At 34.2% G+C, this 57,671-nt stretch carries 49 protein-coding genes and 2 pseudogenes (2 of these 51 running past the window's edge); 5 read left to right on the top strand and 46 right to left on the bottom strand.

All coding sequences use genetic code 11. The features are described from left to right. The 37 genes and pseudogenes from BHU61_RS03605 to ylqF form a co-directional block, all read right to left on the bottom strand. On the bottom strand, positions 1-515 hold the start of the coding sequence (locus tag BHU61_RS03605) for a M16 family metallopeptidase (RefSeq protein WP_111714681.1). 679 nt of this gene lie to the left of the window's left edge; only the first 515 of its 1,194 coding nucleotides appear in the window; it begins with the start codon at positions 513-515; its stop codon lies beyond the left edge, outside the window. Between the two features lie 60 nt (positions 516-575). Beyond that, a complete protein-coding gene (gene pnp, locus BHU61_RS03600) occupies positions 576-2,684 on the bottom strand; it encodes a polyribonucleotide nucleotidyltransferase (protein WP_111714680.1) in 2,109 nt (702 codons plus the stop codon). Positions 2,685-2,803: 119 nt separating this feature from the next. Then, complete coding sequence (rpsO, locus tag BHU61_RS03595; RefSeq protein WP_111714678.1) at positions 2,804-3,073, bottom strand: 30S ribosomal protein S15; 270 nt, start codon at positions 3,071-3,073, stop codon at positions 2,804-2,806. Between the two features lie 115 nt (positions 3,074-3,188). Next, positions 3,189-4,142, bottom strand: a complete 954-nt coding sequence (locus BHU61_RS03590; RefSeq protein ID WP_111714677.1) for a bifunctional riboflavin kinase/FAD synthetase — start codon at positions 4,140-4,142, stop codon at positions 3,189-3,191. Positions 4,143-4,151: 9 nt separating this feature from the next. Beyond that, a complete protein-coding gene (gene truB, locus BHU61_RS03585; RefSeq protein WP_111714675.1) occupies positions 4,152-5,048 on the bottom strand; it encodes a tRNA pseudouridine(55) synthase TruB in 897 nt (298 codons plus the stop codon). A 67-nt stretch (positions 5,049-5,115) separates the two neighbouring features. Then, positions 5,116-6,189, bottom strand: coding sequence for an acyltransferase family protein (locus BHU61_RS03580; protein WP_170122441.1), 1,074 nt, complete (start codon positions 6,187-6,189; stop codon positions 5,116-5,118). Beyond that, a complete protein-coding gene (gene icaB, locus BHU61_RS03575) occupies positions 6,182-7,048 on the bottom strand; it encodes an intercellular adhesin biosynthesis polysaccharide N-deacetylase (protein WP_111714672.1) in 867 nt (288 codons plus the stop codon). Before icaB ends, BHU61_RS03580 begins: the two co-directional genes overlap by 8 nt. A 267-nt stretch (positions 7,049-7,315) precedes the next feature. Next, positions 7,316-8,557 carry a poly-beta-1,6-N-acetyl-D-glucosamine synthase gene (gene pgaC, locus BHU61_RS03570; protein ID WP_379883774.1) on the bottom strand — a complete coding sequence of 414 codons (1,242 nt, stop codon included), beginning with the start codon at positions 8,555-8,557 and terminating at the stop codon, positions 7,316-7,318. Positions 8,558-8,877: 320 nt separating this feature from the next. Then, positions 8,878-9,222, bottom strand: a complete 345-nt coding sequence (gene rbfA / locus BHU61_RS03565; protein ID WP_111714670.1) for a 30S ribosome-binding factor RbfA — start codon at positions 9,220-9,222, stop codon at positions 8,878-8,880. A 372-nt stretch (positions 9,223-9,594) separates the two neighbouring features. Beyond that, positions 9,595-10,491 carry a nuclease-related domain-containing protein gene (locus BHU61_RS03560; protein ID WP_111714668.1) on the bottom strand — a complete coding sequence of 299 codons (897 nt, stop codon included), beginning with the start codon at positions 10,489-10,491 and terminating at the stop codon, positions 9,595-9,597. A 240-nt stretch (positions 10,492-10,731) separates the two neighbouring features. Next, positions 10,732-12,501 (bottom strand): annotated as a pseudogene (gene infB, locus BHU61_RS03555) (translation initiation factor IF-2); the annotation flags it as partial. A gap of 242 nt (positions 12,502-12,743) precedes the next feature. Further along, positions 12,744-12,918, bottom strand: a pseudogene (locus BHU61_RS13740) (translation initiation factor IF-2 N-terminal domain-containing protein); the annotation flags it as partial. Next, positions 12,911-13,243, bottom strand: coding sequence for a YlxQ family RNA-binding protein (locus BHU61_RS03550; RefSeq protein ID WP_096076703.1), 333 nt, complete (start codon positions 13,241-13,243; stop codon positions 12,911-12,913). The gene BHU61_RS03550 and the pseudogene BHU61_RS13740, both read right to left, overlap by 8 nt. Further along, positions 13,240-13,527: an RNase P modulator RnpM gene (gene rnpM / locus BHU61_RS03545; protein ID WP_111714665.1), complete on the bottom strand. Its 288-nt coding sequence runs from the start codon at positions 13,525-13,527 to the stop codon at positions 13,240-13,242. Before rnpM ends, BHU61_RS03550 begins: the two co-directional genes overlap by 4 nt. Positions 13,528-13,535: 8 nt before the next feature. Next, positions 13,536-14,600 (bottom strand): transcription termination factor NusA, encoded by a 1,065-nt coding sequence (gene nusA, locus BHU61_RS03540; protein ID WP_111714663.1) that lies wholly within the window; start codon positions 14,598-14,600, stop codon positions 13,536-13,538. A 13-nt stretch (positions 14,601-14,613) separates the two neighbouring features. After that, positions 14,614-15,081: a ribosome maturation factor RimP gene (rimP, locus tag BHU61_RS03535; RefSeq protein WP_111714662.1), complete on the bottom strand. Its 468-nt coding sequence runs from the start codon at positions 15,079-15,081 to the stop codon at positions 14,614-14,616. Positions 15,082-15,194: 113 nt separating this feature from the next. Further along, positions 15,195-19,496 carry a PolC-type DNA polymerase III gene (locus BHU61_RS03530; RefSeq protein WP_111714660.1) on the bottom strand — a complete coding sequence of 1,434 codons (4,302 nt, stop codon included), beginning with the start codon at positions 19,494-19,496 and terminating at the stop codon, positions 15,195-15,197. Between the two features lie 71 nt (positions 19,497-19,567). Further along, positions 19,568-21,274, bottom strand: a complete 1,707-nt coding sequence (locus BHU61_RS03525; protein WP_111714658.1) for a proline--tRNA ligase — start codon at positions 21,272-21,274, stop codon at positions 19,568-19,570. 158 nt (positions 21,275-21,432) lie between these two features. After that, a complete protein-coding gene (rseP, locus tag BHU61_RS03520; protein WP_111714657.1) occupies positions 21,433-22,710 on the bottom strand; it encodes an RIP metalloprotease RseP in 1,278 nt (425 codons plus the stop codon). 1 nt (position 22,711) lies between these two features. Then, on the bottom strand, positions 22,712-23,848 hold the full coding sequence (locus tag BHU61_RS03515; protein WP_111714655.1) for a 1-deoxy-D-xylulose-5-phosphate reductoisomerase: 1,137 nt from the start codon (positions 23,846-23,848) through the stop codon (positions 22,712-22,714). A 111-nt stretch (positions 23,849-23,959) separates the two neighbouring features. Continuing rightward, on the bottom strand, positions 23,960-24,751 hold the full coding sequence (locus tag BHU61_RS03510; protein WP_111714654.1) for a phosphatidate cytidylyltransferase: 792 nt from the start codon (positions 24,749-24,751) through the stop codon (positions 23,960-23,962). A gap of 10 nt (positions 24,752-24,761) precedes the next feature. Then, positions 24,762-25,496 (bottom strand): isoprenyl transferase, encoded by a 735-nt coding sequence (locus BHU61_RS03505; RefSeq protein WP_372486726.1) that lies wholly within the window; start codon positions 25,494-25,496, stop codon positions 24,762-24,764. 170 nt (positions 25,497-25,666) lie between these two features. After that, positions 25,667-26,224, bottom strand: coding sequence for a ribosome recycling factor (frr, locus tag BHU61_RS03500; RefSeq protein ID WP_111714651.1), 558 nt, complete (start codon positions 26,222-26,224; stop codon positions 25,667-25,669). A gap of 43 nt (positions 26,225-26,267) precedes the next feature. Next, positions 26,268-26,990: a UMP kinase gene (pyrH, locus tag BHU61_RS03495; RefSeq protein ID WP_111714649.1), complete on the bottom strand. Its 723-nt coding sequence runs from the start codon at positions 26,988-26,990 to the stop codon at positions 26,268-26,270. Between the two features lie 203 nt (positions 26,991-27,193). Then, positions 27,194-28,078, bottom strand: coding sequence for a translation elongation factor Ts (tsf, locus tag BHU61_RS03490; protein ID WP_242444225.1), 885 nt, complete (start codon positions 28,076-28,078; stop codon positions 27,194-27,196). Positions 28,079-28,208: 130 nt separating this feature from the next. Beyond that, positions 28,209-28,985: a 30S ribosomal protein S2 gene (gene rpsB, locus BHU61_RS03485; RefSeq protein ID WP_111714646.1), complete on the bottom strand. Its 777-nt coding sequence runs from the start codon at positions 28,983-28,985 to the stop codon at positions 28,209-28,211. 195 nt (positions 28,986-29,180) lie between these two features. Beyond that, the gene (gene codY / locus BHU61_RS03480) at positions 29,181-29,954 is read right to left on the bottom strand and encodes a GTP-sensing pleiotropic transcriptional regulator CodY (protein ID WP_111714645.1); all 774 of its coding nucleotides are present in this window, start codon (positions 29,952-29,954) and stop codon (positions 29,181-29,183) included. A 64-nt stretch (positions 29,955-30,018) separates the two neighbouring features. After that, positions 30,019-31,401 (bottom strand): ATP-dependent protease ATPase subunit HslU, encoded by a 1,383-nt coding sequence (gene hslU, locus BHU61_RS03475; RefSeq protein ID WP_111714643.1) that lies wholly within the window; start codon positions 31,399-31,401, stop codon positions 30,019-30,021. Between the two features lie 14 nt (positions 31,402-31,415). Beyond that, positions 31,416-31,961, bottom strand: coding sequence for an ATP-dependent protease subunit HslV (gene hslV, locus BHU61_RS03470; RefSeq protein ID WP_170122478.1), 546 nt, complete (start codon positions 31,959-31,961; stop codon positions 31,416-31,418). Between the two features lie 9 nt (positions 31,962-31,970). Then, complete coding sequence (gene xerC / locus BHU61_RS03465; RefSeq protein WP_111714640.1) at positions 31,971-32,846, bottom strand: tyrosine recombinase XerC; 876 nt, start codon at positions 32,844-32,846, stop codon at positions 31,971-31,973. Positions 32,847-32,915: 69 nt separating this feature from the next. Beyond that, on the bottom strand, positions 32,916-34,217 hold the full coding sequence (gene trmFO / locus BHU61_RS03460; protein WP_111714638.1) for an FADH(2)-oxidizing methylenetetrahydrofolate--tRNA-(uracil(54)-C(5))-methyltransferase TrmFO: 1,302 nt from the start codon (positions 34,215-34,217) through the stop codon (positions 32,916-32,918). 154 nt (positions 34,218-34,371) lie between these two features. Beyond that, positions 34,372-36,444, bottom strand: coding sequence for a type I DNA topoisomerase (gene topA / locus BHU61_RS03455; RefSeq protein ID WP_199798211.1), 2,073 nt, complete (start codon positions 36,442-36,444; stop codon positions 34,372-34,374). 167 nt (positions 36,445-36,611) lie between these two features. After that, positions 36,612-37,484: a DNA-processing protein DprA gene (gene dprA, locus BHU61_RS03450; protein WP_111714635.1), complete on the bottom strand. Its 873-nt coding sequence runs from the start codon at positions 37,482-37,484 to the stop codon at positions 36,612-36,614. A gap of 271 nt (positions 37,485-37,755) precedes the next feature. Continuing rightward, positions 37,756-38,664, bottom strand: coding sequence for a succinate--CoA ligase subunit alpha (sucD, locus tag BHU61_RS03445; protein WP_111714633.1), 909 nt, complete (start codon positions 38,662-38,664; stop codon positions 37,756-37,758). A gap of 15 nt (positions 38,665-38,679) precedes the next feature. Continuing rightward, on the bottom strand, positions 38,680-39,849 hold the full coding sequence (gene sucC / locus BHU61_RS03440) for an ADP-forming succinate--CoA ligase subunit beta (RefSeq protein ID WP_111714631.1): 1,170 nt from the start codon (positions 39,847-39,849) through the stop codon (positions 38,680-38,682). A gap of 152 nt (positions 39,850-40,001) precedes the next feature. Next, on the bottom strand, positions 40,002-40,769 hold the full coding sequence (locus BHU61_RS03435; RefSeq protein ID WP_111714629.1) for a ribonuclease HII: 768 nt from the start codon (positions 40,767-40,769) through the stop codon (positions 40,002-40,004). Next, positions 40,759-41,631, bottom strand: coding sequence for a ribosome biogenesis GTPase YlqF (gene ylqF, locus BHU61_RS03430; protein ID WP_111714628.1), 873 nt, complete (start codon positions 41,629-41,631; stop codon positions 40,759-40,761). The genes BHU61_RS03435 and ylqF overlap by 11 nt, the downstream gene beginning before the upstream one ends. Before the next feature lie 114 nt (positions 41,632-41,745). Here ylqF and BHU61_RS03425 point away from each other — a divergent pair, with 114 nt between their 5' ends. From BHU61_RS03425 to BHU61_RS03405, 5 genes are all read left to right on the top strand, one after another. After that, positions 41,746-42,693, top strand: a complete 948-nt coding sequence (locus tag BHU61_RS03425) for a glycosyltransferase family 2 protein (RefSeq protein WP_111714626.1) — start codon at positions 41,746-41,748, stop codon at positions 42,691-42,693. Next, the gene (locus BHU61_RS03420) at positions 42,683-43,072 is read left to right on the top strand and encodes a GtrA family protein (RefSeq protein ID WP_111714624.1); all 390 of its coding nucleotides are present in this window, start codon (positions 42,683-42,685) and stop codon (positions 43,070-43,072) included. Before BHU61_RS03425 ends, BHU61_RS03420 begins: the two co-directional genes overlap by 11 nt. Beyond that, positions 43,069-45,702, top strand: coding sequence for a YfhO family protein (locus BHU61_RS03415; RefSeq protein ID WP_111714623.1), 2,634 nt, complete (start codon positions 43,069-43,071; stop codon positions 45,700-45,702). The genes BHU61_RS03420 and BHU61_RS03415 overlap by 4 nt, the downstream gene beginning before the upstream one ends. A 28-nt stretch (positions 45,703-45,730) precedes the next feature. Next, positions 45,731-48,337 (top strand): YfhO family protein, encoded by a 2,607-nt coding sequence (locus tag BHU61_RS03410; protein WP_170122440.1) that lies wholly within the window; start codon positions 45,731-45,733, stop codon positions 48,335-48,337. Between the two features lie 223 nt (positions 48,338-48,560). Further along, positions 48,561-50,429, top strand: coding sequence for a DUF2079 domain-containing protein (locus BHU61_RS03405; RefSeq protein ID WP_170122439.1), 1,869 nt, complete (start codon positions 48,561-48,563; stop codon positions 50,427-50,429). A 128-nt stretch (positions 50,430-50,557) separates the two neighbouring features. On the opposite strand, the gene rplS is transcribed toward BHU61_RS03405, so the two are convergent. The 9 genes from rplS to smc form a co-directional block, all read right to left on the bottom strand. Beyond that, on the bottom strand, positions 50,558-50,908 hold the full coding sequence (gene rplS, locus BHU61_RS03400; RefSeq protein ID WP_096076732.1) for a 50S ribosomal protein L19: 351 nt from the start codon (positions 50,906-50,908) through the stop codon (positions 50,558-50,560). A gap of 128 nt (positions 50,909-51,036) precedes the next feature. Further along, positions 51,037-51,762 carry a tRNA (guanosine(37)-N1)-methyltransferase TrmD gene (gene trmD / locus BHU61_RS03395; protein ID WP_111714619.1) on the bottom strand — a complete coding sequence of 242 codons (726 nt, stop codon included), beginning with the start codon at positions 51,760-51,762 and terminating at the stop codon, positions 51,037-51,039. Next, a complete protein-coding gene (rimM, locus tag BHU61_RS03390) occupies positions 51,759-52,259 on the bottom strand; it encodes a ribosome maturation factor RimM (protein WP_111714618.1) in 501 nt (166 codons plus the stop codon). The genes trmD and rimM overlap by 4 nt, the downstream gene beginning before the upstream one ends. 52 nt (positions 52,260-52,311) lie before the next feature. Next, on the bottom strand, positions 52,312-52,539 hold the full coding sequence (locus BHU61_RS03385) for a KH domain-containing protein (protein ID WP_096076735.1): 228 nt from the start codon (positions 52,537-52,539) through the stop codon (positions 52,312-52,314). Between the two features lie 5 nt (positions 52,540-52,544). Beyond that, on the bottom strand, positions 52,545-52,820 hold the full coding sequence (gene rpsP, locus BHU61_RS03380) for a 30S ribosomal protein S16 (RefSeq protein ID WP_099577672.1): 276 nt from the start codon (positions 52,818-52,820) through the stop codon (positions 52,545-52,547). Positions 52,821-52,969: 149 nt separating this feature from the next. Continuing rightward, complete coding sequence (gene ffh, locus BHU61_RS03375; protein WP_111714617.1) at positions 52,970-54,322, bottom strand: signal recognition particle protein; 1,353 nt, start codon at positions 54,320-54,322, stop codon at positions 52,970-52,972. Between the two features lie 13 nt (positions 54,323-54,335). Continuing rightward, positions 54,336-54,677 carry a putative DNA-binding protein gene (locus BHU61_RS03370; protein ID WP_111714616.1) on the bottom strand — a complete coding sequence of 114 codons (342 nt, stop codon included), beginning with the start codon at positions 54,675-54,677 and terminating at the stop codon, positions 54,336-54,338. Next, complete coding sequence (ftsY, locus tag BHU61_RS03365; RefSeq protein WP_111714615.1) at positions 54,670-55,935, bottom strand: signal recognition particle-docking protein FtsY; 1,266 nt, start codon at positions 55,933-55,935, stop codon at positions 54,670-54,672. Before ftsY ends, BHU61_RS03370 begins: the two co-directional genes overlap by 8 nt. Further along, on the bottom strand, positions 55,935-57,671 hold the final stretch of the coding sequence (gene smc / locus BHU61_RS03360) for a chromosome segregation protein SMC (RefSeq protein WP_111714614.1). It continues 1,851 nt past the right edge of the window; 1,737 of the gene's 3,588 nt are visible here — the last part of the coding sequence; the start codon falls outside the window, past its right edge — the gene reads right to left on this strand; it ends in the stop codon at positions 55,935-55,937. The genes ftsY and smc overlap by 1 nt, the downstream gene beginning before the upstream one ends.

Below are 57,671 nucleotides of genomic sequence, written 5' to 3'. Positions count from 1 at the left end.
AAACGTTTTAAGTCATCTTGCGTAATCGCTTTTACGGATGATTCAGTTCCTAAGATTGGCGTGTTATAAGGCGTATCTTTATATAAAATTGTTTCAAAACGTTCAAATGCATTTTCTTCATCATCATCTTCAATCATTTTTATTTCTTCAAGGATAACAAGACGTTCTTTTTCAAGTTCTTCTTCATCAAATGTTGCATAAAACATCATTTCCTTTAGTATATCAATCGCTTTTTGTTCAAAACGTTTTAACGTTTTGATTGAATAGCAAGTATATGTTTTCGTTGTATAGGCGTTAACTTCTCCACCAATTGCATCAATCGATTCAGCTAACAATTTAAAAGGATAACGTTCTGTTCCTTTAAATAGCATGTGTTCTATGAAATGCGCGATACCATTTGGATAATTCATCTCATCAGCAGTACCTACTTTAATATACATAGCAATATGAACGATTTGCATCGAAGTATTATGATGTACTACTTTCAATTGATTTTCTAATATTTTTTGTTCCAAATATAACCCTCAATTTCTAAAAATATGAGACTAACGCAAAAGCGGTAGTCTCATAATTGCTTATTTTTCTTCTTTTTTAGTTTCTTCTTCAAGTAAAACTTTACGAGATGCGTTCACACGACCTTGTTTATCAATTTCAGTTACTTTTACTAAGAACTGATCGCCCATCTTAATCACATCTTCAACTTTATTGACACGTTCTTTTGCAAGTTGTGAAATATGAACAAGTGCATCTTTACCCGGGAAGATTTCAACGAAAGCACCGAACTTCTCAATACGTTTCACTGTTGACATATAAATTTCGCCAACTTTTGCTTCACGCACGATATTTTCAATTAATTCCTGTGCTTTAGCGATCATTGCCTCATCACTTGATCCGATAAATACTGTACCGTCCTGTTCAATATCTAATTTAACACCAGTTGCATCAATGATTTCATTGATTTTCTTACCACCTGGTCCAATAACATCTCTTATTTTATCTGGATTGATATGGATGATTTTAATTTTCGGTGCATATGGGCTCAGTGAAGCTCTTGGTTCACTAATTGTAGATAGCATATGCTCCATAATATGCAGACGACCGATACGTGCTTGTTCTAAAGCTTCACGTAAAATATCTTCAGATAATCCATCAATTTTAATATCCATCTGGATCGCAGTAATACCTTTAGATGTACCTGCCACCTTAAAGTCCATATCTCCTAATGCATCTTCCATACCTTGAATATCCGATAAAATGGTATAATGTTCATCTTTTTTTACAAGTCCCATAGCAATACCAGCTACTGGTGCTTTAATCGGAACACCAGCATCCATTAATGCTAAAGTAGAGCCACAGATAGATGCTTGTGAACTTGAACCATTTGATTCTAATACTTCTGAAACAACTCGAATCGTATATGGGAATTCTTTCTCATCAGGAATCACTTGTAATAATGCGCGCTCACCTAATGCACCATGTCCTATTTCACGACGACCTGGCGCACGCACTGGACCTGTTTCACCAACTGAGAAATTAGGGAAGTTATAGTGATGCATATAGCGTTTTTCTTCTTCCACACCTAAACCATCGATAATTTGATGTTCACCTAGTGCACCTAAAGTAGCAATAGATAAAGCTTGAGTTTGTCCTCGTGTAAACAACCCAGAACCGTGTGCTCTTGGTAATAAACCAACTTCAGAAGCTAATGGTCTGATTTCATCAGGACGACGACCATCTGGACGTACTTTATCTTCTGTAATTTGGCGACGCACTTCAGCTTTAACTAACGCATCAAACGTTTTATTAACGATTGCGATAACTTCTTCCCCTTGTTCCTGGAAGTTTTCAACAATTTGTACTTTAATCGCAGTAATACGTTCTTCACGTTCTTGCTTTTCCTGTGTTTGAATAGCTGCTGCTAAATTTAATGCTTCAGCTTGCTGTGTTACAGCTTCTTCAACTTCAGTATTAGTTTCTATAGGAACAAATTCTTTTTTAACCGGGTTCAATTCAGCGATAATTTCTTTTTGGAACGTCACTAACTTTTTAATTTCATCATGTCCAAACATAATAGCTTCTAACATTTTTTCTTCGGTTACTTCTTTAGCACCTGCTTCGACCATGTTCACCGCATCAAAATGACCCGCAACCTGTAAGTCCAAAATTGATTGTTCGCGCTCTTCTACATTCGGATTAATAATAAATTTATCATCAATCAAACCAACGTTTACGCCAGCAATCGGTCCTGCAAAAGGAATATCAGAAACTGAAAGTGCCATAGAAGACCCAATCATTGCAGCCATTTCTGGTGAGTTATTCGGATCAACGCTCATTACAATTGAAATAACCTGAACATCGTTTCTGTAACCTTTTGGGAATAACGGACGAATCGGTCTATCAATTAGACGAGATGTTAAAGTTGCATCTTCACCAGGACGACCTTCTCGTTTATTAAAGCCTCCTGGAATCTTTCCTGCAGCGTATAATTTTTCTTCATAATTCACCATTAATGGGAAGAAATCCACATCTCTCGGTTCTTTACTTGCAGTTGCTGTTGATAATACGACTGTATCACCATATCGAACGAGTACTGCACCGTTCGCTTGTTTTGCAAGTTGACCTGTTTCGATTGTTAATGGACGGCCAGCCCATTCCGTTGTAAATACTTTTTTCTCTTGAGACATTCATATCTTCCTCTCTTAGCTCATAGCATATATCTTTAATCATACCACGACAGTGGTTATATTGTCACAAATTGCATAAAAAAAGAGCACAAATTCATTTGTGCTCTTAACATTAAAAATTAACGACGTAAACCTAATGATTTAATTAATTCACGGTAACGTTGAACATCGTTATCACGTAAGTAAGTTAATAAGTTTTTACGACGACCTACCATTTTTAATAGTCCACGACGAGAATGGTGATCTTTTTTGTGCGTACGTAAATGCTCGTTTAAAGCATTGATTTCAGCAGTTAAAACTGCGATTTGTACTTCTGGAGATCCAGTATCAGTATCGTGTACACGGTATTGTGCGATGATTTCATTTTTACGTTCTTGAGTAATAGCCATTATTAGTAGCCTCCTATAATTTAATTTACACCATAACCCGAGTATGAGTCGGAGTGTCTCAATACCAAGGAAAGGTACTTGACTATTATAACATGAAAATTAAAATAATCAATCCTTAGTCAATATTAATTGTTTCTAAAATTTTAATAGACTGTATTTTATCATGATTAATCTGAGCAATTAAACTGTCTAAGCCATCAAATTTTTGCTCAGCACGAAGAAAATCATGCCATTCAATTTCAACACGTTCACCATAAATAGATTGATTAAAATCAAAAATATTAACTTCTATAGAAACTTGTTGTTTTTCAGGATCATGGAATGTCGGCTTGACACCAACATTACATACACCTTTATAAACTTTTCCTGTTTGGTCTATTTTAAGTGTTACAGCATATACACCTAATCTAGGTAAAACAAAATTCTCATTCGGTTCAACATTAGCTGTTGGAAATCCAATTGTACGCCCTCTTTTCTCACCTTGTACAACAAGCCCGGTAATTTTATAAGGACGGCCTAGCTGAGCATTGGCTGATTTGATGTTACCATTTTCTAAATCCGTGCGAATTAAGGTCGTAGAAATTTTTTCGTCATGCAATGCATGTTTTTCAACTGTTGTGACATTAAATCCGTCTTTATCGGCTTCTAATTTTAACATATTACCTTTACCAAACTTTCCATATGTAAAATCAAATCCTGCTACGACTTCCTTTACATTATTTTTTGTAAAGTAATCCTTAATAAAATCATGTTCTTCCATTTTAGCGAGCGATGATGTAAACGGGACAATAAATAAATAATCGATTCCCATTGATGCTAATATACGTTTTTTCTCATACATTGGTGTTAAATAATCTGTTCTCTGTTTTTCTGGATTCAAAACCACGGATGGATGTGGGTCAAATGTCATTACAGCTTTTTTTAAATTTTTATCCTCAGCAATATTGATCATTGTGTCTATCACTTTCTTATGACCTAAATGAATACCATCAAAGAAACCAATTGCAAGCGCACATGGCTCATGTTGATAGCAATTTTCTATTGGATGAATCATTTCTATTGTTTTCATATATATCCCCTAATTAAATACTTTTTTTGCCTTGATTAAACCTGGATGCTTGTCATCAGGCACAAATATCGCAATTACTTTATCATTGTACGTCATCACCGTTTCATCTTCAATTGGTGGGCTCACTTGTTTTAACTTTTGTCCAAACAATATTTTTTTTGAGGTAACTACATCAACTGCATAATGTGGCATATGTTTAAGACCTACCTCTATCGGTTGTAAATAATTATTAATTTCATCAAATGGAATTTCATGCAAAGTATCCAGCGTTATACAGTCTTCAAGCTTAAAGCCACCACTTTCGGTACGTGTTAAATCTGACATATGACCAATTGTGCCAAGACACTCTGCAATTTGAGTAGCAAGTGTTCTAATATATGTACCTTTGCCACAATAAATTTCAATATTAAATGTACATTGATTATTTTTAAAGTAAAGGGTGCTCTTTCGTGTTAAATCATAAATCTCGACAATACGTTCCGGACGCTCAATCTCAATACCCTCTCGAGCATATTCATATAGCTTTCGGCCATTTACTTTAACAGCTGAATACATTGGCGGTATTTGTTTAATCCTACCCGTAAGTTCTGATAATACTTTATCTACCTGTTGTTCCGTATAAGCGTTGTTATGAATGACAACCTCATCAATAACTTCTCCATGAGCATCTTCAGTTGCAGTTTGAACACCTAACGTTACTTCAGCTACATAGCGTTTACCACTTTGCATTACATAGTCACTAATACGTGTAGCTTTTCCAACGCATATCGGTAATACACCATCGACTTCAGGATCCAGTGTACCTGTATGTCCAACTTTTTTTGTTTTTAAAATTTTGCGCAATTTAAATACAACATCATGACTTGTCATACCACGCGCTTTATTGATACCGATAATTCCATCCATAAAAAAACACTCCTTCAGTAAACTCTAAAATAGTTTACATGAAAAAGTGTTTAAGGTCTAATCACAGCTATTCATTTAAAGTAATGTCAGCTTCTTTAATTTGAAAAGGTCCTTTACCGACAATATATTTAGATATACTTATTTCCTTTAATAAAAGTCCCATACCGATACATGTGCCTAAAGTAATGATTAAGCTAACTACAATAAAAACTACTGTGAAGTCTTCAAATCGACTCGTATAAATATATATTGTATCTAAAAGGATTGGATGTATTAAATAGATGAAAAAAGAATATGCACTTACTAAAGTAAAAAACTTATACATAAATGGTACAATAGTTTTAGAGAAAACCAATATCATCAAAAACATACAAATACAGTATGGTAAAATAGACCAGCTAAAACTAGTGACCATCCAGTAATCATGTTTTTGAGAAAAAATAAAAAATACAAAAGTTAATGCATTTAAAAATATCAATATACTAATATATTCAGATAAAAATTCTAATATTTCATCATAATAAATCCCGATAAATGAGCCGATAAAATAATATCCAATCCAACCTAAAATCATCGTATTTGGAGAAAAGAAATAATTATGATCTATAAATTTTGTAACATCTTTGTTGTTGGAATAAAAATATAAGTATCCCATATTTATAATAACAGATAAAAGTATGATTATTTTTGACTTATATAAGTTGAAATTGAATTTATTATTAATGTAATAAATTATTTTTGTCAAAATGTAAAATTGGAAAATTACTAGTATAAAATATCCATACCAAAACCCTCTTAAGACTGCTTGATAAAATATGTCTTCAAATGGCTTTCTCAAATACATGTATTCACTAAACGAATAGAAGATACCAATCAATAAATATGGTAAAAATATAAATTTTATTCGATTAAAAATAAATTTTTTCGGTAAATCTTTTTTATAATTCATTGTAACAAGTACTTGACTTAACATAATGAATCCAGCTGTCCCTACAATAAATATCATACGAACCCAATAAAGAGTGGCAATTTGATTATCATCTGGATTTGTATTAAGTGAGTATTGCGTGAACAAATGAGTTACAACTACAAAAATGCACAATAATGCGCGTAAGTAATTCAATTCTATTTTTTTATTCATTTTGTTCAAAACCTTTCCATTTCTTAACAATACGGTCAAATCCATCGTGATTTACGAGTATTCGTGGTAACTCATAATTATTACTTTTATGCGTAATAATATCTTCTTCTAATGTAAAAGCATATTTGAAATTTGATTGTTTCAATTTCTTAATCGCTTCCTTATCATATTGACCATAAGGAAATGCAAAGTATTGATGGTTGCTACCAGTAAAATTTTTATCTAAGTACTTATTTGATTTTTGTAAATCTTTTATAATTTTATTTTTTTCTTTTAGAAATATAGAGTTATTTCCTTCTAATTCGTGTAAGTTATGTGTATGGGAACCGAATGTCCACACACCACTGTTATACATTTCCTGTAACTGATTCTTGGAAGTAATGTGAAGATTATTAAAATCTTCATTACCAACTGCACTGGAAATAATAAATCCCGTCGCTTTCGCATCGTATTTTTTCAGTATAGGATGTGCAGATTCATAAGATGAAATATCCATATCATCAAAATTAATAAATACACATTTTTTTGGGAATTCGTTCTTTTCCTTAGCTTTGAATAGCTCATCAGCACTTACAAATGTAGCACCTTTTTTGCTAAGCCATTTAATCTCAGATTCAAATTCTTTTTCAGTAATACTATATAAAGTCATTTCCTTACTATTAGTTAATATTAATAACAATTTATCCAGTAAATTATCTTTTCTAATGCGATGATAATTGATCGCAAGACAACCATTTGTATTATTTAATTTCTTCATTACTTTTTTATAATCATTAGCTTCAGCTGTGTGTGTATCATAAGAACAATTAATGCTTATCAATATAACTGTCAGTAAAATTAACTTAATAATTTTTCTCATAATATTTGCGCTTCCTTAATTGTTTGTTTGTAAAATAACTAATTAATAAATATACAGTGATGCCGATAGAAGAATATCCCAATAAAATTGATGTATCATAAACTTGATAAAGTTCTAAATTCAAAGCGTTCCTTATAAGTCTAAATTCATAATTGTTAATTCGACTGAATAAAACTAAGAGTATAGCAATAACAGCAATACAATATACCCATAGACTGCATGAAAATATAAAAATGAGGATTTCTCTAAAGATATTAAGATGAGATTTTACTGTTGGATATTTCCTCTGTCTGGACTTGACCATGTCGCAAACTCTCCCTTCTTCCTTCTTAATGCTTTTGGAAATGCAACAATTGCAGTAAATGCATTTAAAAACCAGTAAAAAGTTGGATACCATACAAGAAAGAATATGTACCACATATTTTTCTTTTCATATTTGCTATCAATCAAAAGAGAAATTGTAAATTGAATAATATTGACAAATGTGAGAAGTAGAGCTGAGTAAAGGAGAATACTAAAATTATATTTGTAATAGTAAAAATCTAAATAGTTATTTTGTATTAACGATAATGCTAAAAGAATCACTACACCATATACCCAAATGATTGATAACACTTGTTCAACAAACAAGAACCAGAATGAGAAATTGCGCTGTCTCCCCATTTCTTTCCAATCTCTTAATAATACTTCATGGCCACCCTGTGCCCACCTAATACGTTGTTTAAGTAAACCTGAAAGTGTTTCAGGAACTAACATCCAACATAGCGCACGCGGTTCATATTCTATATGATAACCATGTAAATGGAATTTCCAGCTAACGGCGATGTCTTCTGTAATCATATCCATATCCCAGTAACCAACTTTTTCAAGTGCTTCTCTTTTAAACAAAGTAAACACACCTGAGATAGTATTAATATATCCATTCATTGTCTGTGCTCTTTTTATACTGCCAATCATGCTAGCATATTCAATGGTCTGAATTTTTCCCAGCAACGTTGATTTATTACGAATTCTAGGATTACCTGTTACAGCTGCTAACGTAGGATTATTTTTAAATCTTTCTATCATATAGTAAGGTGCTATATCTTCGATGATTGTATCTGCATCTATACAAATGATGTAATCATTCGTTGTTATCTCTGCGGCTCTATTCAACGCATGTGCTTTACCTTTATTATTGACGATATTCAAAAATTTAAAATCTAATTTTTGTTCTAAATCTGAAAGCACTTGTGCAGTATTATCACTGCTCCCGTCATTTACTGCTATAATTTCTTTGTTGGGATAAGACATTTTAAGAACACTTCTTATCGTATCTTCAACAGTATCCTCTTCGTTATAGCAAGGTATAATAAAGGTGATTCCCGGAAGATTATCTTTCATCACTTGTTTTTTCAATTTAATTTCAATGATAAAAAAATACAAAATTGTACCGATTATCCAAAATATAGACATAACAATTGGATAAAACAACACAAAATCACCGAATATTTTGAAAATTAATTCCACTCAATCACCTCATTTTAAAATATTAAATAAGATACAAATTACTTAAATATAATAATTTATTACTACTTATTAATTTAACTATTTATTTTTTCTGTAAATAAATTGTTAAAAATTTTTTCACAAATAATTAAATTATTTAACTATTTAGGAACTTGCATCTTATTTTAATAAATTTAAGTATAACGAAAACAACCTATATTAAAAATGGACATTTTATTTAGTAATGTCTACCTTTTGGAATTTTAATACTATTTTTATATAATTAACTAATTCAAATAAAAAAACAACGCGATACAATTATCACGTTGTTCTAATAAATTTTATTTATCTTTGTTTAATTCTGCAATCATACGCTCAATCTTGTTACCGTAATCGATTGACTCATCGTAATGAAATTTTAATTCAGGTACGATTCTTAAGTCCATACGTTGTGCAATCTCTGATTTAATGAAACCTTTAGATTTTTCTAAAGCTTCTAGAGATTTTTTGCGATCATGATTTTCACCAAGTACTGTAACATATACAGTAGCAAGTGATAAGTCACCAGTAACCTCTACTTCAGTAACTGTAACGAATCCAACATTAGGATTTTTTATTTTCTGGTTGATGATCTCACTGATTTCTTTTTTCATTTGTTGACCAACACGTTCACTTCTTAAACTCATATATCTTCACCTCATCTATAACTATTGAATAGTGTCAATTATACGTCGGTACCGTGGTGATGTCAATTGAAGGGGTCGGGCTTTGAGTTGTTAGCGATATTGCTGGTTTGTCGCTAGCATCTATACTATTTCTACATTATTTTGCTAGGTGCTAGCGATAACGCTGGTTTGTCGCTAGCATCTTCACTATTTCTACATTATTTTGCTAGGTGCTAGCGATAACGCTGGTTTGTCGCTAGCATCTACACTATTTCAACAAAAAATTGCAACTTGCTAGCGATATTACGTGTTTATCGCTAGCATCTTCACTATTTCAACAAAAAATTGCAACTTGCTAGCGATATTACGTGTTTATCGCTAGCATCTGACTTATTATATAATAGTTTTATACTTCCTGTTCTTATGTGTACCTATCTTAATAAAATTTTCCCCTAATATTTTTCGGATGCCTGACGGATTACAATCAATCCACTCACCAACTTCACTAACACTTACACTATCCCTTTTCAGCATTTCGATTTTTCTAAACGCTTCAATTATAGCTTTAGATTTATCCATTACATGGCCGCATGTACATTTAACTTTTTTCTTCGCATTGCGATTCACTTTCAGAAATCTGTGACATTCTGGACATTTCAATCCACGTGTCATTTTTTCATATGGATAAAAATGCTTCTGTTCATTTTTCGATTGCTCAATATGATGCTTAACAATCAATTCACCAATCGCAATATCCTCATCGGTAATTTCAAAACTACACATGTATCTTGCAAGATTTTCGATATCAGACATATTACTAAATTTAATATCTTTTACATTATTAATCACCTTGAAAGTCTCATTAACAAATACGACTTTATTTACAATTTTATAATGAATATTTTGTTCATAACAAAACGCTTCAAATTTATCTCGTTCATTACTTGCCTGAGAAAATACATCTCGACATACATAACCACTTTCACTTTTCAGATTGCCATCTTTATATGTATAGTTTCCGTAAAAATTTTTAATTTCTAATATAAAAATAATTCCATTAACTATCACAAAGAAGTCAAATTGTATCTCTCCGCATATATTCAGTCGTACATCCCAAATACAGACACCTTGCTTAAACTGATTCAGAAAATCATAAACTTTCTTTTCACCTTCATAGCCCAATTTTAAATTGAAATATTTTCGTCTATCCGATTCAGTCATATGTGTTCTACCATGAACTTCTTCTAAATATTCAAGTTGTGGTGGTTTCACTGCTGTTTTTATAAACAAATTATCACCTCAAAATGAATATAAAACATAATTACTGAGCATGCAAACAGCCTAAAATGTATAATTAATAGTGTTGTTATACAAGAATATTCATAATTAATACAATAATTAATATTCTACAAAATTTACTAGCAGAAAATGATTTTCTGTAGCAAATTATTCATAAAACATGCATAAAAATAATTAAATTTTCTCAAACAAATAAAGCACTCACAAATAATTGTGAGTGCTAGAAATTGATTATTTACGTTTAATCTCTTCCATAATAAACGCTTCGAAGATGTCGCCTTCTTTAACGTCGTTGAAGTTTTCGATTGTGATACCACATTCGTAACCTTGAGCGACTTCACGCACATCATCTTTGAAACGTTTCAACGCATCAACTTGTCCTTCGTACACTACGATACCGTCACGAATGATACGGACTTGAGAATCACGTGTAATCTTACCATCTGTTACGTAAGAACCTGCTACTGTACCTACTTTAGAAATGTTGATTGTTTGACGTACTTCAGCTTGTCCAATCACTTTCTCTTCATATTCAGGATCTAACATACCGATCATCGCTTGTTCGATTTCTTCGATTACTTTGTAGATGATTCTGTGTAAACGCATATCTACGCCTTCAGCTTCAGCTGCACGTTTCGCATTTACATCCGGACGTACGTTGAATCCGATAATGATACCGTTTGATGCTGATGCTAAAGTAACATCTGATTCATTAATCGCACCAACGGCTGTATGAATAATACGTACGTTAACGCCTTCTACATCAATCTTCATTAATGACGCTGCTAAAGCTTCTACTGAACCTTGAACATCACCTTTAATAATTACGTTTAAGTCTTTCATTTCACCTTGTTTAATTTGTTCGAATAAATTATCCAATGAAACCTTTTGACTTTCCTGACGTTGTGCTAAGATGTTTTGTTGTTGACGTGCTTCACCGATTCGGCGTGCACGTTTTTCATCTTTGAATACTACGAAACGGTCACCCGCTAAAGGTACATCTTGTAGACCAGTAATTTCAACTGGTGTAGATGGTCCTGCAGATTTAATGCGTTTACCTAAATCATTAACCATTGCACGTACACGCCCAAACGTGTTACCTACAACAATTGAATCACCAATTTCAAGTGTACCATCTTGAACTAATAATGATGCAGCTGGTCCACGAGATTTATCTAACTCTGCTTCGATAACTGTACCGATTGCAGTACGTTTAGGATTTGCTTTTAATTCAGCTACTTCAGAAACAAGTAAGATCATTTCTAACAATTCATCAATTCCGTCACCTTTAATCGCTGATAACTGTACGAAGATTGTATCACCACCCCAATCTTCAGGATATAATCCGTGTTCACCTAATTCCTGCATTACACGGTCCGGATTAGCAGTCGGTTTATCAATCTTATTAACTGCAACAATAATTGGCACTTCAGCAGCTTTAGCATGGTTAATCGCTTCAACAGTTTGTGGCATAACACCATCATCTGCAGCAACCACTAAAATTGTAATATCCGTAACTTGGGCACCACGTGCACGCATCGTTGTAAACGCAGCATGTCCAGGTGTATCTAAGAAGGTAATCTTCTTACCTTCGTTCTCAATTTGATATGCACCAATATGTTGTGTGATTCCACCAGCTTCTCCAGCTGTAACACGCGTGTTACGGATAGAGTCAAGCAACGTTGTTTTACCGTGGTCAACGTGACCCATAATGGTTACTACTGAAGGTCTTTCAATAATATCTTCAGGATTTGCATCAACATCTTCGAAATAAGTTTCTAAATCTGTTGCATCAACTACAACTTCAAGTTCAGCTTCAACACCATATTCATCACAGATTAATTCAATCGCATCTTGATTTAAACTTTGGTTGATGTTCGCCATAATTCCAACCATAAATAAATTTTTAACTATTTCAGATGCATCTTTGTTTAATTTTTCAGCAAGTTCTCCTACTGTAATACCCTCTTCATATGTAATCTTTGAAGGTGTTTCTTTAATTACAGGCTCCTGAATTACTGGAGCAGGTTTCGGATTGCCTTTACCTTTACCTTTTTTATTACGGTTTGGACCGCCTGTTCCTGGTTTGTTATTACTACCTGGTCGGTGGTTATTGTTATGACGCGGTTTTTGAACTGGCTTATTAGCTGGTTTGTCAGCAGGCTTCGCTGCAGGTTTCTTCTCTTGTTTCGGTTGTTCTTTTTTCGGCTCAACTTTTTCAGCTGGTTTGCTTTCGGCCTTCTGTTCAGATTTCACCTGATCTTTTTTAAAGATTTTATCTAATGCAGTAATTTCTTTATCTTCAATCACCTGCATATGGCTTGTTACTTCGATATTCATTTTTTTCAGTTCATCAATGATGTCTTTGCTTTTTAATTTAACTTCTTTTGCGTATTCATATATTCTCTTTTTAATCATAGGTTCTCTCCTCATTGATGTTACGAATGAGCGTTTGGATAGATTTTGCAAATCCAGCATCCAGGATACCGATTGTAACCCGTTCGGCCTTACCAATCGCATATCCTAACTCATAACGCGTTCCGTGCTGCACGAGCGGCACATTGAACGAATTACATTTATTCGTAACAGTTTTTGTCGTATTTGGTCCAGCGTCAGTCGCTAGTATTACAAGTTTACATTTCTTATTTCTCACTTCATTAATGACAAGTTCTTCGCCGGTGGCAAGTTTACGTGCACGCATCGCAAGACCGAGTAAATTAAATAATTTATCTTGATTATTCATCGTTTCGGTATCATTTCTCGATATATTAAACGAATAATTTCATCATATATAGGATTGAGACGGTCAGTATCGCCCTCAAAGAATTGCTCAAGTTTCTTCTTTTTACGTGCAGCTTCTACAACTTCTAAATCCATCGAAACATATGCTCCACGACCATTTTGTTTACCTGTCGGATCAACAAAGATTTCGTCTTCTTTCGTCTTAACAACTCGAATCATTTCTTTTTTCGGTTTCATTTCATTGCTTAATATACATTTGCGCATAGGTATTTTTTTTTGTTTCATAATGTCACCTATTCTACTGGATAAATGCCTGCTTCTTTTGCATCTGTCTCAGATTTAATGTCGATTTTCCAGCCAGTCAGTTTTGCAGCTAAACGCGCATTTTGACCTTTTTTACCGATAGCAAGAGATAATTGATAATCTGGAACGATTACAGTAGTTGATTGATTCGCTTCATCCACTAACACATCAACGACTTGAGATGGACTTAATGCATTCTTAACAAATGTCTTTGTATCACCACTCCACTCAACGATATCAATCTTCTCGCCACCTAATTCTTCAACAACAGCCTCAACACGTGCACCTTTTGCACCTACACATGCACCAACAGCATCGATATCAGAATTTTCCGAGTACACACTAATCTTAGAACGGTCGCCCGCTTCACGCGCAACAGACTTAACGATGACAGTGCCATCAAAAATTTCCGGAACTTCTTGTTCAAATAGTCGTTTTAATAAACCTGGATGACTACGAGATACAAAGATTTGAGGTCCTTTAGTTGTTTGTTCTACTTTATTTACATAAACTTTTATGCGTTCAGTTGGACGATATTCTTCATTTGGACTACGTTCAGCTTCAGATAATACCGCTTCCGTTTTACCTAAAGTTACATACACATAACGATGATCAACGCGGTCAATGATACCAGTCATAATATCATCTTCTTTATCGATGAACTCATTGTATAAAATACCACGTTCAGCGTCGCGTAATCGTTGCATTACCGCTTGTTTCGCTGCTTGTGCTGAGACGCGACCGAAATCTTTAGGTGTTACATCTTCTTCATAAATATCGCCAACTTCATAGGCTGGATTAGACTCTAAAGCCATCTCCAAACTTACTTCATCACGTGGATTCATCACTTCTTCAACAACATCTTTACGTGAATATACGCGATAAGCTCCATTATCCATATTTAATTCAACACGGACGTTGTTCGCTGAATTATAGTTCTTTTTATATGCTGTGATTAACGCAGCTTCTATTGTTTCAATTAAAACTTCTCTTGGAATTGATTTTTCTTTTTCAAGGTAATCAATTGCATTTAATAATTCATTATTTTTATTCATGTTTCCCTCCAAATTATAAAACGACAGCACGACGAATTTTTGCTATTTTTTTACGGTCAATTTCAATCGTTTTCGTACGCGTCTTTATCTTTGCATTTATCGTTATGAATTCTTCATTATACTGCTCTAATATACCAATCCACTCTTTGTCTCCGGCAATCGGTTCATAAAGTTTTACATAGATATTATTACCTACAGCATTTTCGTAATCTTTTTCTTTCTTAAGTGGACATTCAGCTCCTGGTGAAGAAACATCCATAAAGTAAGCTTCTGTTATTGGATCTTCTTTATCCATCACTTCGCTAATATGCTCACTCGCTAGTGCACAGTCAGCGATATCGATGCCACCTGGCTTATCAATTGCAATACGCAAATAATAATCAGGGCCTTCTTTAACATATTCTACATCTACCAACTCAAATCCTAATGATTCAACGATAGGTGTAACAATCTCTTCCACGCGTTCAGTAATCTTTGACATATAATCCTCCTCACAAAACTTAAGAAAAGAGCGGGATATCCCACTCTTTTCGCTTGTAGAGTATTTTCTTTAACAATGTAATGATAGCACATATTAGTGCATAACTCAAATGATTATAAATCGAATATCGATAGTTGTGCTTTATCCGGCATATCATTTAAACTACCCAGTTCATCTAGATAATCAATAATCTTTTGTGAGACTCCCGCTTTTTTGTTTAATTCTTCTTTTGATAGGAATGGTCCTTCATCTCGTGCTGCAACGATACGTTTTGCGACGTTCTCACCAAGTCCCGGGACAGCAATAAATGGTGGAATTAATGTATCACCTTCAATAATAAATTCAAAGGCTGTACTTTTTTCTAGTGAAATTGGTTGCACCTTAAATCCACGTTGTGCCATTTCATTGGTAATCTCTAAGACAGTCAGTACATCTCTTTCTTTTTTACCAAGATCATGATAACGTGCATAGTAATCTTTTACAGTGGCTTTAATCGTATGTTTATCTTTAACCATGGTAATAAGATCAAAGTCAGAAGCTCTAACTGTAAAGTAACTTGCATAATAGAATAACGGATGGTGCACTTTAAAGTAAGCAATACGCACCGCCATTAAAACATATGCTGCTGCATGGGCTTTCGGGAACATGTACTTAATCTTTTTACATGAATCCAGATACCATGCAGGTACATTATTCTCAATCATCGCCGCTTCAAACTCTTCAGTAAGTCCTTTACCTTTACGAACGGATTCCATGATTTTAAAGGCAAGTGATGGTTCAAGACCAGCATACATTAAATACACCATGATATCATCACGACAACCGATTACACTTGATAAATCGCAAGTGCCCGATTTAATAAGTTCCTGTGCATTACCTAGCCATACATCAGTTCCGTGTGATAACCCTGAAATTTGTACGAGTTCACTAAAGGACGAAGGTTTCGTATCCTCTAACATTTGTCTTACAAACCCTGTACCGAACTCTGGTACACCAAGTGTTCCTGTCTTACATAATATATCGTCTTCAGAGACACCTAATGACTCAGGACTAGAAAATATTTTCATCGTCTCTTTATCATCGACTGGTATCGTCTTTGGATCCATGCCAGATAAATCCTGCAACATACGAATCATCGTTGGATCATCGTGTCCTAATATATCAAGTTTTAATAAATTGTCATGGATTGAATGGAAATCAAAATGTGTTGTTCGCCATGCTGAATCCTGCTGGTCAGCTGGATATTGAATCGGCGTAAAGTCATAGATATCCATATTTTCAGGGACTACAATAATACCCCCTGGATGTTGCCCGGTTGTACGTTTAACACCCGTACATGCTTTCACTAAACGATCAATTTCAGCGCCACGTTTATGAATGCCAGAATCATTCAGGTAGCCTTTAACATATCCGAAAGCTGTTTTCTCAGCAACCGTACCTATTGTACCAGCACGGAATACTTTATCTTCTCCGAAAAGTACTTTCGTATAGTTATGCGCGATCGGCTGATATTCTCCACTGAAGTTTAAATCGATATCTGGAACTTTGTCCCCTTTAAATCCTAAGAAAGTTTCAAACGGAATATCTTGTCCTTCTTTAATATATGGAACGTTACATTCCGGACAATTTTTATCCGGCAAGTCAAATCCACTTGCTACACTACCATCTTCAAAGAAATGACTCGATTTACATTTCGGACAAATATAATGCGGTGGTAATGGATTAACTTCCGTAATTTCTGTCATCGTAGCTACAAAACTTGATCCTACAGAGCCTCGACTACCTACGAGATATCCATCATCCAGTGATTTCTTAACAAGTTTTTGTGAAATTAAATAGATAACGGCAAACCCATTTCCGATAATACTATCCAGTTCTTTTTCAAGTCTAGCGACAACGATTTCAGGTAATTCATCTCCATAAATACTACGTGCACGATTATAGCTCATTTCACGAATCTCTTCGTTCGCGCCTTCTATCGTTGGCGTGTACAATTCATCACGAATCGGGATAACAGTATCTATAGCATCTGCTAAATTGTTCGTATTTGTTACAACAATCTCAAAAGCTTTCTCTTCACCGAGAAAATGAAAATCATCCAGCATTTCATCGGTTGTTCTGAAATGCGCATCAGGTAAAGTTTGTCGATTTAATGGATTACCTGGGTTGGAAGCAATTAATATTTCACGCGCTGGCTTTTCGTGTTCATGTAAATAATGCGCATTCCCTGTAGCAATGACTGGTATATCTAATTTTTCACCAACTTGAATGATTCGGTCATAAATTTCTTCCATCGTTTCATTATCACGAATTAAATCGCGTTCTAATAAATGTTGATATAATGCTTTCGGTTGTACTTCTAAAAAGTCATAAAACTTCGCAATGCGCTCTACTTCTTCTTGGTCTTTTTGCATCACGGCAGTAAATACTTCACCATTATCACACGCACTACCAACAAGAATCCCTTCACGATTCTCCATCAGTAAAGATCTTGGAATACGTGGTGTACGATAAAAATAATGCACCATCGATTCACTGACAATTTTAAATAAGTTTTTAAGACCTGTTTGATTTTGCACGATTAACGTGACATGCATCGGGCGCGCACGTTTATATGCATCTTGATTTGAAAGTTTAGCATCGATTTCATTATGATTTGTAACTCCAAGCTGTTCTATTTGCTTCAACATCTTCACAAAAATATGTGCTGTTGTTTCAGCATCATATATCGCTCTGTGATGTTGGGTCAATTCAACACCATATTTTTTAGCCAGGAAATTTAAACCGTGTTTACCCATCTCAGTATTGATTGTTCTTGATAATTCCAGCGTATCAATAACACCATTTGTCGTCGCACCATAACCTAAACGTTCAAATCCTGTATCGATAAAGCCCATATCAAAGCTTGCATTATGCGCAATATAGATGGCATCACCAACAAAATCTCTAAAATCACTCAATACTTCTTCTATCGGTGGTGCATCAACTAACATATCATCTGTGATACCAGTTAAATTTTTAATCGTTTCATTCAAACGTTCACCAGGATTGCTAAAGCGTTCAAATTTATCAACAATTTCACCATCTTTAACTTTTACTGCTGCAAGTTCAATAATCTTATCGTATTGTGAACTAAGACCTGTAGTTTCAACATCAAACACAACATACGTCGCTGTCTTTAAGGCTATATCCTGAGGTTTATATGCAATTGCCACGCCATCATCAACCAGCATACCTTCTATCCCGTAAATCATTTTAATGCCCGCTTTACTTGCTGCTGCGTGGGCATCTGGGAAACCTTGACATCCATTATGATCTGTAATTGCAATTGCTTTATGACCCCACTTCGCTGCCTGATCAACATATCTACTTATATGGGTAATCCCATCCATTTGACTCATCGCAGTGTGTAAATGGAACTCAACTCGCTTATTTTCTGACTTATCTTGTTTCGATGCTTTATTTATCTTTTCAATATCACTCATCATCATCACAAGATCACGAATAAATGTATCTTGCTCGATACGTCCCTGGGCACGAACCCAATCTCCGACTTTTAATGAAGATAGATGATCTAAATCATTTTTACCTTTACGCGTGAACATCTTTAAAATTAATGAATCCGTATAGTCTGTGATTTTTAGCTGAACGATATGTCGACCACTTTTAAGCGCTTTAATTTCAATATCAAAGATAACACCTTCTAAAGCAACTTTAAACTCTTCTTCAATAATTGATTCGATCGGTTTAATCGTTTCTACCTGAATCTTTTTACCAATAGAACAATGTGTAATCTCTTCAGATACACTTTCTGCTTTCTGTTTCTCTCGCTCAACCATCTTTTCGCGTAGAAGCACGCTTTGTTGTGCTTCTTCTTCCTGTATATGTGCCTCAAGAGAAGCAAGTTCACGTAGTTGATCTTCATCACTAATTTCAAAGATAATCTGAGATAATTGAAATCCTGCATGTTTGAACGCTGCCATTAATTTGCCGTTACATGATTTCTCAAAATGCTTCTGTTCAATTTCATTAACAACCTGAAACTTAAGTACATCTCCTGAAAAATTAAACAGCTTTTGTTTCAATTGTCCTTTTAAGCTTGGACTCATCCCAGTCTGATCGATTGCATAAGGAATATACTCACGAATACGGTCTGTTAAATACGCATCATCTTTCACTTTTATTTCAAAAGTGACATTAGCGATATGTGAAAAGTGTTCATGAAGTTTCGTTTGTAACAAATTATAGAGCACAAATGGCAAATGTGTTTCAAATGTAAAATGCATGTGCCATAATCGTTCTTCCTTAGAAATATCGATACGTGACAATTCACCGTTATGAATATCTTCAAATAGGTCTGTAATACCCAATTGCGTAAGTAATACATTAAATTTTTCTGTGTGTGTTAACGTCATGAGTAACCACCTTATCAAAAATGAAAAGCGTGAGACAAAAGTCCCACACTTATTTCTTCTATTATAACAAATTAATGTTCAAATGATGCATAGATTGCTTTAATTTTTGCGTCAAGTTCTGATACTGGTACTTCAAATGATTCTCCGGTACGTCTGTTCTTAACTTCTACAATTTCATCAGCTGCTTGTTTACCTACAACGATTCGCACCGGCACTCCGATTAAATCAGCATCGTTAAACTTAACACCTGCACGCTCATTGCGATCATCATATAATACTTCATAGTCACGTTTATAGGCATCATATAATTGATCCGCTAGTTCACGTTGTGTGTCTTGTTTCGCATTTGCAGTAATAATATGAATCTCAAATGGTGTAATTGACGTTGGCCAGATGATACCTTTGTCATCATGATGCTGCTCAATAACTGCTGATAATGTACGAGATACTCCGATACCATAGCAACCCATGATCATCGGTTCTGCTCTACCTTGATCATTTAAGAATGTTGCATTCATTGACTCAGAATATTTCGTACCTAGTTTGAATACTTGTCCAACTTCAATACCTTCAGCAAACTTAATCGGCCCACTACCATCAGCAGCCATCTCACCTTCTAAAATAAACCTGAAGTCATCGAATGCTTTAACATTAAAGTCACGTCCAAGGTTTGCATTAACATAGTGATAGTCCGTTTCATTCGCACCAACCGCTAAATTATTTAAATCCTGAACACTATTATCTGCATAAATCTCAATCTTTTCTACACCAACTGGTCCAAGAGAACCTGGTGAAGCACCTAAAATCGCCTGAATTTCTTCATCTGTAGCCATTTCCACTGTTTCAGTACCAAAATATGATTTTACTTTTACATCATTTAATTCGTGATGTCCACGAATTAAGAACATGATAAACTGATCATCAACTTTTACAATCATAGATTTTACTATCTCATCTAAGCGTTTACCTAATAAGTCAGCTAATTGCTGTGCTGTTTTGACGCCTGGTGTATGTACCTTGTCCAACGCTTTTTCTTCTGTATGTTCTATATTTGGTACATATTTCACTTCAGCTTTTTCAATGTTAGCAGCATAGTCACTTTCATCAGTATAGCAAATTGTATCTTCACCAATTTCTGCTAAAGCCATAAATTCGTGTGTATGACTACCACCAATCGCTCCACTATCTGCTATAACCGGACGGAATTTAAGATTCACACGAGAGAAAATTCTTGAATACGCATCATACATATCCTGATATGTTTCATCTAAACTTGCTTCTGTTGCATGGAAACTATAAGCATCTTTCATAATAAATTCACGACCACGCAACAATCCGAAACGTGGACGCTTTTCATCACGGAATTTATTTTGAATCTGGAATAACGTAACTGGTAATTTCTTATATGATTTTAATTCATCACGTACTAAAGAGGTTATGATTTCCTCATGTGTTGGTCCGAGTGCAAATTCACGACCATGACGATCTGTCATACGCATGAGTTCTGCACCATAACTCTGCCAGCGACCAGATTCTGACCATAATTCAGAAGGCTGTAATGCAGGCATTAATATTTCTACACCATCAATCGCTTCCATCTCTTCGCGAACGATTGCTTCAATCTTATTAAGTACACGCTTAGCAATCGGTAAGTAACTATATACCCCACTCGCTACTTGCTTTATCATACCTGCTTTTAGTAATAGCTGATGACTTTTTGAATCAGCATCGTTTGGTACTTCTCTTAATGTTGGAATGAACATTTTACTCTGTTTCATAGCTGCCTCCTTGAATTTCGATAATATATATATCATATAATAAATTGATTAATTGTTAAACAAAAATATAAGTTAACATAATATAAATATTGTTATTTACCAAGTTTATATAACACGAATCAAAAACATAAAAAAATCCGACCGAAGTCGGATCATCATTATTTTAAGAAATATCTTGAAATGTCATTCCATGTTACCATGATCATGACAAAGAATACGAATATCGCACCAGCTGCGACAATATACATTTCTGCTTTTTTATTGACGGGTTTTCTAAAAATCGCTTCATAAATCACAAATAAAATTCTACCCCCATCAAGCGCTGGTATAGGTAATAAATTCATAATCCCTAAGTTGACTGAAAGCATTGCAGTATAAAAAATCAAGCTTTCTAAACCCATACTAGCAACTTTTTCAGTATTCTTATATATACCAACCGGACCATTCAGCATATCAAATGAGAACGTACCATTGAATATAGAAGCAAACATGATACCAAGTAAGGTGAAAATCTTTGTAGCACCTTCAATCGTCATCGTGATACCGTATAGTAATTTATCTAAGAAACTCCCACCTAACTCCGATTCAAACCCAATGACATATCGTTCTAAACTTTTTCCTTTACTTACTTCCTGTTTCATCAGCTTCGGCTTTAAGTCAAATGTCTTTTCCTGACCAGCACGATCAACGATTACCTTAATGGTTTTTCCACCATTTTGATTTAAAAAGTTTTTTATTTGATTAAAATTTGTTACTTTTTCACCATTTAACTGCTTTATCGTATCACCTTTTTTAAGTCCCACTTCCTGTGCCGGACTTTCTTTAGCAACACCACTAATCGTCGTTGTCGGTGCCCCTACCATAAAAGCAAGTGCTAAAAACAACACAAAAGCTAAAATAAAGTTAAACAATGGTCCTGCAAAAAGTGCCAGGAATTTTGGCCATGGTTTCTTATTCTTAAATTGACGTTCTAGTGGCGCAATCTGAATTAAATCTCCTTCACGTACAAAGTACGCTTCATGTGCCACACTATATCTCACTTGTTCATTTGTGTATTGATTGATACCTTCAATAAATAATCGTTCTTCAAAATCAGAGTCAGTTACTTCAAGCTGTTCAATCTGTTGAAACTGATGCTGATCATCTAATAAAATATGTGTTACTTCACCAGCTTCATTGCGTTTAATGTTGACTGTCATACCTTCTGTTAACGGATTTTGTTCCATTCCGCTTCCTGCCATCATGACATAGCCACCTACCGGCAAAAGTCTGATCGTATATAACGTTTCATCTTTTTTGTAAGAAAATATTTTTGGTCCCATACCGATTGCAAATTCCGGACACATAATCCCTGCTCTTTTCGCAAAGAGTAGATGTCCATATTCATGCACGGTTACGAGCAAACCAAATATTATAATAAAAGCAATAATCCCCATATTACACCTCGTAATTTCTTGATTTATAGTCTGCGTCTACTGCTAAAATTGTATCTAAACCTGGATTTTCTGTTACGATATGTGCATCCATTTCACGCTCTATGATTGTTTCTATATCTAAAAATGATATTTTTCCATCCAGGAACAGTTGAACTGCTACTTCATTTACTGCATTCATCACAACAGGTAAAGTCCCACCTACTTCGATTGCACGATATGCAAGTGCTAGACATTTATAGCGTTCTAAATCCATTTTTTTGAAATCAAGCGTGCCAACTTGTGCTAAATCTAGTCGTTCGGCATTACGCGGTTTGCGATCTGGATAGCTGAATGCATACAAAATTGGCATACGCATATCTGGTGTCCCTAGTTGCGCAATAACACTTGTATCGTTAAATTCAACCATAGAATGTATAATACTTTGTTTATGTAATATTGTTTCAATCTTCTCGATTGGCAGGTCAAATAACCATTTTGCTTCGATAACCTCTAAGCCCTTATTCATCATCGTCGCACTATCTATCGTTATTTTCTTACCCATTGACCAGTTGGGATGATTTAATGCATCTTCAAGCGTTACATCTTTTAACTGTTCACGCGTCTTATCTCTAAAAGATCCGCCACTAGCTGTAATAATCAGTTTTTCAATATTTTTATGATTTTCACCGTTTAGACATTGAAATATTGCTGAATGCTCAGAATCTACAGGTAATATGTTTACACCCTTTTCTCTAGCACGCTGCATAACAATCTCTCCTGCAACAACAAGCGTTTCTTTGTTAGCGAGGGCAATATCTATGCCGTTATCAATGGCGTGTAATGTAGGCTTTAACCCTACACTCCCTAAAATAGAATTGAGTAATATATCATTTTTTTCATAACCTGCAACCTTTAATAAACCTTCATCTCCAAATACAACTTCAATCTGTTTCCCTTTTAAATTAAGTTTATTTAAATCAGATTCATTTTGAATACAGCAAATATCCGGTTCAAATTCATCGATAATGTTCTGTGCAACTTCTACTGATTTACCAACTGCAAAACTTACGAGTTTAAAGCTATCCGAATGCTCACGAATGATGTCTAACCCTTGCATTCCAACAGAGCCACTTGCTCCTAATATTCCTATATGTTTCATGACTTCACCTTATTCTAAAATATATTAGTTTAATTCTATCATAAAATAAAATGAACACCTACTTTATACTTTTAAAAAGAAAAACACGTAGCATTTATATCTACGTGTTTATTACTGAAAATTAATAAGAAATATATTCATCAAAGGTAATACAAAGATAAATGAATCAAATCGATCTAATATACCACCGTGACCCGGTAATAAGTTTCCAGAGTCTTTCACATCAAAATGTCGCTTTAATGCAGATTCCACTAAATCACCTAACTGGCCGAACATACTGAATAACCACGTTACGAGTATTAATGGCATAATAGAAAGTGGCATATCATAGTTTATGCTGAAGATGACTGCAATAATCGTACTACATGCAATACCGCCGACAAAACCTTCAATTGTTTTGTTTGGACTAATCTCCGGCCATAATTTATGTTTACCAAATAATCTTCCAAAAATATATGCGCCAGTATCTGTGACCCAGACAACTAATAATGCATATAATATAAAGACTAATCCATTCTCTGCTGCGCGTGTTTCATAAAAATACATAAAGCCAATACCGATATATGCAACTGCCAGCATACAAAACGCAGCATCTACAAAGTTAAAGCGGTTTTTAGACATTACGGTATAGCTCAGCATAATTAAACTCATTATTGTCAAGAATGGTACTTGGTAATCTAAGGAAACAAGATCACTTTTTTGCGGCGACATAATTAAACATAAAGCTACTACACTAAATATACCAGGCAATGAATAGAGCTTAATATTTTTCATATTTAATACTTCTTTTAATGCAACAATTGCTAATAAATATGCCATTATCAGTAATGGTAACTGGCCATATATAACAACAGGTAAGAAAATTGCCATAGCAATGATTGCTGTTATTGTTCTCGTTTTCATTATTTACTCCTTATAATCCACCGAAACGTCTATGTCGGCTATGGTATTCTTCTATACAACGATCCAGTGCTTCTGCATCGAAATCAGGCCATAAAGTGTCTTCAAATACAAATTCACTATATGAGGATTGCCAGATTAAAAAGTTACTTAATCGCTCTTCTCCAGATGTTCTTATCAATAACTCAGGATCAGGTATATCTTTTGTAAATAAATAATCTGCAAAAGTATCTTCATTAATTTCACTTAAATCAATCTGGTTATCTTTATATCGTTCAGCAATTAACTGTACTGCAGATACAATTTCTTTACGTCCACCGTAGTTTAAAGCAAAGACTAATGTTAAACCACTATTATTTTTCGTTTTTTCTTTTGCTTCAAGTACAGCTTTACGCGTATGGTCAGGAAGCTGATCGATAAAGCCGATTGTTTCTACTTTTACATTTTTCTCAATCAGTTCCGGTAAAAATGTTGAAAGAAAATCACCTGGTAATTTCATTAGATAATTTACTTCATCTTTAGGTCGTGACCAGTTTTCTGTAGAAAAAGCATAGAGTGTTAAATAATTAACACCTATATCACTTGCGTGTCTCGTTATTGCTTTAACAGTCTGCATCCCTTCATAATGCCCTTTAATTCGTGGCATATTGCGCTGTTTTGCCCATCTTCCGTTACCATCCATAATAATTGCAATATGCGTTGGAACGGCTTCTGCAGATACTTGTGTTTGTTTATTATTCTTATCTATATTTCTTTTTTTATTATTTCTTTTAAAGAAAGGAATCATGATGTCCTCCAAATTCAAAACATTATTAATATATTCTATCATAAATCTAACAGAGTGACATGGATATACAGAAAAAAGGACAAAAAAAGACTGAGATAAAGTTACAATTATCTCAGCCTAAATATAAACGATTAAACTTCTAAAATACTGCTTTCTTTTTCAGCTGTTAATGCATCAATCTTTTTAATGTGATTATCTGTTTCAGTTTGCACATCATCAGTAAATGATTTCAAATCATCTTCTGTTAATTCACCGTTCTTTTCAGCTTTCTTTAAAGCATCATTTGCATCACGACGAATATTTCGGATTGCAACTTTAGCATTTTCAGCTTCTTTTTTCGCTTCTTTAACTAATTCTTTACGACGTTCTTCAGTTAATGCAGGTACTGTAATACGGATTACGTTTCCATCTGAAGTAGGATTAACACCTAAGTTTGCCATATTAATTGCTTTTAAAATATCATCGATTGAAGTTTTATCATATGGTGTTACAAGTAACATTCTTGGTTCTGGTACAGAGATACCAGCTAATTGTTGAACAGGAGTATCAGCACCATAGTAGTTTACAGATACGCGTTCTAATAAATTCGCATTTGCGTGTCCTGCACGAATACCAGCAAATTCACGAACTAGGCTTTCAATACTTTTTTCCATTTTAGACTTTAAGTCATTGATTATTTCAGTCGTCATTATGAATCTCCTTTTATATCATTGATAATTTAATTATACCAAATTATTTCGTAATCGTCGTACCAATTTCTTCACCCATAATTGCACGTTTAATATTGCCATCCTCCATAATAGAAAATACAACTAAAGGAATATCGTTATCCATACAGAACGAGCTTGCAGTAGAATCCATTACTTGTAATCCTTCCTGCAACATTTGGATATATGTTAATCTTTCATACTTAACTGCATTCGGATCTACTTTAGGATCTGCAGAATAAACACCATCTACATTATTTTTACCCATAAGAATGACATCAGCTTCCATTTCAGCTGCACGTAAAGCTGCTGTTGTATCTGTTGAGAAGTAAGGATTACCGATACCTGCTGCAAATATTACAACACGGCCTTTTTCTAAATGACGAATCGCACGACGTCTAATATACGGCTCAGCAACTTGTTTCATTTCGATTGATGTTAACACGCGAGTATCACAGTCTAATTGTTCTAATGAATCCTGCAGGGCTAAAGAATTCATTACCGTTGCAAGCATACCCATGTAGTCAGCTGTACCTCTGTCCATACCTAAGTCACTACCTGTTTTACCGCGCCAGATGTTACCTCCGCCAACGATAACTGCAACTTCACAATCCATTTTAGCAACTTCTGCTACTTGCTCAGCAATACTTTTTATAACGAAAGGATTGATACCAAAACCAGTTTCTCCAGCAAGTGCTTCTCCACTTAATTTTAATACGACACGTTTGTATTTAGATAATTCTTTCATTTTATTAACTCCGCCCTCTCAATGATATTAATGCTCAGTTTCATCGTTTATTAACTCAAAAAACTGCATTAATTTAAATTCTATTATACACAAAACTATAAGTATTATACCAATAAATAAATATGAATGAAAAGAAAATCAGAATAAACCTTACATTTATTCAATATGTATAAAAAAAGACACCGAAGTGTCTTTAATTCATATTATTTACCCATTTGTCCCATTACTTCATCAGCAAAGTTATCTTGACGCTTCTCGATACCTTCTCCAACTTCATAACGTACGAATGATTTTAAAGTGCCACCTTTAGATTTTAAGAATTCAGCAACTGTTTGATCTGGATTCTTAACGAATGGTTGGTCAACTGCACAAATTTCTTCTAAATATTTACGTAGACGACCTTCAACCATTTTTTCTACGATATTTTCAGGTTTACCTTCATTTAAAGCTTGTTGTTTTAATACTTTCTTTTCGTGTTCTAATTCTTCAGCAGAAACTTGTTCACGAGATACGAATTTAGGGTTTAAAGCAGCGATATGCATCGCAACGTCTTTAGCACCTTCAGCGTCAGTTGAGTTTTCAACTAAAGCTAATACACCGATACGTCCACCCATGTGTAAGTATTCACCGAATGTATCTGCATCTGTTTTAGATACTAATACGAAACGACGTAAAGTTAATTTTTCACCGATAGTAGAGATTGCTTCGTTCATTTTAGTATCGACAGTTTTACCTGCTTCGATTTCAGAAGTCATTAAAGCATCTAAATCTGCAGGTTTTGTTGCTAAAATGTGATCAGCGATTTCTTTAACTAAAGCTTGGAAGCCTTCATTACGTGCAACGAAGTCAGTCTCAGAGTTTAATTCTAATAATACTGCATCGTTTCCTTTAGAAGCTACAAAAGTAGTACCTTCTGCTGCGATACGGTCAGCTTTCTTAGCTGCTTTAGCAATACCTTTTTCACGTAAGTAATCAACAGCTGCGTCGATATCTCCGTTTGTTTCAGTTAATGCTTTTTTGCAGTCCATCATACCTGCGCCTGTTCTTTCACGTAATTGTTTAACTAATTGTGCTGTAATAGCCATTATATAATACCTCCAAAGAATTTGTGTTTTTACAATATAATAATACTAAACTCAAGCGAAAAACGCTAAAGTAAAGTATTAATTCTTAAAAAAAGTGATAAATGTTATACACTTATCACCTTCATTTTAAAACTTATGCTTCTGTAGTTTCTGTTGCTTCTGCAGCAGGCTCTTCAGCAGTTTCAGTTAAATCGATATTTTGTTCAGCAGCTACTTCTTCATTAGAAACGCCTTGACGTCCTTCTAAGATAGCATCTGCCATTTTACCAGTTAATAATTTAACGGCACGGATTGCGTCATCATTTGCTGGGATAACATAATCGATTTCGTCTGGATCACAGTTTGTATCAACGATACCAACGATAGGAATGTGTAATTTTTTAGCTTCAGCTATCGCGTTACGCTCTTTACGAGGGTCAACTACGAATAATGCTGCAGGCATTGATTTCATTTCACGAATTCCGCCTAAGAATTTGATTAAACGATCATATTCTTTTTTAAGTTCAACAACTTCTTTTTTAGGAAGTACGTCGAATGTACCGTCTTCTTCCATTTTTTCAATTTCAGAAATACGTTTAACACGTTTGTTAATTGTTTTATAGTTCGTTAAAGTTCCACCTAACCAACGTTCGTTGATAAAGAATTGACCAGAACGAATTGCTTCGTCTTTGATCGCATCTTGTGCTTGTTTTTTAGTACCTACGAATAATACAGTACCACCTTCTTCAGAAACAGATTTCATAAAGTTGTATGCTTCTTCAACTTTTTTAACTGTTTTTTGTAAGTCGATAATGTAGATACCGTTTCTTTCTGTGAAGATATATTTCTTCATTTTCGGGTTCCAGCGACGTGTTTGGTGACCAAAGTGTACACCAGCTTCTAACAATTGTTTCATTGAGATTACTGCCATTTTATTTTCCTCCTAATTGGTTTTATTCCTCCACTACAGGCAACTTTGGAAACAACTTACGTTGCACCATCCAAAATATTCATCTATAGTGTGTGAATTTGGCTTTTTTCAAGCCATATGTAAATATATCATAAAAAAACACGTTCATCAATACTTTAAATGTAAAATAGTGATGAAACGTGTACCTTTTTTATTTTAATGTGCATTTGCTAATTCTTCTAAGAACTTTTCTTTCTTAATTTTAATAAATGTACCTTTCATTCCTAATGAACGAGATTCAATAACACCCGCAGATTCTAATTTTCTTAATGCGTTAACAATCACTGAACGTGTTATCCCAACACGGTCTGCAACTTTTGATGCAACAAGTAATCCTTCATTAGCACCAAGTTCTTCAAAGATATGTTCAATTGCTTCTTTTTCTGAATATGAAAGTGAACTGATTGCCATATTGATCGCTGCTTTATCGCGGGCAATCTTTTCAATATCCGCATGCTTTTCTCTTAAAATTTCCATACCAACCACTGTTGCAGCATATTCTCCTAATACAAGATCGTTATCATCATAATCTTTGTCTACTCGGCCAAGCACTAAAGTACCTAAACGTGTACCGCCACCCTTAATAGGTATAACGACTGTATTTGACTTTTTAAATAGTTCCTCATTTTCAGGTGGGAAAACTGTTAATTTATTATCTAATGTAATATTGCTTTTAGTAGCATCAACTTCTAGTAATAAATCAACGTATTCTTTTGGGAATTGGCGTTCTTCAAGCATTTTAATGATACGTTCATTTTTTAAAAGTTCATTAACACCAAATCCTAATAATTTACCGCGACGAGACAAGATGAATACATTGGACTGCATCGTCGAACCTAATTGATCGGCCATCTCTTTAAAATCAACTGCTAAACCTTTATGTTCTTGTAATAACTGATTGATTTCACGCGTTCTTTTTAATAATGACATAATGATTCTCCTTTAAAATATATTTTATATTTATTTAATATTTAACTTTTTCATTTAAGGATTCTTATAATATAAATTCACTTAAATCTTTATTTTTAGCAATTGTTCCAAGCTTAGACTCAACATATTGCGCAGTGATTTCAACCGTTGCATGAGGCATATCAGACGCTTCATACGATAAATCTTCAAGCATTTTTTCTAATATCGTGTGCAAACGACGTGCTCCGATATTATCCGTTTCCTGGTTGACATCATATGCAATTTGAGCAAGCTTCTCTATTGCTTCATCTGTAAAGTTGATTGTTACATGTTCTGTCTGCATTAAACTTTCATATTGTTTTAATAGTGATGTTTTCGGTTCTTTTAATATTTTAATAAAGTCCTCTACAGATAGCTTTTCTAATTCAACACGAATTGGAAAACGTCCTTGTAATTCTGGTATCAAGTCACTAGGTTTAGTTACATGGAAAGCGCCAGCACCGATGAATAAAATATGTTCAGTATTAACAGCACCATATTTCGTCTGTACAACACTGCCTTCTACGATTGGTAAAATGTCACGTTGCACACCTTGACGGGAAACATCTGCGCCATGATTACTACCAGCAATTTTATCAATTTCATCGATAAAGACAATTCCCATCGTTTCTACAAGCTGAATCGCTTCATCTTGTACAGACTCTTCATCAATCAATTTCGTTGCTTCTTCATCGATAAGAATTTCACGCGCACGTGATACAGGTAATGTACGTTCTACTTTTTTCTTAGGCATCATCTGACTGAACATATCCTGCATGTTATCCTGCATGCCGTTCATTCCAAACATACCCAAACCTTTCATTTCCTGTTCTACTTTAATCTTTACGGTCTCATCTTCTAATTGACCTGCCAAAAGTCTTTCTCTAATATCTTTTCGTTTAAGTTTTACATTTTCATCAGGTACATCTTCAACTTCTTCTTCCTGTTGTATCGTTTGATTAAACAACATTTCAAAAGGATTAGAAGATTGCTTTTCTTTTTTCTTCATTGCTGGTGCTAATAATTTTATGAGACGTTCTGTTGCATTTTTTTCTGCTTCAGTACGCACTTCATTTTTCATTCTATTTTTAATTAATCGTACACCGTTTTCGGTTAAATCACGAATCATGCTTTCTACATCACGACCTACATACCCAACTTCTGTATACTTTGTTGCTTCTACTTTGACAAATGGTGCACCAACTAGGGTCGCCATACGTCGTGCAATTTCTGTTTTACCGACACCAGTAGGTCCAATCATAAGAATATTTTTCGGAATAATTTCTTTTTGCATGGTTTCATCTAAAGCCATACGACGATAACGATTGCGTAAACTGATCGCAACTTTTCTTTTAGCATCAGCTTGTCCTACAATATGTTCATCAAGACTTGCAACAATTGCTTTCGGTGTTAAATTATTTTTATCCAAGTTTAACCCTCCAACTATAATTCTTCAACGATAATATTATGGTTTGTAAACACACAAATATCTGCAGCAGTTTCAAGAGACGCCAACGCAATTTCCTTTGCACTTAAATGACTAGCATGATTTTTCAAAGCGCGTCCTGCGCTAAGTGCGTAATTGCCTCCAGAACCAATTGCGATAATATCGTCATCTGGTTGTATCACTTCACCAGTCCCACTAACAACTAGTAATTCATTTTTATTCATCACGATTAACATTGCTTCCAATTGTCGTAACATTTTATCGCCACGCCATTCTTTAGCAAGTTCCACTGCTGCACGTGATAAATTGCCATTATATTCATGTAATTTCATTTCAAATTTTTCAAACAATGTAAATGCATCTGCTACACTTCCTGCAAAACCGGCAACTACTTCATCATTAAATAATCTTCGCACTTTGCGTGCAGTTTGTTTCATGATAACTTGTTGACCGAGTGTGACTTGTCCATCACCACTCATAGCACATTGATTATTATGACGTATTGCAAATATCGTTGTAGCATGTAATTGGTTATTCAAAATATCAGCTCCTTAAGCTCTAGGATGTGCATTTAAATAAGATTTTCTGAGATGTTCTTTTGTGACATGTGTATACTTTCCAGTTGTAGATAAGTTAACGTGACCGAGTAAATCCTGTACCGTTCGTAAATCTGCACCGTTATTTAATAAATGAGTGGCAAATGTATGTCTCAATTTATGTGGATGTATTTCACTCGGTCCAGATGCTCTCTTTACGATTTGGTCTAAGACATAACGAACGCCCCTTTCAGTTAACGGGGCATTTCTGTTATTTATCAATAAATAATCATGATCAATTTTACGGGTTTCTCTCAATACAAGATAATCTTCAATGGCACTTTGTGCAAATGCACCATATGGCACTATTCTTTCTTTGTTCCCCTTACCTCGAACTTTTAGCATCATCATTTGCTGGTCAAGATCCGTAAGTTTAAGATTCGTTAATTCTGCCGCCCGTATACCTGTGGCATAAAGTAATTCCAAAATTACTTTATCACGCGTATATAAAGGTTTCGATGTGTCGATCGCTTCAAATAATTGCGCCATCTCTTCTTCATAAAAAAATTTAGGTAAATATTTTTCTTGTTTTGGATGAACGAGCTGATTAAAAGGATTAACTTTTTCTGAATCCTGATATAAATATTTATAAAATGACCTTAATGATGAGATATGTCTGGAAACAGTCGTTCTTTTAAGTCCTCTGTTATACATGTGGACTAAATAATTTCTCGCATCTCGATACTCAAAAATTGATATCGTTAAACATTCTTTTTGTAAAAAGATTAAAAAATCCTGTAAATCATTTTCATAGGCAGCAATCGTATGCTCTGAAAAGTTACGTTCTTGTTCTAAATATTTAAGAAATACTTTAACTTCAGTGTTTATCATACTTTCACCCCTATTTATCTGAATTGTAACACAATTCATTTTTATTTTGAAATGATTTCTATCAATAAATTAAAGTGTTACTTTAAAATGTTCTAAAGTAGTTAACGCACGATCAGCAAGTGCTTCATAACGCTCTTTTTTATCTTTTATACGTGTATCTAAACTTGGCAGAAGTCCAAAGTTGGCATTCATCGGCTGAAAGTTTTTACTGTTCGTATGCGTAATGTAATATGCCATTGAACCGATTACTGTTTTTTCAGGAAATAAAACAGGAGCTGCACCACTAATATGCTTAGCCATATTTATACCTGCAACTAATCCACTCGCTGCTGATTCCACGTATCCTTCAACGCCAGTCATCTGGCCAGCTAAAAATAAATCATCGTTTCCTTTGAATTGATATGTCTGTTGTAAATTAGTCGGTGAATTAATAAATGTGTTACGATGCATAACGCCATATCTGACTACTTCCACATTTTCTAAACCTGGAATTAACTTTAATATTTCTTTTTGTGCACCCCATTTAAGATGTGTCTGGAAACCTACAATATTATACAAAGTTCCAGCAGCATCATCCTGACGTAATTGAACAACTGCATATGGTCGTTTTCCCGTTTTAGGATCTTCTAACCCAACAGGTTTCATTGGTCCAAATAATAAAGTTTTTCGACCGCGTTTAGCCATTTCTTCAAATGGCATACAACCTTCGAAATAAATTTCTTTTTCAAATTCTTTTAATGGAACAACTTCTGCTTCAAGTAATGCATCATAGAATCTATTAAATTCTTCTTCTGTCATCGGACAATTTAAATAAGCAGCTTCACCTTTGTCGTAACGTGACTTTAAATAAACTTTTTCCATATTAATTGAATCCTTTTCAATGATAGGAGCAGCCGCATCATAAAAATAAAGATGTTCTTGTCCAGTTAAGCGTTGGATATCTTTACTCAAGTTTTCAGTCGTTAAAGGACCGGTTGCAATGATGGTTGGACCGGCAGGAACACTCGTTATTTCTTCATTGATTACTTCAATATTCGGATGATTTTTTAAAGTGTCAGTAATATATCCACTGAATTCATGTCGATCAACAGCTAATGCACCTCCTGCTGGAACTGAAGCATTATCGGCAGCTTTAATTACTAATGAATCCAGGCGTCTCATTTCTTCTTTTAATACACCTACTGCATTTGTAAGTGCGTTGCCTCGTAGTGAATTAGAACATACTAACTCTGCAAATTTATCTGTATGATGTGCCGGGGTCTGTTTGACTGGGCGCATTTCATATAATTTAACTTTAACGTCTCGTTTTGCTAATTGATATGCAGCCTCAGAACCTGCTAAACCTGCACCAATGATATTTACTGTCTTCATTTTATTCCTCCTCTAAGTCCTACCCGATTGTAATATATTTTCACATTTTTAAAAAGAGATTTATCTGAATTTATTATAAATTTGTCTAATTCTTAATAGAAAATTTACAAAGACAAAAAAATGTGCACATCTGTATTTTTGATGTGCACATTTTTTATTGTGCTTTCTCGTCGTAATCACAATTTGTACATACGACTTGCGTTTGCTTGCCTTTTTTACGTTCTACAAGTTGAGTATCACATTTCGGACATTTACGTGCGATCGGTTTATCCCATGATAAGTAATCACATTCCGGGAAGTTACTGCAACCATAAAAGATTCTATTCTTCTTCGATTTACGTTCTACGACTTCACCATCGTTACATTTAGGACATGGTACACCGATTGTCTTGACAATTGCTTTCGTGTTACGACAATCAGGAAAATTTGAACATGCCATAAATTTTCCGTATCTACCCATTTTATAAACCATAGGTGAACCACATTTTTCGCAATCTTCACCTGCTGGCTCATCCTTGATTTCAATTTTTTCCATTTCTTGTTCTGCACGATCAACATGTGTCTTAAAGTCACCATAGAAAGTTGAAATAACTTTTTTCCACTCTATCTCTCCGTTCGCAACTCTATCAAGAAGCGTTTCCATATTTACTGTAAAATCAACATCAATAATCTCCGGAAAGTATTCTTTTACAGATTCATGAACGATTTGTCCGAGTTCTGTCGGATAGAATTTTTTCTGATCAACTTTAACATAGTTACGTTTTTGAATCGTATCAATCGTCGGTGCATATGTAGATGGTCGACCGATTCCTTTTTCTTCTAAAGTTTTAACAAGACGCGCTTCAGTATACCGTGGCGGTGGCTGAGTAAAATGTTGATTTTCTTCAATATTTACTGCTTTTACTTTATCGCCGACATTCAGTTCAGGTAATCTGTTTTCGTCTTCCTCTTTATCTTCATCATTACCTTCAACGTATACACTCATAAACCCTTTAAATTTAATCGTCTGACCATTCGCACGGAATTTAATATTATCCTGAACAAGGTCGACGCTTACAGTATCAATAACAGCTGGCGCCATTTGGCTTGCCATAAATCGTTCCCAAATTAATTTATATAGTCGAAGCTGGTCTCGTGATAAATAAGCTTTCATTTCAGTCGGTGTTCGAAGTGCTGAAGTTGGACGTACTGCTTCGTGAGCATCTTGTGCACCGCCTTTAGCGCTCGCTTTTCGTTTAGATAAATATTCTTTACCAAACTTTTCTTCAATGTAGCCAGCAGCTTCAGTTTTTGCTGTATCAGAGATACGTGTTGAATCCGTACGCATATACGTTATTAAACCTACAGTACCTTGCTTCTTAAGGTCTATCCCTTCGTATAATTGTTGCGCCAACATCATCGTTTTACGCGCTTTAAAGTTGAGTTTACGTGCAGCTTCCTGTTGCAAAGAACTCGTTGTAAAAGGCAAAGCAGGATTTCTCAGTTTTTCTTTCTTAGTAACATCCATTACCTCAAACATATCCGTCTTTAACTGACTAACAATCGCTTTAACATCTTGATCGTTCGTTAGCTTTTTCGGTTTGTTTGATTCATGCAAAAACTTTGCTTTAAATTCTTTATTTTTAAATGAAAATAATCCATCAATTGTCCAGTATTCCTCGGGTTTAAAAGCATTAATCTCTTCTTCTCGATCGATGATGAGTTTCAATGCAACAGATTGAACGCGACCAGCAGATAGACCTTTCTTAACTTTTTTCCATAATACAGGCGAGATATTATAACCAACGAGACGGTCTAATACACGTCGCGCCTGTTGGGCATCAACTAATTCATGCTTAATCTCACGTGGATTTTTAAAGCTTTCTTTAACAGCATCTTTAGTTATCTCATTAAATACAACGCGAGATTTTGCTGATTGATCTATATCTAAAATATGTGCTAAATGCCAGGCAATCGCTTCCCCTTCGCGGTCCGGGTCACTTGCGAGATAAACGTTCTTCGCTTTTTTCGCATGTTTTTTTAAATCCTGTACAACAGGACCCTTACCGCGTATCGTGATATATCTTGGTTCAAAATTGTTTTCAGTATCCACACCCATTTGACTTCTAGGTAAATCCCTAACATGTCCCATCGATGCAACAACTTTAAATTTTTTTCCTAAATATTTCTCAATGGTTTTTGCTTTTGCAGGCGATTCTACAATGACGAGATTCTCTGCCATTTTGATATCCCCCTTTTGTTTTAAAACTGTTTTGCTTTTCAATGATAAATAATATACGTTTCATTTCTATCTTGTCAAATTTTATTTCTAAATTCATACTAAAATAAAAATATAATCAATAAAATAGATGATAAAATTTCTAAAAAATTATAATTATAATAGAAGAAACTCATCTATATAAAATCTTCTAAAATATCTTCTACTTGAACAATTATTTTAGCACCTTCAGCAATCTTTTGATTACAACCTTGAGAAAGTTTTGAAGTTATCTTGCCAGGCAAGCAGTACACTTCTCGATTTTGATCTATTGCCTGGTCACACGTTATTAAACTACCGCTTCTCAATTGTGCTTCAGTAATTAAAACACCTTGAGATAATCCACTAATAATTCTATTTCGTTCAGGAAATTGAAATTTAGCAATCTGTGTTGTCGGATAATATTCGCTTATAACAAGATGATGACATTCCATATTGCGTCGTAATAACGTCACCTCTTCAGGATAATAAAAATCATGACCAAAACCAAGAACTCCAATGGTTTTGCCGCCATGATAATTTGCAGCTAAATGTGCATCACTATCTGCACCTTTAGCTAAACCACTTACAATTGTAATATTATGTTTCACTAATTGCGGCATAAAATGATCTATCACTTCTGACGAATAATCTGTTCTATTACGACTACCGACAATCGCTAAAAAATACTTACGCGATAAAATAGAAATGTCCCCTTTACAGAAAATCAAAAAGGGAAAATCATGAACTTGTTTTAATAAATATGGATATTGATCAGAATTGTAAAATACAGGTGTAATAAAACGGGATGATAAAGCGTGGTGTATTTCCTCAATACTAAGTGAATTGAATCGTAGAATTTTTATATATAATTTATTATCCCGATTAAGTAAATTATTTAATATCGGAAAGACACGTTTATAATGTAAATCAAATGTATTAAAGTTCTGTTTTATTTTATGAAGTTGTTGCGTCGTAAATCCAGATGCGATGAGCCTTAATATGATTTGCTCTTCATGTGAATAATTCATTTTTATCACCTCAAACATTACAATAATTGTTTGATATTAACTCATTGTTAAATTAATTCATAATATTATTGAGATTTAATAAAAATTTTAGGATTAAAATATTTTCCTACTCTTTTATTTCATAATATATGTAAAAAATTATCACTTATTTTCTAATATTGTAATATCCCTAATTGATTTATTTAGTACATATTATTGAAACATTTTCTCCTGAATTTCTCTAAATAAAAAAGCCAAGACCCTTAATTGAGTCTCAGCTTACTAACATTTATTATTTAACTGTTAAACATTTTTCGTATAACCCATCTTCTTCTTTAATGCGTTCTACTAATGTTGAACCGATATCAGATGGTGTTGCTGCTGTTTTAATACCACAAGCATTCATTGCTTTAATCTTCTCTGCAGCCGTACCTTTACCACCAGAGATGATTGCACCAGCATGTCCCATACGTTTTCCTGGAGGAGCTGTTTGCCCACCGATAAATCCTACAACTGGTTTTGTCATATTGGCTTTAACCCATTCAGCAGCTTCTTCTTCTGCTGTTCCACCGATTTCACCAATCATAACAACAGCTAATGTTTCAGGGTCATTATTAAATGCTTCTAACGCATCGATGAAGTTTGTACCGTTTACTGGGTCTCCACCAATACCTACTGCTGTTGTTTGACCAATACCTAATTGTGTTAATTGATGCACTGCTTCATATGTTAATGTTCCAGAACGACTTACAACACCAACATGTCCTTTTTTATGGATGTAACCTGGCATGATACCAATTTTACATTCGTCAGCTGTAATAACACCTGGACAGTTAGGTCCAACTAAACGTGTTTTCTTGCCTTGCATATAACGTTTAACTTTAACCATATCTAATACTGGAATGTGTTCAGTGATACAAATTGCTAAATCTAACTCTGCATCTACACATTCTACGATTGCATCAGCAGCAAATGGTGCTGGTACATAAATTACTGAAACTGTTGCGCCAGTTGCTTTAACTGCCTCTTCTACTGTATTGAATACTGGTACGCCTTCAACTTCCATACCGCCTTTACCAGGTGTAACACCTGCAACGATTTTTGTACCATATTCGATCATTTGTTTTGTATGAAATAATGCTGTTGATCCTGTTATACCTTGTACGATTACTTTCGTGTCTTTATCAATAAATACTCCCACGTTTATCCCCGCTTCCTATTTAGCTTCTTTTACTAATTCAACGATTTTTTGTGCACCTTCAGCCATTGTGCTAGCTGAAGTAATTGCTAATCCAGAATTGTTTAGAATTTCTTTACCTTGTTCAACGTTAGTACCTTCTAAACGTACAACTAATGGAATCGTTAACTCTAATTCTTTCGCCGCAGCTACAACACCTTCAGCGATAATGTCACATTTCATGATACCACCAAAGATATTTACAAAAATACCTTCAACTTTTTCATCACCTAAAATGATTTTGAAAGCTTCAGTAACTTTTTCTTTCGTAGCGCCGCCCCCTACATCCAAGAAGTTCGCAGGATTTCCGCCGAAGTGGTTAATTGTGTCCATTGTAGCCATCGCAAGACCCGCACCGTTAACCATACAGCCAATATTTCCATCTAAAGCAATGTATGATAAATCATATTTAGATGCTTCGATTTCTTTTGGATCTTCTTCGTCTAAGTCACGTAATTCAACCACGTCTTTTTGACGGAATAAAGCATTAGCGTCGAAGTTAATTTTAGCATCTAAAGCTAGCACGTCGCCAGAACCTGTTGTAACTAATGGGTTAATTTCAATGATAGATGCATCTTTTTGGATGAATACATCATATAATCCCATCATAATTTTAACTGCTTTATTTACTGATTCTTTAGGAATATTAATGTTGAATGCTAAACGACGTGCTTGATAAGGCATTAATCCTACTACAGGATCGATGACTTCTTTGAAGATTTTTTCAGGAGTAGCTTCTGCTACTTCTTCAATTTCAGTTCCACCTTCTTCAGATCCCATTAATACAACTGAATCTGTTGCACGGTCTAATACAAAACCTAGGTAGTATTCTTTTTGAATGTCGCAACCCTCTTCAATTAAAAGGCGTTTAATTTCTTTACCTTCAGGGCCAGTTTGATGCGTAACTAAAACTTTGCCTAATAATTCTTTAGCATAGCTTTCTACTTCATCTAATGATTTAGCAATTTTAACGCCGCCCGCTTTACCACGGCCACCAGCGTGAATTTGAGCTTTAACAACATACACGCCTTCTGTTAAACCTTTTGCTACTTCAACTGCTTCTTCAGGTGTATATGCAACTGAACCGTTCGGTACTGCTACACCCATCGAGCGAAAAATTTCTTTCCCTTGATACTCATGGATATTCATCTTCCATCCTCCTAGATTGCACAATTATTTATGTTACGTTTCAATTATAGAAAATGTAAGCGCTATTGTAAACTGAATAAACCTAAAAAGAAACGTGTTTTCACTCAAATTTTTCAAAAATGAGTAAAAACACGTTTTAAGTAACGTTTAAATCAAAAATTGCGTGTTACCATCGATTTAATTGGTTCAAATGTTTTTCGGTGAATTGGTGTTATGCCATAAGTCACTAAACCTTCCAAATGTTTCTTCGTACCATAGCCTGCGTTATTTTCAAAATCATAACCTGGATAGGTTTCAGCTAATTCTACCATTAAACGATCACGGTATTCTTTTGCAATAACACTCGCTGCTGCAATTGAAATACTTGTGCTATCACCTTTTATGATGGACTCTTCTATTAATCCAGTCTGTAACTTCATCGCATCAATTAACAGCACATCAGGTGTTACAGGTAATCCTTCTATCGCACGCAACATCGCTATTTTTGTCGCCTCATAAATATTTATAGCGTCAATTTCTTCTACCGTCGCAATACCGATTGCATAAGTCACATTTTCCAGTAATTCTGCTTCCACTTTAGCACGATTTAATTTTGACATTTGCTTAGAATCATTTAGTCCGTAAAATGCATGATGCTCATTGAGTATAACAGCACATGCTACAACAGGTCCTGCTAACGGTCCACGCCCTACTTCATCAATACCGGCTATAACTTTCCCTGGATATTTATTTTCATATAAAAGCATCTCATTATATTGTTTAATTAATTGCTTCCCTTTTTCATAAATTTTGTGTTGCTGTGTTTTAATTTTTATAGCACCAGCTCTTGTCTCATTTTCAAAGAAAGCATCAAGTTCACTTTCAGGAATTGTTTGTATCATTGATTTTAACTGGGCGATATTATAGTCATTACTCTTCATCTTTATCCTCTAATAAATCAAGTGAATCAAACGTATATTTACCGATTTTCTCATTACGTATATCACGAATAATCAATTCAACAACACTTTCATAATCAATTTCATTACCACGTAATTTCATTCCACGAGACTTTCCGATAGCATCGAATACTTCAACATAGGGTGTACCCGCTTCAACCTTGATATTATAATGTTTATTCAGTGTTTGGAGATCATGTTGTTGTAAAAACTCAATCCCATATATCGCGACCTCATCTAAATGAACGATACTATCTTTAATAGCACCGGTTAAACTTAATTTTTTACCGACAAACTGATCTTCAAACTTCGGCCAGAGTATACCTGGCGTATCAAGTAATTCTAAACTAGTTCCTACCTTTATCCATTGCTGCTTTTTAGTAACACCCGGCATATTGCCCGTCTTAGCGATTGTTTTCTTTGCTAAACGGTTAATCAGCGTTGACTTACCAACATTGGGGATACCTACTATCATCGCACGTATTGCACGTGGTCTTAAACCTTTCGCTCTCATACGATCAAATTTTTCTTTCGTTACAATTTCTGCAGCTTTCGTCACTTGCGATAAATTTTTACCGTTCTTACTATCTATTAGCACAGGATAGAAACCCTTATCTTCAAAATAATGCATCCATTGACGCGTCTTATTAAGATCTGCCATATCCATCTTATTCAGTAATACTACACGTGGCTTATCTTTTATTACTTCATCAATCATCGGGTTACGAGATGAATACGGAATACGTGCATCTACAAGCTCAAATACTACATCTACCAGCTTTAATTGTTCGGTTACTTCTCTTCTTGCCTTGGCCATATGACCAGGAAACCATTGAATCGTCATCTATATTATATCTCCCTACTATATATTTAATGATTTAACACGTGAACTTTATTATAATGTCATTATAATATTATATACTATTTTGAAGATATATTTTAAAAAAGAGGCGTACATATGTTAATATCTTTGATTATTCCTATCTACAATGAAGAAAAAAATATTTATAAGCTAGCTGAAACGATTCAGCAAACGATGGATAAACATCATTATCACTATGAAGTAATGCTTGTTAACGACGGTTCAAAAGACCGTTCTTTACAGTTATTAAAAGAAATCGCAGCACAGCATCACAATTTTAAATATATATCTTTTTCAAGAAATTTCGGTAAGGAAGCAGCAATGTTTGCGGGTCTTAAAAATTGTTCAGGTGACTGTGCAATCATTTTAGATGCCGATCTTCAGCATCCTCCAGAATTTATTCCCGAAATGATTGCGGCATATCAAGAAGGATATGATCAGGTCGTTATGCGTAGAGACCGATCCGGAGAGCATCTTTTAAGAAAAATCCCTACTCAAATTTTTTATAAATTAATCAACAGTGCAGTTGACGTTAAATTAACAGATGGTGAAGGAGATTTTCGATTAATATCACGTGATGTGATTGACAGTATCATTTCTCTAGAAGAATATAATCGATTTTCTAAAGGTATTTTTGAATGGGTTGGTTATAACAAAAAAACGATACCATTTAAGAATATTCAGCGTGAATCAGGCCAATCATCATTTTCCAGTCTTAAACTTATCGATTATGCAATTGATGGCATTATCAGTTATAACAATAAGCCACTTAGAATCTGTTTTTATTTAGGAAGTATTACGATGGTGCTATGTTTATTATATATTTTAATGACTTTAATACAGATAATGACACACGGCATTGATGAACCAGGCTATTTCACGATTATTTCATCTGTATTGTTTTTAGGTGCTTTGCAGCTTTTTAGTTTAGGTATCATTGGAGAGTATATCGGCAGAATTTATTTTGAAACGAAGAAAAGACCACATTATATCATTAAGGATACGAATATTAAACGCAGTGCTGGTGAATCAGATGAAAATTAATCCATCATATCACCGATTTATCAAGTTCATTATTGTAGGTATCATCAATACTTTAAACTATTATGTGATATATCTTTTCTTTTTAAAAATAGTGCATGCCAACTATTTATTTAGTCACTTAACAGGATTTATCTGTTCGTTTATTATTTCGTTTTTCCTTAACTGCTACTTTGTCTATAAAGTTAAACCTACATGGCAAAAATTTATAGCATTTCCTTTAACACAGGCTGTCAATATGGGGATTCAGACAGCATTACTGTACATATTCGTTGACATTCTTTCTATCAATAAAGTCTGGGCACCTTTTCCTGCATTGATCTTTACAATTCCAATAACATATATCATTACAACTTATATTTTAACGAAGGAGCAAAAATGAATAACAAAAAATACTCACCACTATTGTTAACTGTAATTGCTTTATTATTAGCTATATTCGGTCATAGTTTTTACATCTACCGATTCTTTAAAGACGGGACTATTTTTACAGGCCCAAATGATGGACTGGAACAAATGTTACCGATGCAACTTTATCTTTATGACAAATTCATCTCCGGCGAATTCTTTTATAATTTAGACTTTGGTCTCGGCGGAGATTATTATACAGATTTAGCTTATTACTATTCTACATCGATTATTTTCTTTATTAATATGCTCGCTGTACGTTTTTTTGATTTATTTTTTAATTTTCAAATAGACACTGTTACTTTCTGGGCTAAAAATGCATTCTTTATTTCGATAGCTAAATCAACAGCTGGCATCTTAGCAAGTTACTATTATTTCAGAAAAATAAAAATGACACCACTGCCTGCATTATTGTCCGGTTTTCTATTCTTAACATCAGCAATATACTTTAGGTTTACATTATACTGGTCATTCTTTAGTGATGTTTTTATTTTCTTACCATTGTTATTACTTGGTATCGAGCGTTACATACAAGATGAGAAAAAAGGTATTTTTATCATCGCTACCGCATGTATTTTTATCAACAACTTCTATTTTGCATATTATCAGGTATTATTCGGATTAATCTATTTTATTCTAAGAAATATCTTCAAAAGTGAGTATGATACAGTTAAACGCGGCAAACAGTGGATTAATTTTGTGATCATGGCTGTGCTTGGATTAATGGTCAGCGCTTTTGCATTTTTTTACGGGGCAAAGAGTTTTCTGCAGAATGAACGTGCGCCATACAACGTAAAAATTCCATTATTCGATCCTTTCGATCAAAATGCAAATATATTTTATGATAATTATCTTGTCATTGTCCTATTTATTACTTTACAGGCATTGCTTACGTTTAAATTCTATAAAAATTATTTCTATCGCTTTTTTGCTATTTTGTCTATTGCTTTGATGTTACTTAGCTTCACACCTTTTATCGACTCGGTATTTAATGGTTTTAGTGCACCTCAAAAACGCTGGCATTATTTAATAACTTTCTTTACGAGTGGCTTAATTGGTTTCTATATAATGAAATTTAAAGAGATTTCAATCCAGAATTACTTATATTCTTTAATTCCGGGATTCGTTATTGTATTTATGAGTCATCATTATATAGATAAAGCTGTAACCTGGGTATGGCTGTTACCTGTTATCGCAATGATTGGATTAATTGTATTGATTGTAAAAGACGATGCAATCAAACAGACTTTTTACTATTTATTGATTGCAATGTTGATTATACTGAACTGGGATATCGTTCGCGTACATAATAAACTCGATAACTATAATCCAGGTATAGATGAGCGTGCAAAGATGAGTTATATCGAGTCTAGTGTTTATGACTCTCCACTGCAAAGACAAATTGTAGATGAACTAAAGAAAAAATTAAAGCCTGGGGAACGTATCGACTGGCGTGTATTAGAACAAGATAATACACCGATGTATCAAAACTTTAACGGGGTTTCATTATATTCAAGTATCTTTGATGGCTCACTTATCGATTTTTACTACAAACAATTAAAAATTAATATTAAAGAAGAGTCATTATCTCGATACTCTACATTTAATTCAAGAAGTAACTTAGAGTCTCTTATGAATATTCGATATTTAGTAAGAAAATCATATCAGACAGATATCCCTGAAAACTTTAAGTTAATTGCTGATAATGAAAAATATAAAATATATGAAAATACTAAAATGATTCCATTCGCTCGAATTACATCAAACGTAGTAAACAGCAAAGATTTAACAACTCCGATAGACAGAGAACATGCAATGATAGATGGTATCGTATCAGATCGTTTAGCAACGAATTATAAGATCAATCCAGCTAAAAATTTATTATCTGAAATGAAAGTCACACCTTCAGGTGCTGCTTGGATTGCTGATAATAAGACATTAAAAGTGAATCCGCCGAGCGGTGGATTAGTAATTGACATCCCAAAAACTTTATTAAAACAGTATAAAGATTTTTATGTAGATATGCATGTACAGTTACAATCACCTGTCACAAATCATCAGATCAATATCAATGGATATGCGAATAATCGACTGTTTCAAACGAGTAAATATCGTACGCATTATGACGATCTAATGTATAGCGTTAAATCACCGAAAAATGGAAAGATATTGATCGGTCTAACTGGCGGGACATATCAATTAACAATTAATGGTATTTACGGAGAAGACTATAAAACTTTATCTAAAGTGAATCAGTCAAACAATTATACGTTTACTGATAAAGGTAATAAAATGACTGTTCAGCTTAAATCATCAAAAGATGGCTACTTAACAGTACCTATCACATATCGTGATGGCATGCGCGCATATGTTGATGGTAAAAAAGTCAATGTCGAAAGAGCAAACTATATTATGAGCGCTGTGAAAGTCGATGAAAATACAAAAACAGTAGAATTTCGTTATACGCCACCATATTTTTATTTGATGGTCGCAATATCACTTTTAGGTATTATTCTTTCTGTGTTGTACACGAGAAATTCGAGTAGTGAAAGGAAGAAGATAAAATATGTTTTCTCAAAAAATAAAAAACAGGAACTGGTCTAACATAAAAATCTTAGGAGTGGCAAGTATATTGTCACTCCTTGCTCATAGTTTCGTCCTTTTCCGTTTATTTAAGGATGGCACCTTATTTACGGGTAAAGGTGATGGTATCGCACAAATGATTCCATTTCAAATGTATTTGTATGACAAATTCACACATTTACATTTCTTTTATGATATTGATTTTGGTATAGGCGGTGACTTTTTTAGAAGTCTTGCTTATTACTATTCAACTGCCCCACTTGCATATTTAAATTTCGCAATCGTGTGGCTTAGTAATATCGTCTTGCCAATAGATACGACTGACCCAGTATTTTGGGCAAAGAATCAATTCGTCATTTCTATCATAAAGCTTACGTTTATTATCTTCACGACGTATAAACTTTTACGCTATTTCAATTTAAATCAACTTTCAAGCTGGGCTGGTGCATTTATATATGGCTGGTCTACAGCATATTTCTTCTTTACATTTACGTGGAGTTTTTTTAGTGATGTGATGCTATGGTTGCCGTTAACTATCTTAGGCATTGAACGTTTCTTTCATGAAAGAAAAATCGGGTTATTTATTGTAGCGATTGCACTCACATTACATTCGAATTTTTACTTTAGCTATTATGAATTTATTTTTGTATTATTCTATTTTCTATATCGCATTATTTATCCAAAAGAGACTGACGTCGTTGAGCGTATACAAAAACTATTATTATTAGCTATAGCCTCAATACTCGGTCTTGGCATAGCGGCTGTAGGTATATTTACAGGAATATCAAGTTATTTGATGAATGATAGAACATTACCACCGATTCAGGTCAAGCCATTTATTGATATGGTAGGTTTCTATAATCTATTCTATGATGGCTATTACGTTGTTATTTGCTTTATCACCGTTCTGGCATTAATGTCATTTAAAATGTATCAATATTATTTGTATCGTCTGTTCGCGACTATTACGTTAATCTTTATGATTTGTTCATTAAGTCCATTATTCGACAGCTTTTTTAATGGCTTTTCAATCGACCAGCGCCGTTGGATTTATCTACTCGCATTTACGTCAGCTGTATTAATTGCGCATTATTTAAATCATTTAAAACACATTGATTTAAAGACTTTTCTAATTTCACTTATCCCGGTGTGTATCATCTATCCGGTATCAATGTATGGTCATGAAAAAGCATTGATGTGGTTATTATTTATTCCAATCATCTGTCTTATGATAGGTTTCTATATATACAATAAAAATAGGATGACATATCAATTATTACATGCAACCATCATTATTATGAATTTAATCTTTGTCTATGATTATGTGACGCAGCAGATGGATACGTTACATCCAGCAAAAGAACATAATATTGATTTCTTAAACTCTGAAAGCTTTAATTCAAAAACACAGCAACAAATGATTAATGACATTAAGAAAGACCAGTTGCCTGGCGAACGCATTGAATGGCAAACCTCGAGCACACATAATACACCAATGTATCAAAAATTCAATGGCATTAAATTATATTCATCAATCTTTGATCAGGACATTTTAAAGTTTTATGATAAAGAACTCAATATCACGATGCCAACAGATAGTAACTCTATCTATTATGGACTTGGAGAACGTGCAAATCTTTATAGTTTATTTAATGTCGATACTACAATTAGAAATACAGAAAGCAGTACGTTACCCTATGGTTTCTCAAAAGATAAAACATACGCTGAGCCAAATGGTACAAAGCAATATATTGTCTATAACAATGAAAATCAACTTCCATTTGTTCGCGTTACAAACAAAGTGTATAATGCACAGACATTAAACACGCCTATCGACCGTGAACATGCGATGTTAAATGGTGTAGTCCTTGATAGTAAAGGCAAAGCAACTATGCTACCTGCCAAAAACTTATTAGACCAAGCTCAAGTGACCTATAAAGATGCAACATTTGATGGTAATAAATTGATTGTTACTCAGGAAAATGGTGGTCCGAGAATACAATTACCTCAAGAAATCGTCGATCAATATAAAGATCTCTATGTCACTTTAAGCATAGAATCAAAAACATTTAAAGACTTTCATTATGTCTGGATCAACGAGATTTATCAATCACGTAAACCTCTTGATGATGACTATCGCCGATTTAATCCAACAATAACATTGAAAGTTAAGTCAAGTGCTTTATTAGAATTAAAACTTAAACCTGGTGAATATCATTACAAACTAAATGGCATCTATGGTGAGGATTATAAAACATTAGCACAAGCAACAAAACAAAAAAATAATCATCAGTTCACACAAGATAAAGATAAGATGATTATTAAACTTGGCAAGCATAACGGTGGTTACGCGGTCATTCCAGTACCTTATTTAAAAGGAATGAATGCAGAAGTAGATGGAAAGACGAGTGAAGTTCAAGAAGGTAACTATTTAATGACAGCTGTCCCGATTGAAAAAGAAACAAAGCAAATCATTATACGCTATACGCCTCCTTATTTTCACTTGATGCAATTTATCTCATTAATATCTATTATTTTAGCTATTCTGTTTGCTAAAGCAGTCTATCACCGTAAATTCTTACATCATAAACGAAATAATATTACTTATAAGGAAGAAGATAAACAGTTTGATCATCATTTAACAACTGAGATGTAAGGAGATGAAATAAGTGAATAACGAAGCAAATCAACACTCAAAAAATTTTTCAAAGAGCATTATTTCAAATTGGTTCTACTACTTTTTAAGTGCATATACTATGTATGCACTTTTCACTCTTTTTACTATTGATTCCAACAATTTATATTTTCATCTGGCACGTCCATATGAGTTCTCAATGGTTTGTCTTTCAGTTTTAGCCCTTGCATTTGGATGTTATTTTATGAATCGTTTCATACCTATCTCTCCATTTGAATTAGCAAGTATATGTTTAAGTGTTTATATGATAAGTGTTTGTTTAAAAGCACCGAGTCCTTTAATCATTGTCGGTTTTCTAGTGATTAGTATCATGATATTTACAAAACTATTATTTGAAAAAAGCATGTTTGCAATATTTATCGGCATTTCATTTATTATTATTATGATTAAAGGCATATTTTTACATGATGTAAATGGTGAAGCTTTACAAAAGTTCAACTATGCTATCACAGAAAAAGAACTTGCTTTAAAAAAAGGTCTGTTAATCGGACTGTATCTGTCAATTTTTACGGCTGGTATACTTTTAATTTTGCAACGTACTCAATTTTTAAATAAACTAAATAATAAAATAAAAATAGAAGCTGCTTTAAAGATATTTGTCATCGTTATGCTTATACTCATTACAAGTTACACATCGATAATTATGATTGGTAAAGAGCTCGTTATGGGTTTTGCAACATATGACAAAGGTTTGTTTACACAAATGTTTGAAAGTATGCGTCAAGGAAGAGGCCCGATGACTTCGCTCGAAAGAGATCAATGGATGTCTCATTTTCATGTGCATATCTCACCAATATTTTATTTAATGCTTCCTTTCTATATACTTTGGCCGAAACCTGAAACGCTGGAATTATTACAGGTGCTTGTTACAATGAGCGGCATTATTCCACTTTACTTTATACTGAAACATTTCCAGTTCAACAAAGTGATACAATCATTATTTTTATTACTATTTATTGTTACACCAACACTTTCAAGTTCTCATTTATACGGCTTACATGAGAACTGTTTTCTTACACCACTCTTGTTATGGCTTATACTGGAAAATTTAAAAGGCTGGACGTATCGTCTGATTATTATTTTAGGATTCACATTACTGATTAAAGAAGATATTATGATCTATATTATTGCGATTGGATTGTATTTTACTTTTCAAAAACAATTCGATATGTCGTCAAAACGTACGTTATTTACAGTGTTAACTCAAATCATTGTGCCAATAGGATACTTTGCTATATGTATGTACTATTTAAATACATTTGGTGACGGTTCAATGACAACGCGGTTCACAAACTTTATGTTGCCAGGTCAAACGGGTCTAAAGGATGTAATTATCAACATATTCACGAATCCAACCTATTTCTTTAGTGCGCTATTTACGTTTAATAAAATCAAATACATCGTTACTTTGCTTTCAATGTATGTATTATTACCACTAATACAGAAACATTGGATCAGTTATATTCTCCTGCTTCCAATGCTGGTCATTAATCTATTAAGTGATTTCCCGTATCAGGCTGACTTCGGCTTTCAGTACCATTATGGAAGTACAGCATTGTTATTGTTTATGACAATACTTGCAGTTAATACATTAGCCAAAAATAGAGATTCAATCAACGAACAGCATGAAAAACAACAATTTGTCTTAATGACAAACGGTCATCGCAAAATCATATTATTATTAACATGTGCATGCATTATGTCAGCGTCGATATTCTTTACATTAATGCATCCATCAACTTACGGTATTAAAGCATATGCTAAACAAAGTACGTATTTTAAAGAAAAAAAGCAAACGTTAAAATCACTGCCACAAAATAAAAAAATATTGGCCTATGGCTTTTATACGACGCAACTTGCTCAAAACAAATATTTATATGATCTTGATTATCATAATGATAAGAAAATAGATACAAATATTGAATATGTCGTTGTACCTAGAGCATTATCAACTGATGGCTCTGCGCAGTCACAGTTAATCGCACAATATATGAAGCATGGTTATAAAGAATACCATTTATCAACACCAGAGATTCTAATATTAAAAAGATAACAAAAAATGCGTGAGTCAAATACGAAATACACCCCTAAAGTTGAACATTAGCAATCAACTTTAGGGGTGTTTATTTTTGAATAATAAAAGCCACTTCATTTCTGAAGTGACTCAAATTATTGCTTCTATTAACGAATTTCTTTAATACGAGCAGCTTTACCACGAAGGCTACGTAAGTAATAAAGTTTCGCACGACGTACTTTACCACGACGTAATACTTCAATTTTCTCGATTTTAGGTGTGTGTACAGGGAATGTACGCTCAACACCAACACCGTAAGAAATCTTACGAACCGTGAAAGTTTCAGAAATTCCGCCACCGCGACGTTTAATGACAACACCTTCGAAAACCTGGATACGTTCGCGAGATCCCTCAACGATACGTACGTGTACTTTTAAAGTATCACCAGGACGGAATGATGGTAAGTCTGTACGCAATTGGTCTTTTGTAATTGCATCGATTAATACATTATTTGACATATTATTCTTCTCCTTCTACCTATGTTCTTAAGGCTCAGCTCAGCGGATCATAGTGATTTATGTGTTTTTCACACTTTTATAATTATACTAGGTTACATAATACAAGTCAATATATTTTTTATATTATCCTACTTATTATCTTTCAATTCTTTTAATATTTTTAAATCTTGCTCGGTTAAAGGATAAGTTTCTAACAAATCTGGACGACGTTCAAACGTTCTTTTTAAAGATGCTTTATGACGCCATTCTGCAATGCGTTTATGATCGCCGCTCATTAATACGTCTGGCACCTTTAACCCTTGAAATTCTGCCGGTCTTGTATATTGAGGATGCTCCAGTAGACCGCTTGAAAATGAGTCATCTTCATGAGATACTTCATTACCCAATACTTCCGGTATTAACCGAACAATCGCATCTGTCATTGTTATCGCTGCATATTCTCCACCTGTTAATACAAAGTCTCCTAAAGAAATTTCATCTGTTACGAGTTCTGTTCGAATACGCTCATCATATCCTTCATAATGACCACAAATAAATACAAGATGGTCTGCATGTGCTAATTCCTCTGCTTTAGCCTGATCAAAACGTTTTCCTTGTGGACACATTAATATGACACGTGTCTTATCAGTTTTGTCAAGATGATCCATCGCATTGAAGATTGGTTCTGGTTTTAACACCATCCCTTGCCCTCCACCATATGGATAATCATCAACTTGATGATGTTTATTGTTTGAATAATCTCTAAAGTTAACAGTATTGAATTGAATGATGCCCTTATCCTGTGAACGTTTCATAATGGAATGATTTAATATATCAAACATTTCTGGAAAAAGTGTTAAATAATCAATTCTCACGATAAGAGACCTTCCATCGCTTCTATTGTAATACGTTTATTTTCAATATCAATTTCTTTTACGACATCTTCAATATATGGAATAAGATGTTCTTTTTCTCCACGAATTACCCAAACATCATTTGCACCTGTTTCAAAAATATCTGTCACTTTACCGATTGATACACCATCATTAAAAACTTCACACCCAATGATATCGCTATAATAATATTCATTTTCTTCTAAAGGAAGTGATGCAGTATCTACATCCTGATAAACATCAAGACCTTTATATTGTTCAACGTCATTAATATTATTAATGCCAACGAATGCGACCATATGAAAGTTCTTATGCACACGATACGACTTAATTGTAAGTTCTACTGTTTCATCTTTAAAAGGAATCAATAATACTTTACCGGGCTGAAACCGTTCTTCAGCAAAATCAGATGCTGATAATATTTTAACCTCACCTTTAACACCATGCATATTTACAATCTTTCCAACATTTACATTCATTAAGAATACCTCCACTCATCCTCATAAAAAAAGAGTACCAAAAATGGCACTCTTAATCAATTTCTACAAACACTTTCTTACTTGACTCGTTATTAGACCCTGAAACGACCGTTCGAATCGCTTTCGCAATACGTCCATGTTTACCTATTACTTTTCCAACATCATCTGAATGTAGAATTAAATGATAGGTAATACTCGTTGCATGTTCTTCTTTTTCAATCTTAATATCTTGCGGATGATCGACGAGTGGTTCAATAATCGTTTGTAATAATTTTTCCATCGGAATTACTTCGCGATTTTTTGGTTATGGAATTTTTCCATGATACCTTGTCCAGACAAGATATTACGTACTGTATCAGTAGGTTTAGCACCTTCTGCTAACCATTTTAAAGCTAACTCTTCATTAACTTTAATTTCAGCTTCTGGTTTAGCAACTGGATTATAAGTTCCGATTGCTTCGATGATACGTCCGTCACGAGGTGCACGAGCGTCTGCTACTACGATACGATAGAATGGGTTTCTTTTTGATCCCATACGAGTTAAACGAATTTTTACTGCCATAATTAAATCTCTCCATTTCATAACTTTCTACAAGAATTAATGATAACAGACTCCCTCCAACCTGTAAAGTATTTTTTCTTTACAAAATTATATTTTTTTATCTAAATTCAAAAAAGAATGAAACAGATAACGTTTCATTCCTTTTTTGATTAAAATGGTAAATTCATACCTGCAAATGGATTTTTGCCTTTTTTACCTTTTTTCATTCCGCTAAACTGCTTCATCATTTTCTTCATCTCATCAAATTGTTTAATCAGTTTGTTTACTTCCGATAAACTGCGTCCTGAGCCTTTAGCGATACGTTTTTTACGACTCACATTGATGATTGCCGGATTTTCACGCTCTTCTTTTGTCATGCTTCGAATAATCGCCTGAATATGATCGATTTGCTTTGGATTCATATTCAGCTGATTAACTTGCTTCATCTTATTTGCACCTGGTATCATTTTAAGCAGATCATCTAAAGGTCCAAGTGCTTTCACTTGCTCCAGCTGATCGAGAAAATCATCAAAAGTAAATGATGACGTACGCATCTTTTGTTCTAATTCTTTTGCTTTCGATTCATCAACCTGAGATTGAGCCTTTTCGATTAAGCTTAATACATCACCCATACCTAAAATACGTGATGCCATACGTTCAGGATGGAAAGGTTCTAAGCCGTCCATCTTCTCACTCATACCAACAAACTTAATAGGTTTTTGTGTAACACTTCTAATAGAAAGCGCCGCACCACCACGTGTATCTCCATCAAGTTTAGTTAAGGTAACACCCGTAACATCTAATTGCCCATCAAAACTTTCAGCAACATTTACTGCATCCTGACCGGTCATAGAATCTACAACGAGCATTATTTCATCAGGTTTCGCTACTTCTTTAACATCTACAAGTTCCTGCATCAGCTTTTCATCAATATGCAGTCGACCTGCAGTATCAATAATCACAAAATCAAGATGTTCCTCTTTTGCATGTTGTAATGCGCGTTCTGTAATTTCAGCAGGAGATACTTGATCACCTAAAGTAAATACAGGTATATCGATTTGCTTACCTACTGTTTGTAACTGCTGGATTGCTGCTGGTCTATAAATATCACAGGCAACAAGTAAAGGTTTTTTATTATATTTCTTTCTCATTAATAGTGCAAGTTTCCCTGCAGTTGTCGTTTTACCTGCCCCCTGCAAACCGACCATCATAACTACTGTCGGTGGTTTCTTACTCATATTAATCTGAGTGTTTTCTCCACCCATCAATGTTGTTAATTCATCCTGTACAATCTTAATGACTTGTTGTCCAGGTGTTAAAGAACTCATAACATCTGAACCTAACGCACGTTCAGAAACAGTTGCAACGAACTGCTTTACAACTTTAAAGTTAACGTCTGCCTCAAGCAATGCTAAACGTACTTCACGCATCATCACTTTTATATCCGCTTCAGTAACTTTACCTTTTCCTTTAATTTTCTGCATTGTAGCCTGGAGTCGATCTGATAATCCTTCAAAAGCCATACAATGACCCCCCTCATTCTATTTTCTGTAATGCTTCAATATATTGATTAATCTTATCTTTGTTAATTGTTGCCTTTGCTAATTCAGTATGAATGCTATTAATTAATTGTTGTCTTTGTTCAAATTTTTCATATAAGCCTAGACGCGTCTCATAATCTTCTAATAATTCGTCAGTACGTCTAATATTATCATAAACAGCCTGACGTGACACATTAAAAGTTTCTGCAATTTCAGAAAGTGATTCATCCAGTAAGTAATAACGCTCCAAATAATTACGCTGTTTATCTGTTAATAATGACTGATAAAAATCAAACAAATAATTCATGCGCATCGTTTTAACTAAATCACTACTCATCTCGAGCATCCTTTAAAACTTCTGCTGCTTTGTTTTCTTCATCTGTAGATTGTTCAATCATATCAGCAAATAATCCGTATACATAACTTTCTGCATCAAAAGGTTGCAGGTCATCCAGCTTTTCTCCTAATCCGACAAACTTAACAGGAATGTGTAATTCATTACGTATAGCAAGTACGATACCACCTTTTGCAGTACCATCTAATTTAGTCAATACGATACCTGACACATCTGTTACTTCTTTAAAAGCTTTCGCTTGAACTAAAGCATTTTGTCCGGTCGTCGCATCAAGTGCTAATAATACTTCATGTGGTGCACCTGGTACTGCTTTTGATAATACTTTCTTTACTTTTTCAAGCTCTGTCATTAAGTTCGCTTTATTTTGCAAACGACCTGCCGTATCACAAATTAAAATGTCTGCACCGCGGTTCTTCGCAGCATTTACAGCATCATACATAACAGCTGCTGGATCTGATCCTTCTTTCTGTTTAATGACTTCGACACCAACACGGTCTCCCCATACTTGTAATTGTTCAATGGCACCGGCACGGAAAGTGTCTCCTGCTGCAAGCATTACTTGCTTACCTTGCGCTTTATAGCGGTGCGCGAGCTTACCGATTGTTGTCGTTTTACCAACACCGTTTACCCCAACCATTAAAATAACAGTTAACTCGCCTTCCTGAATATTCATCTTTTGAAGTTCATCGTCTTCCTGCTCGTAAATTTCTACAATTTTTTCAACAATAACTTCACGTAAATCTGCAGTTTCAGTGATATTCTGGCGTTTTGCTTCCATACGTAATGATTCTACAAGTTCCATCACTGTATTAAATCCAACGTCCGCCTGAATTAACATTTCTTCCAATGCCTCGAAGAAATCTTCATCTACAGTACGATACATCGCTAATAAATCATTTAATTTATTCTGGAAGTTTTCACGAGATTTCTCTAAACCTTCTCGGAATTTCGCACCAAGTTGTTGTGATTCCCATTCTTCGAACTCTTCTATAGAGATTAAATCATCATCTTCAAAGTCAAATTCCCAACCAGTAGATTGTTTCTTAGGTGCTGACTTTGTTTCTTGCTGTGGCTGTTCAAATACATCTACCGGTTTATGATCGTACGTTTTCGTTTGACTCTCGCTTTGGGGATCGATATCCTGCGTTCCAATATCATCTAATGGTTGCAGGTCATCTTGTAAATTTTTCGGTTCCTCTTTTGCGACGAATCTATCTTTAAGTTTCTTAAAAAAACTCATTATTTAGTCAGCTCCTTTAGTTTTTTATCATCTAAATCTTTTAAATTCACGCTAACAAGTTGTGTTATTCCAGAGTTTTGCATCGTAACACCATATAAACGATCACTTTTTTCCATCGTACCTTTTCGATGCGTAATTACGATAAACTGCGTATCTTGTGTTAAAGTATTCAGAAAATCAGCAAATCGATTAACATTTGCTTCATCAAGTGCCGCTTCTACTTCATCTAGTATAACAAATGGCGCGCTTCTTGCCTGTAAAATTGAGAATAATAATACAATCGCAGTCAGCGCTCGTTCCCCACCTGATAAAAGACTTAAATTTTGACGACGTTTCCCTGGCGGCTCAACAAATATGTCAATACCCGCAGTGAGTACATCTTCACTTGTAAGTTGTAATAATCCCGTACCTCCACCAAACAACTGTTTGAATATACGTTCAAAGGCACGAGATACAGTTTCAAACGTCTCCATAAAACGAACAGAAACTGTCTCATCCATTTCATGAATAATTGATTCTAAATTTGCTTTCGCTTCTAATAAGTCCGCTTCCTGGTTTGTTAAAAATTCATAACGTTCACCGACTGCCTTATATTGCTCTATCGCATTTAAATTAACATTACCTAGTTCTTCGATAGAAATCTTCGTTAAACGTACACGCTTACGTAGATGTTCTAAATCTGTCTGGAAGACATCCTCTACACCAAGTGTTTCCCAAACATAATCTTTTGCTGATTCAAATGTCATCTGATATTGCTCAAGTAAATGATTAATCAGGTTGTCCAGTAGAACATTTAATCTGGAATGCTTTCCTTTTAATTCACCTACTCCATTCTCAATACCACTAATCTGACGCAATAATTCATTATATTCTTTATCCATATTATCAATGGATGATGCAAGTTCAGATAAATTTTCATCTTCAGTTTGCATACGCGACTCAATTGCTAATTTTTCTTCAGATAATGTTCTTAATGTTTCTTCTTTAGCAATAATCTCCTGCTCAACAGCTGCTACATTTATTTGATTTGCATCCAGATGAAGCGCATCTATTTCAGCTTGTACATCTTTGATTTGAGCTATACGTTCATTTAATATATCAGTTTGATGCGTAATCTTTGTTGTTAATACTGCAAGTTCATTTTTCAAATCATTAATATTATCATTTAATTTTTTTTCAATCGACTTCTTGTCGCTCGCATTATTATTAAAATTTTGAATACGTGCATTTAAATTAACCAGTTCTAATTCGATTGCATTTATCGTTTCGCGATGCACTTTAATAAGCCGTTGTCTAGAAGCAATGTATTCAGACTCTTTCATTAATGATTCCACTTCTTCATGCATCACTTTTAGTCGGCGTTCTTTTGCAGTAGCTTCTTCTAATGACAATTTCAGTTGATGCACATCATCACGCAATGTTTCGCCATCAATACGCAACTGGTTCACTTTCATTTCTTCAGTTGTTATCATTTCTGATAAAGTATCAACCTGCTTTTTAAGTTGCTCTGTAGATGCTCTAAATTCTGCAAGTTGATTTGTTATCACTTGTAAATCATTTCGTGCTGTTAAAGCTTGCGTCGGTTTATTTTTACTTCCTCCAGACATTGATCCGCCTGGATTAACAATATCCCCATCTAATGTTACGATACGATATTTAAACCCGATGGCTCTGGCGATTTCATTAGCATGCTTCAAAGTATCACAAACAAGTACATTTCCTGATACATTATCAAT

Source organism: Macrococcus epidermidis, assembly GCF_003259695.1.
Lineage (GTDB): Bacteria > Bacillota > Bacilli > Staphylococcales > Staphylococcaceae > Macrococcoides > Macrococcoides epidermidis.
This window is presented reverse-complemented; position numbering and strand designations above follow the sequence as displayed.

Coding starts and splice junctions, on each gene's coding strand:
- pnp (WP_111714680.1), bottom strand. CDS start 2,684: ATGTCTCAAGAGAAAAAAGTATTTACAACGGAATGGGCTGGCCGTCCA.
- rpsO (WP_111714678.1), bottom strand. CDS start 3,073: ATGGCTATTACTCAAGAACGTAAAAATGAAATCATCGCACAATACCGT.
- BHU61_RS03590 (WP_111714677.1), bottom strand. CDS start 4,142: ATGAAAACAATAGAAATGATTCATCCAATAGAAAATTGCTATCAACAT.
- truB (WP_111714675.1), bottom strand. CDS start 5,048: ATGGATGGAATTATCGGTATCAATAAAGCGCGTGGTATGACAAGTCAT.
- BHU61_RS03580 (WP_170122441.1), bottom strand. CDS start 6,189: ATGAATAAAAAAATAGAATTGAATTACTTACGCGCATTATTGTGCATT.
- icaB (WP_111714672.1), bottom strand. CDS start 7,048: ATGAGAAAAATTATTAAGTTAATTTTACTGACAGTTATATTGATAAGC.
- rbfA (WP_111714670.1), bottom strand. CDS start 9,222: ATGAGTTTAAGAAGTGAACGTGTTGGTCAACAAATGAAAAAAGAAATC.
- BHU61_RS03550 (WP_096076703.1), bottom strand. CDS start 13,243: ATGAATAATCAAGATAAATTATTTAATTTACTCGGTCTTGCGATGCGT.
- rnpM (WP_111714665.1), bottom strand. CDS start 13,527: ATGAAACAAAAAAAAATACCTATGCGCAAATGTATATTAAGCAATGAA.
- nusA (WP_111714663.1), bottom strand. CDS start 14,600: ATGAATAAAAATAATGAATTATTAAATGCAATTGATTACCTTGAAAAA.
- rimP (WP_111714662.1), bottom strand. CDS start 15,081: ATGTCAAAGATTACTGAACGCGTGGAAGAGATTGTTACACCTATCGTT.
- BHU61_RS03530 (WP_111714660.1), bottom strand. CDS start 19,496: ATGACGTTAACACACACAGAAAAATTTAATGTATTACTTACGCAATTG.
- BHU61_RS03525 (WP_111714658.1), bottom strand. CDS start 21,274: ATGAAACAGAGTAAAATGTTCATTCCAACATTAAGAGAAGTACCAAAC.
- rseP (WP_111714657.1), bottom strand. CDS start 22,710: ATGGGGATTATTGCTTTTATTATAATATTTGGTTTGCTCGTAACCGTG.
- BHU61_RS03515 (WP_111714655.1), bottom strand. CDS start 23,848: ATGAAACATATAGGAATATTAGGAGCAAGTGGCTCTGTTGGAATGCAA.
- BHU61_RS03510 (WP_111714654.1), bottom strand. CDS start 24,751: ATGAAAACGAGAACAATAACAGCAATCATTGCTATGGCAATTTTCTTA.
- frr (WP_111714651.1), bottom strand. CDS start 26,224: ATGACGACTGAAATAATCAATGACTTAAAGTCTAAAATGGAAAAAAGT.
- pyrH (WP_111714649.1), bottom strand. CDS start 26,990: ATGAAAGAATTATCTAAATACAAACGTGTCGTATTAAAATTAAGTGGA.
- rpsB (WP_111714646.1), bottom strand. CDS start 28,985: ATGGCAGTAATCTCAATGAAACAATTGTTAGAAGCTGGTGTACACTTT.
- codY (WP_111714645.1), bottom strand. CDS start 29,954: ATGTCATTATTAAAAAGAACGCGTGAAATCAATCAGTTATTACAAGAA.
- xerC (WP_111714640.1), bottom strand. CDS start 32,846: ATGATAAACACTGAAGTTAAAGTATTTCTTAAATATTTAGAACAAGAA.
- trmFO (WP_111714638.1), bottom strand. CDS start 34,217: ATGAAGACAGTAAATATCATTGGTGCAGGTTTAGCAGGTTCTGAGGCT.
- dprA (WP_111714635.1), bottom strand. CDS start 37,484: ATGAATTATTCACATGAAGAGCAAATCATATTAAGGCTCATCGCATCT.
- sucC (WP_111714631.1), bottom strand. CDS start 39,849: ATGAATATCCATGAGTATCAAGGGAAAGAAATTTTTCGCTCGATGGGT.
- BHU61_RS03435 (WP_111714629.1), bottom strand. CDS start 40,769: ATGAAGAGTAATGACTATAATATCGCCCAGTTAAAATCAATGATACAA.
- ylqF (WP_111714628.1), bottom strand. CDS start 41,631: ATGACGATTCAATGGTTTCCTGGTCATATGGCCAAGGCAAGAAGAGAA.
- BHU61_RS03425 (WP_111714626.1), top strand. CDS start 41,746: ATGTTAATATCTTTGATTATTCCTATCTACAATGAAGAAAAAAATATT.
- BHU61_RS03420 (WP_111714624.1), top strand. CDS start 42,683: ATGAAAATTAATCCATCATATCACCGATTTATCAAGTTCATTATTGTA.
- BHU61_RS03415 (WP_111714623.1), top strand. CDS start 43,069: ATGAATAACAAAAAATACTCACCACTATTGTTAACTGTAATTGCTTTA.
- BHU61_RS03405 (WP_170122439.1), top strand. CDS start 48,561: ATGAATCGTTTCATACCTATCTCTCCATTTGAATTAGCAAGTATATGT.
- rplS (WP_096076732.1), bottom strand. CDS start 50,908: ATGTCAAATAATGTATTAATCGATGCAATTACAAAAGACCAATTGCGT.
- rimM (WP_111714618.1), bottom strand. CDS start 52,259: ATGAATGTAAATGTTGGAAAGATTGTAAATATGCATGGTGTTAAAGGT.
- BHU61_RS03385 (WP_096076735.1), bottom strand. CDS start 52,539: ATGGAAAAATTATTACAAACGATTATTGAACCACTCGTCGATCATCCG.
- rpsP (WP_099577672.1), bottom strand. CDS start 52,820: ATGGCAGTAAAAATTCGTTTAACTCGTATGGGATCAAAAAGAAACCCA.
- ffh (WP_111714617.1), bottom strand. CDS start 54,322: ATGGCTTTTGAAGGATTATCAGATCGACTCCAGGCTACAATGCAGAAA.
- BHU61_RS03370 (WP_111714616.1), bottom strand. CDS start 54,677: ATGAGTAGTGATTTAGTTAAAACGATGCGCATGAATTATTTGTTTGAT.
- ftsY (WP_111714615.1), bottom strand. CDS start 55,935: ATGAGTTTTTTTAAGAAACTTAAAGATAGATTCGTCGCAAAAGAGGAA.